Annotated in this window: 57 protein-coding genes (2 of these 57 running past the window's edge); 26 read left to right on the top strand and 31 right to left on the bottom strand. The window is 61.7% G+C overall.

The genetic code is table 11. The annotated features are described in order from the left end of the window. The 12 genes from EXN22_RS06525 to EXN22_RS06470 all read right to left on the bottom strand — a co-directional run. Positions 1-699, bottom strand: the 5' portion of a protein-coding gene (locus tag EXN22_RS06525) for a CynX/NimT family MFS transporter (protein WP_130263287.1). It extends 585 nt beyond the left edge of the window; only the first 699 of its 1,284 coding nucleotides appear in the window; its start codon is at positions 697-699; the stop codon falls past the left edge of the window. Positions 700-714: 15 nt separating this feature from the next. After that, the gene (locus tag EXN22_RS06520; RefSeq protein WP_130263286.1) at positions 715-1,365 is read right to left on the bottom strand and encodes a FadR/GntR family transcriptional regulator; all 651 of its coding nucleotides are present in this window, start codon (positions 1,363-1,365) and stop codon (positions 715-717) included. Between the two features lie 117 nt (positions 1,366-1,482). Beyond that, positions 1,483-2,529 (bottom strand): histidinol-phosphate transaminase, encoded by a 1,047-nt coding sequence (gene hisC, locus EXN22_RS06515; protein ID WP_130263285.1) that lies wholly within the window; start codon positions 2,527-2,529, stop codon positions 1,483-1,485. Between the two features lie 2 nt (positions 2,530-2,531). Then, positions 2,532-3,857, bottom strand: coding sequence for a histidinol dehydrogenase (gene hisD, locus EXN22_RS06510; protein ID WP_130263284.1), 1,326 nt, complete (start codon positions 3,855-3,857; stop codon positions 2,532-2,534). 126 nt (positions 3,858-3,983) lie between these two features. Further along, on the bottom strand, positions 3,984-4,619 hold the full coding sequence (gene hisG / locus EXN22_RS06505; RefSeq protein WP_115088578.1) for an ATP phosphoribosyltransferase: 636 nt from the start codon (positions 4,617-4,619) through the stop codon (positions 3,984-3,986). A 107-nt stretch (positions 4,620-4,726) separates the two neighbouring features. Next, a complete protein-coding gene (gene murA, locus EXN22_RS06500) occupies positions 4,727-5,992 on the bottom strand; it encodes a UDP-N-acetylglucosamine 1-carboxyvinyltransferase (protein ID WP_130263283.1) in 1,266 nt (421 codons plus the stop codon). Positions 5,993-6,016: 24 nt separating this feature from the next. Further along, on the bottom strand, positions 6,017-6,256 hold the full coding sequence (locus tag EXN22_RS06495) for a BolA family protein (RefSeq protein WP_010223373.1): 240 nt from the start codon (positions 6,254-6,256) through the stop codon (positions 6,017-6,019). Positions 6,257-6,371: 115 nt separating this feature from the next. Next, positions 6,372-6,677: an STAS domain-containing protein gene (locus tag EXN22_RS06490; RefSeq protein WP_130263282.1), complete on the bottom strand. Its 306-nt coding sequence runs from the start codon at positions 6,675-6,677 to the stop codon at positions 6,372-6,374. Beyond that, on the bottom strand, positions 6,674-7,324 hold the full coding sequence (locus EXN22_RS06485; RefSeq protein ID WP_130263281.1) for an MlaC/ttg2D family ABC transporter substrate-binding protein: 651 nt from the start codon (positions 7,322-7,324) through the stop codon (positions 6,674-6,676). Before EXN22_RS06485 ends, EXN22_RS06490 begins: the two co-directional genes overlap by 4 nt. Before the next feature lie 9 nt (positions 7,325-7,333). Further along, positions 7,334-7,801 (bottom strand): outer membrane lipid asymmetry maintenance protein MlaD, encoded by a 468-nt coding sequence (gene mlaD, locus EXN22_RS06480; protein WP_130263280.1) that lies wholly within the window; start codon positions 7,799-7,801, stop codon positions 7,334-7,336. After that, positions 7,801-8,598 carry a lipid asymmetry maintenance ABC transporter permease subunit MlaE gene (mlaE, locus tag EXN22_RS06475; RefSeq protein WP_130263279.1) on the bottom strand — a complete coding sequence of 266 codons (798 nt, stop codon included), beginning with the start codon at positions 8,596-8,598 and terminating at the stop codon, positions 7,801-7,803. Before mlaE ends, mlaD begins: the two co-directional genes overlap by 1 nt. Further along, positions 8,598-9,407 carry an ATP-binding cassette domain-containing protein gene (locus EXN22_RS06470; RefSeq protein WP_130263278.1) on the bottom strand — a complete coding sequence of 270 codons (810 nt, stop codon included), beginning with the start codon at positions 9,405-9,407 and terminating at the stop codon, positions 8,598-8,600. Before EXN22_RS06470 ends, mlaE begins: the two co-directional genes overlap by 1 nt. Before the next feature lie 244 nt (positions 9,408-9,651). On the opposite strand from EXN22_RS06470, the gene EXN22_RS06465 reads away from it, so the two are divergent. The 10 genes from EXN22_RS06465 to EXN22_RS06420 all read left to right on the top strand — a co-directional run bounded on the left by EXN22_RS06465 (position 9,652) and on the right by EXN22_RS06420 (position 16,662). Then, complete coding sequence (locus EXN22_RS06465; RefSeq protein ID WP_130263277.1) at positions 9,652-10,626, top strand: KpsF/GutQ family sugar-phosphate isomerase; 975 nt, start codon at positions 9,652-9,654, stop codon at positions 10,624-10,626. After that, complete coding sequence (locus tag EXN22_RS06460; protein ID WP_130263276.1) at positions 10,627-11,151, top strand: KdsC family phosphatase; 525 nt, start codon at positions 10,627-10,629, stop codon at positions 11,149-11,151. 8 nt (positions 11,152-11,159) lie between these two features. Continuing rightward, the gene (gene lptC / locus EXN22_RS06455) at positions 11,160-11,735 is read left to right on the top strand and encodes an LPS export ABC transporter periplasmic protein LptC (RefSeq protein ID WP_130263275.1); all 576 of its coding nucleotides are present in this window, start codon (positions 11,160-11,162) and stop codon (positions 11,733-11,735) included. Further along, entirely contained in the window at positions 11,722-12,246 is a 525-nt protein-coding gene (gene lptA, locus EXN22_RS06450; protein WP_038996942.1) for a lipopolysaccharide transport periplasmic protein LptA, read from the top strand. Before lptC ends, lptA begins: the two co-directional genes overlap by 14 nt. Continuing rightward, positions 12,247-12,972 carry an LPS export ABC transporter ATP-binding protein gene (gene lptB, locus EXN22_RS06445; protein ID WP_130263274.1) on the top strand — a complete coding sequence of 242 codons (726 nt, stop codon included), beginning with the start codon at positions 12,247-12,249 and terminating at the stop codon, positions 12,970-12,972. Between the two features lie 179 nt (positions 12,973-13,151). Beyond that, entirely contained in the window at positions 13,152-14,645 is a 1,494-nt protein-coding gene (locus EXN22_RS06440) for an RNA polymerase factor sigma-54 (RefSeq protein ID WP_130263273.1), read from the top strand. 81 nt (positions 14,646-14,726) lie between these two features. After that, positions 14,727-15,035, top strand: a complete 309-nt coding sequence (gene hpf, locus EXN22_RS06435; protein WP_130263272.1) for a ribosome hibernation-promoting factor, HPF/YfiA family — start codon at positions 14,727-14,729, stop codon at positions 15,033-15,035. Positions 15,036-15,047: 12 nt separating this feature from the next. Then, the gene (gene ptsN, locus EXN22_RS06430) at positions 15,048-15,512 is read left to right on the top strand and encodes a PTS IIA-like nitrogen regulatory protein PtsN (protein WP_130263271.1); all 465 of its coding nucleotides are present in this window, start codon (positions 15,048-15,050) and stop codon (positions 15,510-15,512) included. 2 nt (positions 15,513-15,514) lie between these two features. Then, on the top strand, positions 15,515-16,369 hold the full coding sequence (gene rapZ, locus EXN22_RS06425; RefSeq protein WP_045196339.1) for an RNase adapter RapZ: 855 nt from the start codon (positions 15,515-15,517) through the stop codon (positions 16,367-16,369). Between the two features lie 20 nt (positions 16,370-16,389). Further along, positions 16,390-16,662, top strand: coding sequence for an HPr family phosphocarrier protein (locus EXN22_RS06420; protein WP_130263270.1), 273 nt, complete (start codon positions 16,390-16,392; stop codon positions 16,660-16,662). 15 nt (positions 16,663-16,677) lie between these two features. On the opposite strand, the gene EXN22_RS06415 is transcribed toward EXN22_RS06420, so the two are convergent. From EXN22_RS06415 to pmbA, 7 genes are all read right to left on the bottom strand, one after another. Further along, complete coding sequence (locus EXN22_RS06415) at positions 16,678-17,571, bottom strand: ZIP family metal transporter (RefSeq protein WP_130266765.1); 894 nt, start codon at positions 17,569-17,571, stop codon at positions 16,678-16,680. An 11-nt stretch (positions 17,572-17,582) separates the two neighbouring features. Continuing rightward, a complete protein-coding gene (locus tag EXN22_RS06410) occupies positions 17,583-18,194 on the bottom strand; it encodes a superoxide dismutase (RefSeq protein WP_130263269.1) in 612 nt (203 codons plus the stop codon). 1 nt (position 18,195) lies between these two features. After that, on the bottom strand, positions 18,196-18,657 hold the full coding sequence (locus EXN22_RS06405) for a hypothetical protein (protein ID WP_130263268.1): 462 nt from the start codon (positions 18,655-18,657) through the stop codon (positions 18,196-18,198). A 27-nt stretch (positions 18,658-18,684) separates the two neighbouring features. Further along, positions 18,685-20,061, bottom strand: coding sequence for a class II fumarate hydratase (locus tag EXN22_RS06400; protein ID WP_130263267.1), 1,377 nt, complete (start codon positions 20,059-20,061; stop codon positions 18,685-18,687). Continuing rightward, positions 20,054-20,455: a FagA protein gene (locus EXN22_RS06395; RefSeq protein ID WP_115088592.1), complete on the bottom strand. Its 402-nt coding sequence runs from the start codon at positions 20,453-20,455 to the stop codon at positions 20,054-20,056. Before EXN22_RS06395 ends, EXN22_RS06400 begins: the two co-directional genes overlap by 8 nt. Before the next feature lie 86 nt (positions 20,456-20,541). Beyond that, entirely contained in the window at positions 20,542-21,906 is a 1,365-nt protein-coding gene (locus EXN22_RS06390) for a TldD/PmbA family protein (RefSeq protein ID WP_165392188.1), read from the bottom strand. A 96-nt stretch (positions 21,907-22,002) separates the two neighbouring features. Further along, a complete protein-coding gene (pmbA, locus tag EXN22_RS06385) occupies positions 22,003-23,349 on the bottom strand; it encodes a metalloprotease PmbA (RefSeq protein WP_130263265.1) in 1,347 nt (448 codons plus the stop codon). A 108-nt stretch (positions 23,350-23,457) separates the two neighbouring features. Between pmbA and yjgA the strand changes: the two genes are divergently transcribed. Further along, the gene (gene yjgA, locus EXN22_RS06380) at positions 23,458-23,979 is read left to right on the top strand and encodes a ribosome biogenesis factor YjgA (RefSeq protein ID WP_130263264.1); all 522 of its coding nucleotides are present in this window, start codon (positions 23,458-23,460) and stop codon (positions 23,977-23,979) included. A gap of 42 nt (positions 23,980-24,021) precedes the next feature. Here yjgA and tldD read toward each other — a convergent pair whose 3' ends face one another. The 8 genes from tldD to mreB form a co-directional block, all read right to left on the bottom strand. Continuing rightward, on the bottom strand, positions 24,022-25,461 hold the full coding sequence (gene tldD / locus EXN22_RS06375; protein ID WP_130263263.1) for a metalloprotease TldD: 1,440 nt from the start codon (positions 25,459-25,461) through the stop codon (positions 24,022-24,024). A 2-nt stretch (positions 25,462-25,463) separates the two neighbouring features. Beyond that, positions 25,464-26,315, bottom strand: a complete 852-nt coding sequence (locus EXN22_RS06370) for a carbon-nitrogen hydrolase family protein (RefSeq protein ID WP_130263262.1) — start codon at positions 26,313-26,315, stop codon at positions 25,464-25,466. A gap of 8 nt (positions 26,316-26,323) precedes the next feature. Beyond that, positions 26,324-30,139 (bottom strand): YhdP family protein, encoded by a 3,816-nt coding sequence (locus tag EXN22_RS06365; protein WP_130263261.1) that lies wholly within the window; start codon positions 30,137-30,139, stop codon positions 26,324-26,326. Positions 30,140-30,227: 88 nt separating this feature from the next. Continuing rightward, positions 30,228-31,685 (bottom strand): ribonuclease G, encoded by a 1,458-nt coding sequence (gene rng / locus EXN22_RS06360; RefSeq protein ID WP_130263260.1) that lies wholly within the window; start codon positions 31,683-31,685, stop codon positions 30,228-30,230. 80 nt (positions 31,686-31,765) lie between these two features. Further along, entirely contained in the window at positions 31,766-32,368 is a 603-nt protein-coding gene (locus tag EXN22_RS06355; RefSeq protein WP_130263259.1) for a Maf family protein, read from the bottom strand. A 35-nt stretch (positions 32,369-32,403) separates the two neighbouring features. Then, positions 32,404-32,892: a rod shape-determining protein MreD gene (gene mreD / locus EXN22_RS06350; protein WP_130263258.1), complete on the bottom strand. Its 489-nt coding sequence runs from the start codon at positions 32,890-32,892 to the stop codon at positions 32,404-32,406. Then, a complete protein-coding gene (gene mreC, locus EXN22_RS06345) occupies positions 32,892-33,881 on the bottom strand; it encodes a rod shape-determining protein MreC (RefSeq protein WP_407691945.1) in 990 nt (329 codons plus the stop codon). Before mreC ends, mreD begins: the two co-directional genes overlap by 1 nt. Before the next feature lie 215 nt (positions 33,882-34,096). Then, positions 34,097-35,134 (bottom strand): rod shape-determining protein MreB, encoded by a 1,038-nt coding sequence (gene mreB / locus EXN22_RS06340; RefSeq protein ID WP_008371426.1) that lies wholly within the window; start codon positions 35,132-35,134, stop codon positions 34,097-34,099. A gap of 202 nt (positions 35,135-35,336) precedes the next feature. On the opposite strand from mreB, the gene gatC reads away from it, so the two are divergent. The 6 genes from gatC to EXN22_RS06310 all read left to right on the top strand — a co-directional run bounded on the left by gatC (position 35,337) and on the right by EXN22_RS06310 (position 40,509). Continuing rightward, positions 35,337-35,624, top strand: a complete 288-nt coding sequence (gene gatC, locus EXN22_RS06335; protein ID WP_130263256.1) for an Asp-tRNA(Asn)/Glu-tRNA(Gln) amidotransferase subunit GatC — start codon at positions 35,337-35,339, stop codon at positions 35,622-35,624. A gap of 16 nt (positions 35,625-35,640) precedes the next feature. Continuing rightward, entirely contained in the window at positions 35,641-37,092 is a 1,452-nt protein-coding gene (gene gatA / locus EXN22_RS06330) for an Asp-tRNA(Asn)/Glu-tRNA(Gln) amidotransferase subunit GatA (RefSeq protein ID WP_130263255.1), read from the top strand. Between the two features lie 11 nt (positions 37,093-37,103). After that, positions 37,104-38,549, top strand: coding sequence for an Asp-tRNA(Asn)/Glu-tRNA(Gln) amidotransferase subunit GatB (gene gatB / locus EXN22_RS06325; RefSeq protein WP_130263254.1), 1,446 nt, complete (start codon positions 37,104-37,106; stop codon positions 38,547-38,549). A gap of 94 nt (positions 38,550-38,643) precedes the next feature. Then, a complete protein-coding gene (locus EXN22_RS06320) occupies positions 38,644-39,015 on the top strand; it encodes a septal ring lytic transglycosylase RlpA family protein (protein WP_130263253.1) in 372 nt (123 codons plus the stop codon). 62 nt (positions 39,016-39,077) lie between these two features. After that, positions 39,078-40,121, top strand: a complete 1,044-nt coding sequence (locus tag EXN22_RS06315; protein ID WP_130263252.1) for a calcium/sodium antiporter — start codon at positions 39,078-39,080, stop codon at positions 40,119-40,121. 10 nt (positions 40,122-40,131) lie between these two features. Then, entirely contained in the window at positions 40,132-40,509 is a 378-nt protein-coding gene (locus EXN22_RS06310) for a carboxymuconolactone decarboxylase family protein (RefSeq protein WP_130263251.1), read from the top strand. A 22-nt stretch (positions 40,510-40,531) separates the two neighbouring features. Here EXN22_RS06310 and EXN22_RS06305 read toward each other — a convergent pair whose 3' ends face one another. Together EXN22_RS06305 and EXN22_RS06300 are read right to left on the bottom strand one after the other, a co-directional pair. After that, positions 40,532-41,905: an amino acid permease gene (locus EXN22_RS06305; RefSeq protein WP_130263250.1), complete on the bottom strand. Its 1,374-nt coding sequence runs from the start codon at positions 41,903-41,905 to the stop codon at positions 40,532-40,534. A gap of 52 nt (positions 41,906-41,957) precedes the next feature. Next, positions 41,958-42,899 carry an AEC family transporter gene (locus tag EXN22_RS06300; RefSeq protein WP_130263249.1) on the bottom strand — a complete coding sequence of 314 codons (942 nt, stop codon included), beginning with the start codon at positions 42,897-42,899 and terminating at the stop codon, positions 41,958-41,960. 179 nt (positions 42,900-43,078) lie between these two features. Between EXN22_RS06300 and EXN22_RS06295 the strand changes: the two genes are divergently transcribed. Both EXN22_RS06295 and EXN22_RS06290 read left to right on the top strand, forming a co-directional pair. Next, the gene (locus EXN22_RS06295; RefSeq protein WP_130263248.1) at positions 43,079-44,719 is read left to right on the top strand and encodes a phospholipase; all 1,641 of its coding nucleotides are present in this window, start codon (positions 43,079-43,081) and stop codon (positions 44,717-44,719) included. Positions 44,720-44,733: 14 nt separating this feature from the next. Continuing rightward, positions 44,734-44,925 (top strand): hypothetical protein, encoded by a 192-nt coding sequence (locus tag EXN22_RS06290; RefSeq protein ID WP_130263247.1) that lies wholly within the window; start codon positions 44,734-44,736, stop codon positions 44,923-44,925. A gap of 76 nt (positions 44,926-45,001) precedes the next feature. Here the strand turns inward: EXN22_RS06290 and EXN22_RS06285 are convergent, their stop codons facing one another. Together EXN22_RS06285 and EXN22_RS06280 are read right to left on the bottom strand one after the other, a co-directional pair. Continuing rightward, positions 45,002-45,562 (bottom strand): response regulator transcription factor, encoded by a 561-nt coding sequence (locus EXN22_RS06285; protein ID WP_010223415.1) that lies wholly within the window; start codon positions 45,560-45,562, stop codon positions 45,002-45,004. Continuing rightward, positions 45,562-46,818, bottom strand: coding sequence for an ATP-binding protein (locus tag EXN22_RS06280; protein ID WP_130263246.1), 1,257 nt, complete (start codon positions 46,816-46,818; stop codon positions 45,562-45,564). Before EXN22_RS06280 ends, EXN22_RS06285 begins: the two co-directional genes overlap by 1 nt. A 202-nt stretch (positions 46,819-47,020) precedes the next feature. Between EXN22_RS06280 and EXN22_RS06275 the strand changes: the two genes are divergently transcribed. The 7 genes from EXN22_RS06275 to EXN22_RS06245 all read left to right on the top strand — a co-directional run. Next, positions 47,021-47,737, top strand: coding sequence for an SIMPL domain-containing protein (locus tag EXN22_RS06275; RefSeq protein WP_130263245.1), 717 nt, complete (start codon positions 47,021-47,023; stop codon positions 47,735-47,737). Positions 47,738-48,050: 313 nt separating this feature from the next. Continuing rightward, positions 48,051-49,676, top strand: coding sequence for an ABC transporter substrate-binding protein (locus EXN22_RS06270; RefSeq protein ID WP_130263244.1), 1,626 nt, complete (start codon positions 48,051-48,053; stop codon positions 49,674-49,676). 252 nt (positions 49,677-49,928) lie between these two features. Continuing rightward, on the top strand, positions 49,929-51,521 hold the full coding sequence (locus EXN22_RS06265; RefSeq protein ID WP_130263243.1) for an ABC transporter substrate-binding protein: 1,593 nt from the start codon (positions 49,929-49,931) through the stop codon (positions 51,519-51,521). A 166-nt stretch (positions 51,522-51,687) separates the two neighbouring features. Further along, on the top strand, positions 51,688-53,067 hold the full coding sequence (locus EXN22_RS06260) for an OprD family porin (protein ID WP_130263242.1): 1,380 nt from the start codon (positions 51,688-51,690) through the stop codon (positions 53,065-53,067). Positions 53,068-53,140: 73 nt separating this feature from the next. Next, positions 53,141-54,736: an ABC transporter substrate-binding protein gene (locus EXN22_RS06255; protein WP_130263241.1), complete on the top strand. Its 1,596-nt coding sequence runs from the start codon at positions 53,141-53,143 to the stop codon at positions 54,734-54,736. Positions 54,737-54,810: 74 nt separating this feature from the next. After that, the gene (locus EXN22_RS06250) at positions 54,811-55,821 is read left to right on the top strand and encodes an ABC transporter permease subunit (RefSeq protein WP_130263240.1); all 1,011 of its coding nucleotides are present in this window, start codon (positions 54,811-54,813) and stop codon (positions 55,819-55,821) included. Between the two features lie 10 nt (positions 55,822-55,831). Beyond that, positions 55,832-56,226, top strand: the start of a protein-coding gene (locus EXN22_RS06245) for an ABC transporter permease subunit (protein WP_130263239.1). 535 nt of this gene lie beyond the right edge of the window; 395 of the gene's 930 nt are visible here — the first part of the coding sequence; it begins with the start codon at positions 55,832-55,834; its stop codon lies beyond the right edge, outside the window.

The following is a 56,226-nucleotide window of genomic DNA, read 5'->3' as shown; positions in this document are numbered from 1 at the left end:
GCCCCGCACCCGGTAGGCGACATGATGCGCGCCATGGCCCTGACGGGCCTGTGGCAGCCAGATCAGCGCCGCCAGCAATGCCGGCAGCAACCAGAAACCCAGGCCCAGCGACCAGCTGTCACCCAGCCGCTCGCTCAACGGCACGGTAGCCCCCGCCGCCATCGCCGCCCCCAGGCACAAGGCCATGGTGTAGACCCCGGTCAGGGTCCCGGCATGCTGGGGAAAGTCACGCTTGACGATGCCCGGCAACAGCACGCCAATCACGCCGATGCTGGCCCCGGCCATGATGCTGCCAACGAACACCCCAGTGCTGCCAAAGGCGCTGCGCACAGCGATACCCGCAGCCAGCACCAGCAAAATGCCGAGGACCACCCGCTCGCTGCCAAAACGCCGCGCAAGCACCGGCGCCAGCGGCGCGAACAAGCCCAGGCACAGCACCGGCAAAGTGGTCAACAATCCCGCCTGGGAAGCGCTCAGGCCAAGGCTGTCGGACACCTGGCTGAGCAACGGCGCCATGCTCGACAGCGCCGGACGCAGGTTAAGCGCCACCAGCACCAGGCCGAGCAACAACAGCCAGGGACGCTTGAGCAGCAACGGTTGCTGTTGCACCTGTTCGTCGTCGGCTTCAGCGTCGATCAGCAGTTCTTCCAGCTCCGGCCCTTTGGCCGGCGCCGCAGTTCGGGGAATGTCATGCGCCATGGCAGTCTCGCAAGGTCAGGATTCGTTGATCAGGGTCCGGCTCAGGGCCTTGGCTTTGTCCGGATCGCGTTGTTCGATGGCATCGAGAATCTGCCCATGCAGGTCGAACACCTGCTGACAGCGGGGAGCGTGGCTCAGGTTGTGGTGCAAGGTAGCTGCCACCACTCCGGAGAAGTAGCGGTACAGCTCGCTCAAGGCCGGGTTGTGTGCGGCATCGACCAGACGCTGGTGGAACACCAGGTCGCAGCTGATATAGCGCTCCAGGTCGTCATGAAAATGCGCACTGCTGTGCGCCAGGGCTTCACGCAGGCCCTGTAGGTCGGCATCGGTGCGGCGCAGCGCGGCCAGGCCGATGGCCTCGGCCTCGAGGATATGGCGAGTCTCGCGCGCCTGCTCCAGGTCGCAGCGCGACAATGCCTGCAGTGCCTGCAAAGGGTCGACGGCGGTACGCAAATAGCTGCCGTCACCCTGGCGAACTTCAACCAGGCCGCTGAAAGCCAGTACCCGCATGGCTTCACGTACTGTGTTACGGCTGATACCCAGCTCACTGGCCAGCTCAGGCTCGGTCGGCAGGCGCTGGCCCACCGCCCAGGCGCCGCTGGCAACCCGCTGGCGCAGTTGGTCGACGGCTTGTTCGACCAGGGAGCGTTTGATCAATAACGTCATGACATCCAATCATCGGATGAATTTGAGAGGCAGAGGTTACCGGTAAAAACCATCGCGGGGCAAGCCCGCTCCTACACAGATGGGGGAAATCCTGTGGGAGCGGGCTTGCCCCGCGAATCAGTTCAGTGCATCAAGCAACGCTTGGTTCTGCTCCGGCGTACCAATGGTGATGCGCAGGAACTGCGCGATTCTCGCCTGCTTGAAGTGACGCACGATCACCCCCTGCTCACGCAAGCGGGCGGCCAGTTCGGCGGCATCCTGCTGTGGGTGGCGGGCAAAGATGAAGTTGGCCGCCGACGGCAGCACGTCAAAACCACGGGCACTCAGCGCCTTGACCAACGACTCGCGGCTGTCGATCACCTTGCGGCACGTCTGGTCGAAGTAGGCACGATCTTCGAACGCCGCCGCCGCACCGACGATCGCCATGCGATCGAGCGGATAGGAGTTGAAGCTGTTCTTGATCCGCTCCAGCGCCTCGATCAGATCCGGGTGCCCCACGGCCAGGCCGACCCGCAAGCCGGCCAACGAGCGCGACTTGGACAGGGTCTGGGTAACCAGCAGGTTGTCGTAGCGATCCACCAGGCTGATGGCGGTCTGGCCGCCAAAGTCGATGTAGGCTTCATCCACCACGACCACCGAATCCGGATTGGCCTTGAGCAATTGCTCGATGGCATCCAGGGCCAGCAGGCAACCGGTCGGTGCGTTGGGGTTGGGGAAAATGATCCCGCCGTTAACCTTGCGATAGTCCTCGACACGAATCTGGAACTGCTCATCCAGGGCCACAGCCTCGAACGGGATGCCGTACAGCCCACAGTAGACCGGGTAGAAGCTGTAGCTGATGTCCGGAAACAGCAGCGGCGCATCGTGCTGGAACAGGCCGTGGAAGATGTGCGCCAGCACTTCGTCCGAACCGTTACCGAGGAATACCTGGTTACCCTGCACCCCGTAGTAGCCAGCGACTGCCTGCTTGAGCAGGTCACTGTTTGGGTCCGGGTACAGGCGCAGGTTGTCGTTCAGCTCGCCACGCATGGCCTCCAGCGCCTTGGGCGATGGGCCGTAAGGGTTTTCGTTGGTGTTGAGCTTTACCAGCTTGGCCAGTTTTGGCTGCTCACCCGGGACGTAAGGCACCAGGTCCTTGACGAAGGGGCTCCAGAATTTACTCATGCTCAGTTCCCCTTCTTGTCGGCAAGGATGCGGTATTCAGCGCTACGGGCGTGGGCGGTCAGCGACTCGCCACGGGCCAGGACCGAGGCGGTGCGGCCCAGCTCGGATGCACCCTGCTCGGAGCAGAAGATGATCGACGAACGCTTCTGGAAGTCGTACACCCCCAGCGGCGATGAGAAGCGCGCGGTGCCGGAGGTCGGCAGCACGTGGTTGGGGCCTGCGCAGTAATCGCCCAAGGCCTCGCTGGTGTGGCGGCCCATGAAGATCGCACCGGCGTGGCGAATCTGCGGCAGCCAGGCTTGCGGATCGGCCACCGACAGCTCCAGGTGTTCTGGCGCGATGCGGTTGGCAACGTCGATTGCCTGTTGCATGTCGCGCACCTGGATCAGCGCACCCCGACCGTTGATCGAGGTCTTGATAATCTCGGCGCGCTCCATGGTCGGCAGCAGTTTGTCGATGCTGGCAGCCACCTTGTCGAGAAACGCAGCGTCCGGGCTGACCAGGATCGCCTGTGCATCTTCGTCGTGCTCGGCCTGGGAGAACAGGTCCATGGCGATCCAGTCCGGATCGGTCTGGCCGTCACAGACCACGAGGATCTCCGAAGGGCCGGCGATCATGTCGATGCCGACCTGGCCGAACACATGACGTTTGGCCGTGGCCACGTAGATGTTGCCCGGACCGACCACCTTGTCGACCTGCGGCACACTTTCGGTGCCATAGGCCAGGGCCGCGACCGCCTGGGCGCCACCGATGGTGAAGACCCGGTCGACACCGGCGATGCAGGCGGCGGCCAGCACCAGCTCGTTGACCTCGCCACGCGGAGTCGGGACGACCATGACCACTTCAGCGACACCGGCAACCTTGGCCGGGATCGCGTTCATCAGCACCGACGAGGGGTACGAAGCCTTGCCGCCAGGCACATACAAACCAGCACGGTCCAATGGCGTGACCTTCTGGCCCAGCACAGTGCCGTCAGCCTCGGTGTAGCTCCAGGAATCCTGCTTCTGCCGCTCATGGTAGCTGCGCACGCGCTCGGCAGCCTTTTCCAGCGCTTGGCGCTGAGCCGGGGTGATACGGGTCAGGGCCAGTTCCAGGCGTTCGCGACCCAGGATCAGGTCATCGATCGAGGTGGCTTGCACGCCATCAAAACGCTGGGTGAACTCCACCAGCGCCGCATCGCCACGCTCGCGCACAGCCTTGATGATGTCGAGCACGCGCTGGTTGACCGCGTCGTCAGACACACTTTCCCAGCTCAGCAGATGATCCAGATGTCGGGCGAAATCCGGGTCAGCGGCATTGAGTCGGGCGATTGCAGTGGACGTGGTCATAGCGAGGGCCTCAATAAATGGCGAATGCTCAGGCGCCCTAAGCTACCAGTCCATCCGCGCGGGCACCCGAGAAAATTGGCTATGACGCGGATAGACGGGCGCGACAGCGAAGGTCGCGCGCAGAGGTCAGCCGCGGTGTCGCGATTCGACAGCCTGGCGCAGGGTGTCGATCAGGCTCTGGATGCGGGCGTGCTGCATCTTCATCGAAGCCTTGTTGACCACCAGGCGGGAGCTGATGGTGGCAATCAGTTCCTGGGGTTCCAGGCCATTGGCACGCAGGGTGTTACCGGTATCGACAACGTCGATGATCTTGTCGGCCAGGCCGATCAGCGGCGCCAGCTCCATCGAGCCATACAGCTTGATGATGTCGACCTGACGGCCTTGTTCGGCGTAGTAGCGCTTGGCGACGTTGACGAACTTGGTGGCAATGCGCAGGCGGCCCTTGGGCTCGGCAGCACCGATCTTGCCGGCGGTCATCAGCTTGCACTGGGCAATCTGCAGGTCCAGCGGCTCGTACAGGCCCTGGCCACCGTACTCCATCAGCACGTCCTTGCCGGCCACACCCAGGTCGGCGGCACCGTGCTCGACGTAGGTCGGCACATCCGTGGCACGCACGATCAGCAGACGCACGTCTTCCTGAGTCGTAGGGATGATCAACTTGCGGCTTTTGTCTGGGTTCTCGGTCGGAACGATACCGGCCTCCGCCAGCAGCGGCAGGGTATCGTCGAGAATCCGACCTTTGGATAGCGCGATGGTCAACATGGGAAACGTCGGTCCTTATGCGGCTACAGCCGACCGGGCCTCAACAGGCCCGGTCGCATTCAATTCTATGCAGCAATTGGCTGGCGCGTCCCTGCGCCACTCACAGACTAGCCCGGTACGCGACGGATCTTGGCGCCGAGCATCTGCAGTTTTTCCTCGATGCACTCATAGCCACGGTCGATGTGGTAGATGCGGTCGATCAGGGTGTCGCCTTCGGCAACCAGCGCCGACAGCACCAGGCTGGCTGAAGCCCGCAGGTCGGTGGCCATTACTGGAGCGCCTTTAAGGGTCTTGGTCCCGGTGACGATGGCAGTGTTGCCCTCGACCTGGATCTGGGCGCCCATGCGGTGCATTTCATAGACGTGCATGAAGCGGTTTTCGAAGATCGTCTCGATCACTGCGCCGGTGCCTTCGGCAATGGCGTTGAGGGAGATGAACTGCGCCTGCATGTCGGTCGGGAACGCCGGGTACGGAGCGGTTCGCAGGTTGACGGCCTTGGGCCGCTTGCCGTGCATGTCCAGCTCGATCCAGTCTTCACCGGTGGTGACTTCGGCACCCGCTTCCTTGAGTTTCTCAAGCACGGCTTCGAGGATGGTCGGATCGGTGTCCTTGACCTTGACGCGACCGCCGGTCACGGCAGCGGCCACCAGGTAGGTACCGGTTTCGATACGGTCAGGCATGACCCGGTAGGTTGCCGAACCCAGGCGCTCGACGCCATCGATGGTGATGGTGTCGGTACCAGCGCCCTGGACGTTCGCACCCATGGCGTTGAGGAAGTTGGCAAGGTCTACCACTTCCGGCTCGCGCGCAGCGTTTTGCAGCACGCTGCGGCCCTTGGCCAGGGCTGCGGCCATCATGATGTTCTCGGTACCGGTCACACTGACGGTATCGAAGAAGAAGTGCGCGCCACGCAGGCCGCCTTCAGGCGCCTTGGCCTTGATGTAGCCGCCTTCGACTTCGATCTTCGCACCCATGGCTTCAAGGCCGCGGATGTGCAGGTCGACCGGGCGCGAACCGATGGCGCAACCGCCAGGCAGGGCAACTTCAGCCTCACCGAAACGGGCAACCATCGGACCCAGCACCAGGATCGAGGCGCGCATGGTTTTAACCAGCTCGTACGGCGCAATCAGGGTCTTGATGGCGCGCGGATCGATTTCGACCGAAAGCTTCTCGTCGATGACCGGCTCAATGCCCATGCGCCCGAACAGCTCGATCATCGTGGTGATGTCGTGCAGGTGCGGCAAGTTGCCAACGGTGACCGGACCATCGCAGAGCAAGGTGGCCGCTAGGATCGGCAGGGCAGCGTTCTTTGCCCCGGAAATGCGGATTTCGCCATCGAGGCGAACGCCGCCAGTAATAATCAGTTTGTCCATTTAGAGTCTCGCCGCCAAGTTGGCTCAGGTGCGCTCAGCCCAGGCTGCGCTGCTGAAAAATTTCATGGTTACCGCATGGATGCTGCCATCGGTGATCCACGGGTTAAGGTGAGCATAGATCTGCTGCTGACGCTTGACCGGGCTCAAGGCCGCCAATTCGTCACTGATCACGTTCAACTGGAAGTTGCAGCCTTCGCCTTCAACTTCGACCCGGGTTCCCGGCAACTTTTCTTCAAGGAAGTTCTTAACTTCTACGGCCTGCATGCTCAACCTCAATCGGCGCCCTTTGCGCGCGGGTCGGCCATCATACAAAAAAGCCCCTCGCCTGCGAACCCCGTAATCGGAGACTCTGACAGAGGGGCCAGCCGCTGGCGGGCAATCACTGCCCGGCCAGTACCTCATCGAGGTCATAAACCTCGGCGATTTCACGCATGTCCTGGGGCATGGAACGCACCTCGACAGCCTTGCCAGCCGATTTGCCATCGCGCATGAATGCCAACAGCAGCGACAGGCCGACGCTGCTCGACTTCTCGACCTGCGAGCAGTCGAGCACCAGCGCCTGGGCCTTGCACGCAGCGATCAGTGCCTTGCCTTGCTTGCGCAGGCCTGGCCCGCTGCTGTAGTCCAGCACGCCGGCCAGGTTCAACACGCCCGGCTCACTCATGGTTACCGCGCTGGCACTCATTGCGCTTGCTTCTCGGCCGCTTGTTCGGTGGTTTCCTTGGCCTTGGCCACTTCGCCAGCCCATCCGTCGATGGTCTTGTCCAGGTTGTTGCCGTTGCGGTTCATTGCATCGGCGAACTGGTCACGGAACAGCTTGCCAATGTTGATGCCATTGACGATGACGTTACGCACTTTCCATTCGCCACCGAGCTTGGTCAGGGTGTACTGCACCGGATACACGGCGCCGTTGTTGCCCTTGACGCTCATGTCGACGCTGGCACGCTCATCACCATCCTGCGTGGCTTTGCCAACGGTGATGCCCTGATTGTTGTACTCGAGCAGGGCGTTGCCATAGAACTGCATCAGGCTGCGCTTGAAGTTTTCCTGGAAGCGCTGCATCTGCGCAGGAGTTGCATTGCGCGAATACTTGACGGTCATGATGCTTTTCGAGATGCCATCGGCATCGACCACCGGCCCCAGGTTGGCGTTGAGTGCATCATAGAAGGCCTGAGGGTTGGCCTTGTATTGCTCCTTGTTGGCCTTCAAGTCAGCCAGCAACTGAGTGGTGGTCTGTTCAATCACCTGTTTGGGAGACTGGGCAGCCGCGCCGGCCATCAATGGCAGCGCTGCCAGCAACACCAGCAAGCCGCGTCGCAGGATCGAAATCATGGAAACTCCTTATTTAGCTTCTTTGCCAACGGTATTGAGCAGGAACTTGCCAATCAAATCTTCAAGCACCAGCGCCGACTGGGTGTCGTGAATGGTTGCACCATCCTTGAGCACCGTGTCTTCTCCACCCACGCTGATACCGATGTACTTCTCGCCGAGCAGCCCTGCGGTGAGGATAGATGCAGTGGAGTCGACCGGCAGGTTGTCTACCTGTTTTTCCAACTGCAGCGTTACCCGACCGGTAAAGGTGTCACGATCCAGATCGATGGCGGTGACCTTGCCGATGGTCACACCGGCCATGGTCACTTTAGCTCTGACCGTCAAACCGGCGATATTGTCGAAGTTTGCATAAATTTTGTAGGTGTCACTGCTCGGGCTCGCCGACAGGCCGCTGACACGCAGGGCCAGCAGGATGAGCGCCAGAATCCCGGCCAGGAGGAACAGGCCGACACCGATTTCCAGGGTGCGGTTTTGCATCAGAAATCTCCAAACATCAAGGCGGTCAGAATAAAGTCCAGACCCAGTACTGCCAATGAGGCATAGACCACGGTCTTGGTAGTGGCACGACTGATCCCCTCTGAAGTGGGCTCGCAGTCATAGCCCTGGAATACGGCAATCCAGGTCACGACGAAGGCAAAAACCAGGCTTTTAACCACCCCGTTGAGCACATCGTCGGTAAAGGAAACACTGTTCTGCATGTTGGCCCAGAACGAGCCTTCGTAGACGCCCAGCCAGTCCACCGCGACCCATGATCCGCCCCAGATGCCGACCACGCTGAAAATCAGCGCCAGCAATGGCAGCGAGATGAAACCGGCCCACAGCCGCGGCGCAACGATGTACTTGAGCGGGTCGACACCGATCATTTCCAGGCTGGACAACTGCTCGGTGGACTTCATATTGCCAATCTCGGCAGTCAACGCCGACCCGGCTCGGCCGGCGAACAGCAGCGCGGTCACCACCGGGCCAAGCTCGCGCAGCAAGGTCAGGGCGACCATCTGCCCCACCGCCTGTTCCGAGCCGTACTTGGTCAGGATGCTGAAGCCCTGAAGGGCCAGGACCATGCCGATGAACACCCCGGAAACGACGATGATCGCCAGCGACAACACGCCTACCGAGTAAAGCTGCCGGACCAGCAGCTGGAAGCCGCCGCCAGTTCCGCTACGCCCGACCAGCGAATGCAGCAGGAACAGAAATGAACGGCCAAGGATGGCCAGCACGTCGATGGCCGAGCGGCCGAAGCGACGAATACGTTCGAGCAAGGATTTTCTGCGCATCAACGCTTCCCCAGAAGATCGGCGCGGTAATCCGGCGCAGGAAAGTGAAAGGGCACCGGGCCATCCGGATCGCCTTTCATGAATTGACGGATGCGCGGGTTGTCGGACCCCATCAGCTCTTGCGGAGTACCCTGCCCCAGCACCTGACCGTCGCCCACCACGTAGATGTAGTCGGCAATGCTGGCGGTTTCGGCCAGGTCATGGGAGACCACGATGCTGGTGATGCCCAGGGCATCGTTGAGCAGGCGGATCAGCCGCACCAGCACACCCATGGCGATCGGGTCCTGGCCGACGAACGGTTCATCGTACATGAGGATCTGCGGGTCCAGAGCGATGGCCCTGGCCAACGCGACGCGGCGCTTCATGCCGCCGGACAACTCATCGGGCATCAGTTCGATGGCGCCTCGCAGGCCCACGGCCTGCAGCTTCATCAGAACGATGTCGCGGATCATCTCGTCGGACAGCTGGGTATGCACGCGCAGCGGAAAGGCGACGTTCTCGAACACATCGAGGTCGGTGAACAACGCGCCACTCTGGAACAGCACGCCCATCTGCTTGCGGGCGTCGAACAGGTCACTGCGCGACAGGGCCGGCAGGTTCTGACCCGCCACCCAGACCTCGCCGCTGGCCGGACGCAGCTGTGCGCCCATCAGCCGCAGCAGCGTGGTCTTGCCGCACCCGGAAGGCCCCATGATGCCGGTGACCTTGCCCCGGGGAATGCGAATATCGACATTATTGAAGATGCTGCGCGAACCGCGCTTGAAGGACACGCCCTTCAATTCGACCGCGTAGGCGTTATCAACGCTCATCTAGACTCCTTGCGATGCAGCCTTCTCACTCAGACGCGCGCCCCCTTCGTGGAGGCACGCACGCGCCGAGCGGGCCGAACAGCGGCGAACTATAGCACCGCAGATAGGGCCGCCCCAAGGCCGCCGCAGCGGTTGTTCAGCTATGGTTAAGCCAAGTGGGAGAATGTATGACAATCACAAGGTGAGGCTTTTGCCCATTACCGCTATAATCGCCGCCTTTTCACCAGGCAATCCGATTTTCGACATGAGCCAATCCAGCGAGCTGATCCAATCCGCGCAGCGCACCATCCGCTTCGAGCTCGAGGCGGTAGAGGGCCTGCTGGCCCACATCGACGCCGATTTCGTCAAAGCGTGCGAGCTGATCCTGGCCAGTAAAGGCCGGGTCGTGGTGGTCGGCATGGGCAAGTCCGGGCACATCGGCAACAAGATCGCCGCGACCCTGGCCAGCACCGGTACGCCGGCGTTTTTCGTCCATCCGGCCGAAGCCAGTCATGGCGACATGGGCATGATCACCCGCGATGACGTGATCCTGGCCCTGTCCAATTCGGGCTCGACCGCCGAGATCGTCACCCTGCTGCCGCTGATCAAGCGCCTGGGTATCAAGTTGCTCAGTCTCACCGGCAACCCCGACTCGCCACTGGCCAAGGCCGCCGAAGTCAATCTGGATGCCCGCGTGGCCCAGGAAGCCTGCCCACTGAACCTGGCTCCGACCTCCTCCACCACCGCTGCGCTGGTGCTTGGCGACGCCTTGGCGATTGCCCTGCTCGAGGCTCGCGGTTTTACCGCCGAAGACTTCGCCTTCTCGCACCCCGGTGGCGCCCTCGGCCGCCGCCTGCTGCTCAAGGTCGAGAACGTCATGCACGCTGGCGATGAACTGCCTCGGGTACAACGCGGCACCCTGCTCAAGGACGCACTCCTGGAAATGTCGCGCAAAGGCCTGGGCATGACCGTGGTGCTCGAAGCCGACGGACGGTTGGCCGGGATCTTCACCGACGGTGACCTGCGCCGCAGCCTCGACCGTAACATCGATGTGCACAAGACCCTCATCGAAGAGGTCATGACCACCCATGGCAAGACCGCCCGCGCCGAGATGCTCGCGGCCGAAGCCTTGAAAATCATGGAAGACCACAAGATCAACGCCCTGGTGGTGATCGACAAGGACGAGCGCCCGGTCGGCGCCCTGAACATGCACGACCTGTTGCGTGCGGGAGTGATGTAAATGACCCAGGACCTGCTCCAGCGCGGCAAGGCCATCAAGCTTGCAGTTTTCGACGTTGACGGCGTGCTCACCGACGGTCGCCTGTACTTCCTTGAAGATGGCAGCGAATTCAAGACCTTCAATACCCTCGACGGTCAGGGCATCAAGATGCTCATGAACACCGGCGTGACCACTGCCATCATCAGCGGGCGCAAGACCCCGGTGGTCGAGCGGCGGGCAAAGAACCTCGGTATTCCTCACCTGTACCAGGGCCGCGAAGATAAATTGGTGGTTCTGGACGAGCTTCTTGGCCAGCTCAACCTAAGCTATGAACAGGTCGCCTATCTGGGCGACGACCTGCCTGATCTGCCGGTGATTCGCCGGGTCGGCCTGGGCATGGCGGTGGCCAATGCCGCCAGCTTCGTCCGCGAGCACGCCCATGGGGTTACCCGGGCACGCGGCGGCGAAGGCGCAGCTCGCGAGTTCTGCGAACTGATCCTGCAAGCCCAGGGCAATCTTGACGCGGCCAACGCCCATTACCTGTAGAGCGCCACATGTTCAGTAAGAAAATTCGTAACCTTGCGCTGTTCAGTGTGATTGCCGCCTTGCTGGTGGCGGTCGGCTACTGGAATATCAGCCCTGAAAGCTTTCTCGACAACAAGCCGCTGGCGACGCCCGACCAGAGCGCCATCGACTACTACGCGGTAAATGCCCACAGCGTGCAGTTCCTGCCCGATGGCAAGCTGCAGTACGAGATGACCGCCGACAAGGTCGAGCACCTCAAGGTCAGCGAAGTCACCCTGCTGACCAAGCCTGACCTGCAGCTGTACCGTGGCACCACCTACCCGTGGCACGTGCAGAGCGAGCGCGGGGAAGTGAACCCCGACGGCAGCGAAGTCGAACTGATCGATTCGGTACGGGTTGCCCGCACCGACGAAAAGAACCGCACCATGATCATTACCAGCAGCCGCATGACGGTATTCCCGCAGAAGCAATATGCGCAAACCGAGCAAGCCGTTAGAATCGACGGCGCCGGTGGCGTCACTACGGGCAATGGAATGAAAGCGTATTTGAAAGACGGCAGGATGGACCTGCTGTCCAACGTAAGAGGACAGTATGAGGCTCGTTAAAACCCTCCCCTTTTTGCTCAGCCTGAGCGCAGCACTGGGAAGCGCGAGCGCCTGGGCCCTGCCGAACGACCGTGACCAGCCGATCCGCATCCAGGCCGACCACGCTCAGCTGGATGACAAACAAGGCGTTGCCACCTACACCGGCGACGTGATCATCACCCAGGGCTCGATGATGATCAAAGGCAATACCGTGACCATCACCCGTACCGCCGGTGGCGATATCGACGTGGTGACCTCGGTGGGCAACCTGGCCTACTTCGAACAGCAGCAGAGCGCCGCCAAGCCGGACAAGATGCAGGGCTATGGCAAAACCATCCAGTACAATGCGCCGCAGAACCGCATCGTCCTGATCGACCGCGCCAAGGTCATCAACGAAGGCAACACCACCGAAGGCGAGAAAATCGTCTACGACACGGTGAAACAGATCGCTACCGCCGGTCGCGGTGGCAAAGTCACCGAGTCGCGTCCACGTATCGACATGGTGATCCAGCCGAAGAAGAAGGCCGAGTAAATGGCAACCCTCAAAGCCCAGCACCTGGCCAAGAGCTACAAAAGCCGGCAAGTGGTCCGTGACGTCAGTCTGTCGATCGACAGCGGTCAGATCGTCGGTCTGCTCGGCCCCAACGGCGCCGGCAAGACCACCTGTTTCTACATGATCGTCGGCCTGGTCCAGGCCGATCAGGGGCGCGTGCTGATCGACAACCTCGATGTCAGCCACCAGCCCATGCACGGCCGCGCCCGCGCCGGCATCGGCTACCTGCCGCAGGAAGCCTCGATCTTCCGCAAGCTGTCGGTGGCCGACAACATCATGGCGATCCTGGAAACCCGCAAGGAACTGGATCGCGATGGCCGACGCAAGGAGCTGGAAAGCCTGCTGCAGGAGTTCCACATCAGCCACATCCGCGATAACCTCGGCATGAGCCTTTCCGGTGGCGAACGCCGCCGCGTGGAGATTGCCCGCGCCCTGGCAACCGCGCCGAAGTTCATCCTGCTCGACGAACCTTTTGCCGGTGTCGACCCGATTTCGGTCGGCGACATCAAACAGATCATCCACCACCTGAAGGCCAAGGGCATTGGCGTTCTGATCACCGACCATAATGTCCGTGAAACCCTGGATATCTGCGAAACCGCTTACATCGTCAACGATGGTCAACTGATCGCCGAAGGCGATGCGCAGACCATCCTGGCCAACGATCTGGTCAAAGAGGTTTACCTCGGCCATGAGTTCCGCCTGTAGGCTTAAAGTACAAGGCGCTGCCGGAGCGCTGGCAAGCAGGCCAGATGATGGCTTAATTGCTAAAGCGCTCTAGGCAAACGCTGCAATTTCAGGCATATAATTTGCTTAAAGTTGGCGCTTCGGTGCCCTTGTAGTGGATGGCGCATGTGCGCCGGCAATTAAGGTGTTAAGCCCCTGCCATGAAACCATCGCTCGTCCTAAGAATGGGCCAGCAACTGACGATGACCCCGCAGTTGCAACAGGCCATACGTTTACTCCAGCTTTCGACCCTGGACCTCCAGCAGGAAATCCAGGAAGCGCTGGAATCGAACCCGATGCTCGAACGCCAGGAAGAGGGCGACGACTTCGACAACAGTGACCCGATGGCCGACAACGCCGAGAGCAAACCCGTCGCCGAAGCCCAGGAAAGCAGCTTCCAGGAGTCCGCCCCGACGGTGGACAACCTCGAAGAGGGCGAATGGAACGAACGCATCCCCAACGAGCTGCCCGTCGACACCGCCTGGGAAGACATCTACCAGACCAGCGCCAGCAGCCTGCCCAGCAATGACGATGACGAGTGGGACTTCACCACCCGCACCTCCGCCGGCGAGAGCCTGCAGAGCCATCTGCTCTGGCAACTTAACCTGGCGCCGATGTCCGACACTGACCGGCTGATTGCCGTGACGTTGATCGACTGCATCAACAACCAGGGCTACCTCGACGAGACCCTGGAAGAAATCTGCGACGCCTTCGACCCCGAGCTCGATATCGAGCTGGACGAAGTCGAAGCCGTGCTGCACCGCATCCAGCAGTTCGAGCCGGCCGGCATCGGCGCCCGCAACCTCAGCGAGTGCCTGCTGCTGCAATTGCGCCAGCTGCCACCACGCACGCCGTGGATGGCCGAAGCCCAGCGCCTGGTCAGTGACTACATCGACCTGCTCGGTGGCCGCGACTACAGCCAGCTGATGCGCCGCATGAAGCTCAAGGAAGACGAGTTGCGCCAGGTCATCGAACTGGTACAGAGCCTCAACCCGCGTCCGGGCTCGCAGATCGAGTCCAGCGAAGCCGAATACGTGGTCCCTGACGTGATCGTTCGCAAGGACAACGAACGCTGGCTGGTGGAGCTCAACCAGGAAGCGGTACCGCGCCTGCGGGTCAATCCGCAATATGCCGGTTTCGTCCGCCGCGCCGACACCAGCGCCGACAACACCTTCATGCGCAACCAGTTACAGGAAGCGCGCTGGTTCATCAAGAGCCTGCAAAGCCGCAACGAGACCCTGATGAAGGTCGCCACCCAGATTGTCGAGCACCAGCGAGGCTTCCTCGATCACGGTGACGAGGCGATGAAGCCGCTGGTGCTGCACGATATCGCCGAGGCGGTGGGTATGCACGAGTCGACCATTTCCCGGGTGACCACGCAGAAATACATGCACACGCCCCGCGGAATTTACGAGCTGAAGTACTTTTTCTCCAGCCACGTCAGCACCTCCGAAGGCGGTGAATGCTCGTCCACGGCGATCCGCGCAATCATCAAAAAACTGGTTGCAGCGGAAAATCAGAAAAAGCCATTGAGTGACAGCAAGATCGCTGGTTTACTGGAGGCACAAGGCATCCAGGTAGCACGTCGCACCGTCGCCAAGTACCGCGAGTCCCTCGGCATTGCACCGTCGAGCGAGCGCAAGCGATTGATGTAACGGCTCCTGAGGTGTGCCACCGCAGTTCAGTGGCAGGCGCAACACCTGCCTCTTATGCACCGGCAACAAAGGAGAAGCTGTATGCAAGTCAATATCAGTGGACAGCATGTAGAAGTTACTCAGCCCCTGCGCGAGTACGTCGAGCAGAAACTCAAACGTCTTGAGGGGCACTTCGACAAGATCACCAATGTGACAGTGATCATGAAGGTCGAGAAGCTGCAGCAGAAAATTGAAGCGACGCTGTTTATTCCCGGCGGCGAAGTGGTTGCAAATGCCGAACACGCAGACATGTATGCAGCGATCGACGCCTTGACCGACAAGCTCGACCGCCAACTGAAAAAACACAAGGAAAAACAGCAAAGCCTGCTGCAAGGTGCAGCGGCCCGCTGATCCCCCTCATCCATGATCCGACTTGAAACCATCCTGACCCCCGGCCGTTCCTTGGTGAACGTGCCGGGCGGCAGTAAAAAGCGTGCGCTCGAACAGATTGCCAATCTGATCGGTAAAGAAGTGCCCGAACTGGATACCCAGGACGTGTACGAAGCCCTGATCGCCCGAGAAAAACTCGGCTCGACCGGCTTTGGTAATGGCATTGCCATTCCCCATTGCCGCCTCAAGGGCTGTGAGTCGCCGGTCAGCGCCCTGCTGCACCTTGAAGCCCCCATCGATTTCGACGCCATCGACGGCGCCCCGGTCGACCTGCTGTTCGTGCTACTGGTCCCGGAAGCCGCCACCGATGCGCACCTGGAGTTGCTGCGCCAGATTGCCAGCATGCTCGACCGCGAGGACGTACGCAAAAAGCTGCGTGCGGCCACCAGCAACGACGCGTTGTACCAGGTCGTTCTGGACGTACAGAACGAGCCCTGATTATGCGCCTGATCATCGTTAGCGGCCGGTCCGGCTCCGGAAAGAGCACTGCCCTGGATGTACTCGAGGACAACGGCTACTACTGCATCGACAACCTGCCGGCCGGCTTACTGCCGCAACTGGCCGAAAGCGCGCTGATCAACACCGAACTGATGCAACCCAAGGTGGCCGTATCGATCGATGCCCGTAACCTGCCCAGTCACCTTTCGCGCTTCCCTGAACTGCTCGAGGATGCTCGTAGCCGGCATATCCAGTGCGATGTGCTGTACCTGGATGCCGATGAAGAAACCCTGCTCAAGCGTTTCTCGGAAACCCGCCGGCGTCACCCGCTGACCAACAACGAACGCTCCCTGGCCGAGGCCATTGAGGTCGAGAGCGAACTGCTCGGGCCGATCGCCGACCTCGCCGACCTGAAGATCGATACCACCAACCTGAACCTGTATCAGTTGCGTGACTCGATCAAACTGCGCCTGCTCAACCAGCCCGAGCCCGGCACCGCGTTTCTGGTCGAGTCCTTCGGCTTCAAGCGTGGCATGCCGGTGGACGCCGACCTGGTCTTCGACGTGCGCTGCCTGCCCAACCCGTACTGGAAGCCCGAGCTGCGTGATCACTCGGGCCTGGAACAACCGGTAATCGATTACCTGGCAGCGCAGCCGGATGTCGAGGACATGTTCCAGGACATCTCCAGCTACCTGCTCAAATGGTTGCCACGCTTTGCCGCCAGTAACCGCGCCTATGTCACCATTGCCATAGGCTGCACCGGCGGCCACCACCGCTCGGTGTACCTGACAGAGCGCCTGGGCCAGTTATTGCAACAATCGTTGAAGAATGTCCAGGTTCGCCACCGCGACCTCTAGCCCACAGGATCCCCGCCTCGATGCCCGCTTGCGAAATCACCATCATCAATAAGCTGGGGCTGCACGCCCGGGCAGCTGCGAAGTTCGTCGGCGTTGCTGGCCGGTTCCCCTGCCAGGTTCGCGTTGGCCGCAGCCCGCAGTCATTGGTCGATGGCAAGAGCATCATGGCGGTGATGATGCTGGCCGCCGGCAAAGGCACCAGCATTCATCTGCAAACCGAAGGCGAACAGGACAACGATGCGCTCGAAGCCCTGACCGTGCTGATCAACAATTATTTTGACGAGGGCGAGTAACCGCCCTCGCTGCGCTCAAGACAACGCGGTATCCATCACCATCATCAAGCAGAATCCGATGCACAGCCCCAGGCTCGCCAAGCGGTGATGACCGTTGCTGCGCGACTCGGGAATGATCTCCTGGGTCACCACCAACAACATCGCCCCTGCCGCGCAGGCCAGCCCCAGCGGCAACAGCAGCTCAGCCACCGTCACCAGCCAGGCGCAGACAACTGCCGCCAGCGGCTCGACCAGCCCGGACGCCGCGCCAATCAGGAACGCCTTGAAGCGGGCCATGCCGGCACCGGCCAACACCAGGGCGATAACCAGGCCTTCCGGGACATCCTGCAGGGCAATGCCCATGGCCAGGCTGTCGGCATCGGGCATACCGCCACCGGCCGACACGCCGATGGCCATGCCTTCGGGAATGTTGTGAGCAACGATGGCAATGACAAAAACCCAGATCCGCGCAGCAATCACTGGTTGCTGGCAGGTACCGACCAACGCCTCCGGTGACGCGCCAGAAACCTTGAGGTCGACCAGATACAGGCACAAGGCGCCGAACAGCAAGCCGAAACTGACCAGCCCACCAGCGCCCCATTTGCCCAGGCCGATGGCCTGGGCGGCATCCAGGCCGGGAATGATCAACGAGAACGCCGTGGCCGCCAGCATCACCCCGGCCCCAAAGCCGAGCAAAGTGTCGGCCAGCGCTACCGGCATATTGCGGATCACCAGCACCGGCACCGCGCCCAACGCCGTACCCAGGGCGCACAGGGCACCACCTTCCAGGGCCCGCAACATGCGCGGCTCAAGGTCCAGCCAGGCAATGCCCTGGGCTACCAGCAGGGCAAAGCCGACCAGCAGCAACAGGGTACCCAGCGCCAGGCGAAACAGCCGCACGCCACCAATTGACATCACATCCGAACGCATAGCGCTACGACTCACACAAGCGCGGCTGCATAACGACGCTCTACCTCGGACCAATCGATCACGTTGTAGAAAGCGTTGATGTATTCAGGGCGGCGGTTCTGGTACAGCAAGTAGTAAGCATGCTCCCAGACATCCAGGCCCAGGATTGGCATATTGCCGTTCATCAGCGGGCTGTCCTGGTTACCGCTGCTCTCCACCACCAGGGTCTTGGCCGGGGTCACGCTGAGCCAGGCCCAGCCGCTGCCGAAGCGGGTCAGCGCGGCTTTGGTGAAGGCATCCTTGAAGGCCTCGAAACCACCCAGTTGCTCATCAATGGCCTTGGCCACCGCGCCTTGCGGCAGGCCGCCGCCCTTGGGCGACATTACTGTCCAGAACAGAGAGTGGTTGGCGTGCCCGCCACCCTGGTTGATCACCGCGTTCTGCAGTTTCTCCGGCAGTTGCTTGACGTTGGCGACCAGTTTTTCCACAGGCCACTCGGCATACTCACTGCCTTCCACCGCCGCATTGAGATTGTTGATGTAGGTCTGATGATGCTTGCTGTGGTGAATCTGCATGGTCTGGGTATCGATGTGCGGTTCCAGCGCATCGTAGGCATACGGCAGTGCAGGCAAGGTATAAGGCATTTCACTGGATTCCATAGTGTAGGGCTGAAGGCGCGGCGCTATCCTGGCCGGCATGCAGGGCCGGCTGCGGCTCGTGCCGGTAAAGCAAGCGCTCGGTGCGCGGGTACTGGCCGTACTCGCTGATAAAGCTCAGCAACTCGGTGTAGGTCTTGCTGCTGTGACGCAGCGCGGCTTCGCGCAGCATCGGCGCCATGCGCGGATCCTGGGCGGTCTGCAGCAGCCGCTGGTGAATGGCACAGAGGTACTCGGCGCTTTCCTGCGGCTGATTCAGGCGCAGGTGCAAGTCGGCCAGGTTGTGGTGAGCAATGACACACACGGCCACCGCCTCGTCGGCGTCATGCCAGCGCTCGAACAACACCTGGGCCAAAGCCAGGGCCTGCAGATACAACTCACGGGCATCGACCAGCTCACCTTGTTCGAACAGGCGGTTGGCGATCTCGGTGGTGCGTTTCCAGTGCTGCATGACAAACCTCCAGAACGGTGGGCCTACTCAAATCCCGCCAGCGGTGAGCTTTTCCGGATCGAGCAACGCTTCGAGCTGACTGCGCGTCAGATCGGTGTGTTCCAGTGCCACCTCAATAATTGGGCGGCCCTGCTTGTAGGCGGTCTTGGCGATTTCGGCGGCCTTCTGGTAGCCGATGATCGGGTTCAAAGCCGTCACCAGGATCGGGTTGCGCGCCAGGGCTTCCTTGAGCTTGGGCTCATTGACCTTGAAACTGGCGATCGCCTTGTCGGCCAGCAGACGACTGGCATTGGCCATCAACTCGATACTGCTGAGCAGGTTCTGGGCGATGATCGGCAGCATCACGTTGAGTTCGAAGTTGCCCGATTGCCCGGCCACGGCGATGGTCGCGTCGTTGCCGATCACCTGCGCGGCAACCATGGCGGTAGCCTCAGGAATCACCGGATTGACCTTGCCCGGCATGATCGAAGAGCCCGGCTGCAAGCCTTCGAGCTCGATTTCGCCCAGGCCGGCAAGCGGCCCGGAGTTCATCCAGCGCAGGTCGTTGGCGATCTTCATCAGCGCCACGGCAGTGGTCTTGAGCTGGCCCGATACCGCTACTGCGGTGTCTTGTGAGCCAATCAGAGCGAACAGGTTGTGCCCCGGCACAAACTCGACGCGGGTCAGCGCGGTCAGTTGCTGGCTGAAGCGCGCAGCAAATTCAGGATGGGCATTGATACCAGTGCCCACGGCGGTGCCGCCCTGGGCCAGCGCCTGCAGGCTTGGCAGGGTGGCCTGCAGATGGGCAATGGCTGCCTTGACCTGCGCCGACCACCCACCCAGCACCTGGCTCATGCGCACCGGCATGGCATCCATCAGGTGGGTACGGCCAGTCTTGATGAACGGATGCACCTGTTCAGCCTTGGCGTCGATGACCTTGACCAAGTGCTGCAGCGCCGGCAGCAGCTGCTCGTGCAAGGCCAAAGCGGCACTGACATGAATGGTGGTGGGGATGATGTCGTTGCTGCTTTGCCCGCAGTTGACATGATCGTTGGGGTTGACCACGTCGCCCAGCACGCGGCTGGCCAGGGTGGCGATCACCTCGTTGGCGTTCATGTTCGAGCTGGTACCGGAGCCGGTCTGGAAGATATCCACCGGGAAATGCTGCATGAAGTCACCGGCCAGCAACTGCTCCACGGCCTTGACGATCGCCTCGCCCCGGGCCTGGTCGAGCTGCTTGAGTTCGATATTGGCCTTGGCCGCCGCTGCCTTCGCCAGCAGCAAAGCACGAATGAACTGTTTCGGCATGCGTTGCTGGCTGATTGGGAAGTTATTCACCGCGCGCTGGGTCTGGGCGCCATACAGGGCCTCGGCCGGCACCAGCAGCTCACCCATGCTGTCGCGCTCGATACGGGTATTACTCATCATCAAGTCCTTGCATCAGTTCATCGTAGGAAATCGAAGGCAGCAGTACACAGTTCGCCAATTGCAGGGCGAAGGGCTGCCAGCGCTGGTTATGTTCGCGACGGTCGAGGTTGCGCAGCTCCAGCAGCGGTCGCCAGGCCTGGTCCAGGCACAAGCAACGCCAATGCCAGGGCAACGCGCGATCGCAGGCGGTGTCCAGCAGTAAGCGGAATGAGGTCAAGGCGACAGTCCATGCGCTGGTATCGGTGCAACACACCAGATAGCGGCCTTCGGTCAGGTAGTGCTCGATCAGGCGCGGCTCGTCCGGGTCGAGAGCACAGCGAATGCGCCGGCTCAGCCAGCGCCAGTTTTCCAGGTAGGGCAATTCGTGGAGGACGGGTTTCATGAACATCATCGCCTAGATAATGATATTCATTATTAGTTGATAATGACAATCAGTACAAGCACAGAGCTTCATGAGAAGCTCTGTGCAATTACCACTCAGTGGGTGATCGACAGATTATCGATCAATACCGATACCCCCTTGATTCGCGACATTTGCTCCAGATCATTGCCAATGACACTGATTCTTGCGAACAAATCCAACAAGTCACCCGATACGGTGAATGGGCTGAGTGGGTACTGAATTTCTCCGTTCTCTACCCAGTAGCCGACCGCTCGCATGCTGAAAGTTCCTTGTCGCACATCGATCTGGGGCTGGCGGGCCTCGGCGACGAAAACCCCACGGTCCACCTGCGCCAACAACTGCGCCTGAGTGTCTGGGCCGGGCACAAATGAAAGGTTGCGCGCTTGCTCGAACGGCAGGCTGGCGTTCCCGCTGTTTTTCATCCCCAGGCGACGGGCCGAGGCAGCATCCAGCGCATAAGAGCGCAAAAAGCCTTCTTCAACGAAGGTCCGCATGCTCACTGCCACGCCTTCATTGTCGAAAGGGATGCTACCGATGCCACCACGCTGAAGGGGGTACTCTGCGATCGAGATACTGGGTGAGAACAATGGCTTATCCAGCATGCCCGACACTACTGAAGCACCATTGCTGACAGCCTCCCCAGCAATTGCCTCAATGAACGCCACCAGCAGAAACCGACTGGCTTGGGGAGAGAGCACCTGCGGCCATCTCGTCCCTCGCAGCTTGGCATCGCCCAGATAATCTATGGCTCGCCGCGCTGCGAGATTGCCCATACGCTCGGCCTCACCGAGTGAAAGCAAATCACGCTGAATGCTCTGCACCCCACCTGTGCGACGAATCCCATTGTGCTCAGCCCTGATGTAGCTACTCAGACTGAACTCGGTCTGGCAATACCCCGCCAAGAAACCATGACTATTGCCGAACACCCGGCTTTGCGCTGAGCCGGTCATGGTCGAACCCCGTGACTCAACAACCCGTGCATCGGTTTGCCAGGCAGCCTGATCGCAGCGCTGGGCAATGCCGAGCAACACCTCGGAATCTACCGGCCAATCATGGAAAAGATCGAGCTGCGGATGCTCCCATGCCAGGTCCTGGGCATCCGCCGGTCCTGTATACATATCGAGCTGCGCTGCCCGAGCAGTGGCCATTGCCTGGCTGACAAGCTTTGCGGGACTAAAGTCTTCGCCGACCTCCAGTTGTACTTCGCCTTTGCGGCCGTCGACGTAACACGCCAACCCCAGGCCCAGCACTTGTTGAATATCGACAGGGTCTACGACCTCTGCGGCAACGTGCTGTCGGGTCTGATGCAGATGCTGGCCCAGCACCTCACAGCTCTCTGCACCCTGACGGCGCGCCTCATCAAGAACATCCTGGACCAACTGCTTGAGAAGCGGCAGGTCTTCTGGTCCGACGGACATCTGTTCAAACGTACTGTGCATGCTCATTCCTGCTCGAATTGACTTGAGGAATGGACATGCTAGGGAGGCGACTCGGGGGCCAGGCGGTAAATAATTACGACCCGGCCCCAACCCGGATCAACTTCCGGCTACGGTCATCCGCTCGATCAACACCGAGCCGGTGTGGATATTGCTGCGGGTCTCAAGGTCATTACCGATCGCGACGATTTGCTGGAACATATCCTTCATATTGCCGGCGATCGTCACTTCCTGCACCGCGAACTGGATCTCGCCGTTTTCCACCCAATAACCTGCGGCGCCACGGGAATAGTCGCCGGTGACCATGTTCAGGCCATGGCCCATCAACTCGGTCACCAACAGCCCGCGCCCCATGCGTCGCAGCAGGGCCGCCTGGTCTTCGACACCATGGGTAACGAACAAGTTGTGCACGCCACCGGCGTTGGCGGTACTCGGCAGCCCGAGCTTGCGCCCCGAATAGGTACCCAGCACATAGGACACCAGTTGGCCATTTTCGACGAACGGTTTTGCATAGGTTGCCAGGCCATCACCGTCAAAAGCGGCACTGCCCAGGGCACGCGGCAAGTGCGGGCGCTCATCCAACGTCAGCCAGGTCGGGAACAGACGCTGGCCGATGGTGCCTTCGAGGAAGGATGACTTGCGGTACAGGTTGCCGCCGGAAATCGCCGAGAGGAAGCTGCCGAACAGTCCCCCTGCCAACTCGGCCGAAAACAGCACCGGCACTTCACAGGTGGGCACCGGCCGCGCGCCCAGGCGGCTGGCGGCCCGTTGTGCGGCGCGGATACCAATGCTGCTCGGGTCGGCCAAAAGCTCGCCCTGGCGATTGACGTCATACCAGTAGTCGCGCTGCATCTGCCCGTCGGCCTCGGCGATCATCACGCAGCTCAGGCTGTGCCGGGTCGAAGCATAGCCGCCGATAAAGCCATGGCTGTTGCCATACACGCGGCAGCCCTGGTGGGTATTGAGGGTAGTGCCGTCGGCATTCTTGATCCGCGCATCGGCGTCAAAGGCTGCCGCTTCGCATTGCAAGGCTTTCTCGATGGCCTGCTCAGGGGTGATATCCCAGGCGTGATACAGATCGAAATCCGGCTGTTCACGGGCCATCAGCGCAGGGTCAGCAAGCCCGGCACAATCGTCTTCGGAGGTGTGCTTGGCAATCGCCAGGGCAGCGGCGACGGTTTCGCGAATGGCATCGCTACCGCTGGCCGAGGTGCTCGCCGAGCCTTTGCGCTGCCCTACATACAAGGTAATGCCAAAGCCCTGGTCGCGGTTGAACTCCACGGTTTCGACTTCGCGCTGGCGCACCGAGGTCGACAACCCCTGCTCCAGCGATACCGCCACTTCGCAAGCGCTGGCGCCCTGGCGCCGGGCTTCGGCGATGATCTGTTCGACCTGTTCCTGCAATGCCGGCAGATGTTCCGGACCTACGCTCTGGACTGCACTCATGGTTTTCTCCACTCAAATTCTGCGTTCGGCACGGGTCAATCTACGACCGGACCGGACAAGCGGCCCCCGACTGGTTATCATGGCGGCGATTCTCAGCGGACTGCCCCCATGGTTGATTCTTACGACACCGCCTTTGAAGGCGAAAAAAGCAAAACCCAGGTTAAGCGCGAGATGCAGGCGCTGGTTGACATGGGCGAGCGCCTTACCACGCTCAAGCCCGACACCCTGGCCAAACTGCCGTTGACCGACGAACTGCGCGCGGCCCTGGAAGAACACAAGCGGCACACCGCGAACGAGGCGAAAAGACGTCATAAATCGTTCATCGGCAAGCTGATGCGCGACCAGGACATCGACGCGATCAATGCGCTGCTTGACCAACTCGACGCCTCCTCGCGCCAGTACAACGAGCGTTTCCACAACCTCGAACGCTGGCGCGACCGGCTGATCGGCGGCACCGACGAAGTCCTGGAAAAATTCGTCCAGGAATACCCGGAAGCCGATCGCCAGCAACTGCGCTCGCAGATCCGCCAGGCCCAGCACGAACTGGCGCGCAACAAAGCGCCGAGCGCGAGCCGCAAGCTGTTCAAGTACATCCGCGATCTCGACGAGGTCCAACGCGGTCTGCGTTGAGCCCCGCACACGGGCAGGCGCCATGCCTGCCCGGTTTCACCTTCATGCGCCCGTGCCACCAACGGTGATCGCATCGATCTTCAGGGTCGGTTGGCCCACGCCCACCGGCACCGACTGGCCATCCTTGCCGCAGGTACCGACACCGCTGTCCAGCGACAGGTCGTTGCCGACCATCGATACCTTGCTCATAGCCTCCGGGCCATTGCCAATCAAGGTCGCACCCTTGACGGGAGCGGTGATCTTGCCGTCTTCGATCAGGTACGCCTCACTGGTGGAGAAGACGAACTTGCCACTGGTGATGTCCACCTGGCCACCCCCCAGGTTGGCACAGTAGATACCGCGCTTGACCGATTTGATGATTTCTTCCGGATCACTCTCGCCGGCTCGCATGTAGGTATTGGTCATGCGTGGCATGGGCAGGTGCGCGTAGGACTCGCGACGCCCGTTACCGGTGACTGCCATGCCCATCAGGCGTGCGTTGAGCTTGTCCTGCATGTAGCCCTTGAGGATGCCGTTTTCGATCAGCGTGGTGCACTCGGTCGGGGTACCTTCGTCGTCGACGCTCAGGGAACCGCGACGCCCCTCCAGAGTGCCATCATCGACGATGGTGCACAGGCTTGAAGCCACCTTCTCACCCAGGTGGCCGCTGTAGGCGGAACTGCCCTTGCGGTTGAAATCACCTTCCAGGCCATGGCCAACCGCCTCATGCAGCAATACTCCGGACCAGCCTGAACCCAGCACCACCGGCAAGGTACCGGCCGGCGCCGGAATGGCTTCAAGGTTGACCAGCGCCTGGCGCAGCGCTTCACGGGCAAAGCCCATGACTCGCTCGTCGGTGAAATAGCGGTAGTCGGTACGCCCGCCACCGCCATGCCCGCCGCGCTCACGCCGGCCGTTGTGCTCGACGATGACGCTGACGCTGAAACGCACCAGCGGGCGAATGTCAGCCGCCAGGCTGCCATCGGCGGCGGCGATCAGGATCCGCTCCCAGACCCCCGCCATGCTCACGGTGACTTGCTGGATGCGTGAATCAAGCTTGCGCGTGGCGGCGTCGACACGCTTGAGCAGCTCGACCTTTTCGGCACGGCTCAGCACGTCCAGCGGATTGCCGGGGGCATAAAGTTGGGCGATATCCTGGGTTTTGAACGCCTGCACGCTGCCGTTCTGCCCGGCGCGGGAAATAGAGCGCGCCGCACGGGCCGCCGAGGTCAGCGCTTCAAGGTTGATGGCATTGCTGTAGGCAAAACCGGTCTTCTCACCGGACTGGGCACGCACGCCCACGCCCTGGTCGAGGTTGAAGCTGCCTTCTTTGACGATGCCGTCTTCCAGCGCCCAGGATTCGGAAATCTGCCCCTGGAAGTACAGGTCGGCGGCATCGATGCCTGGCCCGGCCAGCTCGCCCAGCACTGATTGCAGGCTGTCGAGGGTCAGGCCGCCCGGCGCCAGCAGGTGTTCGCTGACAGTGGATAACATCTCGCTCATAGTCACTCCGAGGTGTGCGCAGGCCGCAAAGCGTCCTGCGAGAAAAAGCGCCGGTGCAAGGTCACCGGCATCCGCGCCCGGATGGACGCCTGTTCGCTGCTGTCGCGCTCGCTTAGCAGCACGGCTTCGCCATTGTCCTGTTCGGCGACGATCCGCCCCCAAGGGTCGATGATCGCCGCATGACCATAGGTTTCCCGTGGCCCCGGGTGCGTACCGCCCTGGGCTGCGGCCAGGAGGTAGCATTGAGTTTCGATGGCCCGCGCCCTGATCAACACCTCCCAGTGCGCCGCACCGGTCACTGCGGTAAAGGCCGATGGCGCGCTGATCAGTTCGGCCCCGGCCTCGCGCAGGGCGCTGTACAGCTCAGGGAAGCGCAGGTCATAACACACGCTCAGGCCCAAACGCCCGACCGGAGTATCAGCGACCACCACCTGGCTGCCGTGAGCATAGTCGTCCGATTCCCGATAGCGGCCGCGGTTATCCGCGACATCGACATCGAACAGGTGCAGCTTGTCGTAACGTGCCACCTGCTCGCCGTGCTCGTCGATCAACAGCGAACAGGCATGGGACTTGGCCTCGGGCTGGCCGACCGGCGGCAACGGCAAGGTACCCGCCACTATCCATAACTTGAGGTCGCGAGCGGTCTGTTTCAACCAGGGCAGGATCGGACCTTCGCCCAGGGCTTCGTCCCGGCCGATTGCAGCGGCGTCGCGCCGGCCCATCGCGGCGAAGTTCTCCGGCAGCACCGCCAGCCGGGCGCCACCTTCGGCGGCCTGCTCGAGCAGCTGCCGGGCTCGTTCCAGGTTGGCCGGAACGTCGCTCTGGCTGACCATCTGGATGACCGCTGACTTCATGCCCGCTCCTAGCGCGATTTTTCGAAAGGTTTGATAAAGCTAATCTTAGGCTCTTTCCACGGCCCCTCGACGCGATAATGCACACTGGCGTAACGGGCCACCCGATCACCGAGCAACCGATCGACCAGGAACAGCGCCCCGCCAATGGCCGGCGCACCGACGATCAACGCAGCTATCGGCAGGTTGTTGGTCACCGGCAGGGTCACCAACAGGTTGGCATCGACCCGGTCACGGACCATGTCCAGGGTGCCGTCGAGCTCAAGATTGCTTGACGGGCCGGTCAGGGTGATCGGTTCGCGGGTGACATAGACCCCTTCGCTGGCCACCAGCAGGCCCTTGACCCGATCGTAGCTCAAGCCCTTGTCGAGCAGGTCGGAGAAGTCCAGGCGCAGGCGCCGGCCAATCGAGTTGAAGTTCAGCAGGCCAAATACCCGCAGGGCCTGAGCCCCCCCTTCCACCTCGACGAACTGACCTTTGCGCAAGGCGGCGTCGAGGCTGCCGGAAAAGCGCTTGAGCCCGACCCAGGCCGGTGAGCCGGGCCAGCGCCCATCGACGTCCAGGCGAAAATCACGGCTGGTGACAGTCGGGGCAAAGTTCCAGGCCTTGAGGATGTCGGCCAGGTTCTTGCCTTCCAGGCGGCCCTTGTACCAACTGCTGCTAGCTCCCGGTGCACCTTCCCAACCGCCATTGCCATCGATCTGCAAGCCCTTGACGCTGACGTCCAGGTCGTTGAGGGCAATGCCCTTGGCGGTCGGGCGGACTTTTACCGCCCAGCTGCCAAGCGGGTCGTCACCGCGGAACAGTTTGTCGATGGTCAGGTCGACGGCGGGAATCTTGCGCGGATCGATGCTAGCCATCGGGTCCGGGCCATCATCCGAGGACGCCTCTGCAGGGTCGGCAGCCGGCAGATGAATGGTCTGCAGGTTGATCACCATCGGCGCGCCCTTGGCATCCGGAATGCGTGCGTTACCGATGACTTCCTTGCTGTCCAGGCGCAAGGCCCACAGGTTGCTGCCGCGGTCCACCCTCACCACTGCCTGGGCCAGGTTCAGGCCGAAGCCCTGAAGCTTGCCGATACTCAGGTCGACGCCACGCAGCATCTGCTTGGCACTGCCGCCCGGATCATTGCCGGCAACGCGATCGAGCTGTTTCTGCCAGGGTTGCAGATCCAGTTCCGCCAGGCGCCCGCGTACCCGCAGGCCCTGGCCGGTGGGCAACTGCGGCATGCCGGCGCCGAACAGCACTTCGCCACGGCCCTGGTCGAGCTTGTCCATGGGCGCGGCATAGATCGCCTTGGCGACATCGCCGTAAGTGACGTTGAAGCGCCGCTCCGGCCCCTGCAGGCTCATGCTGAACTGGCTGTTGCGGCTCTCGCTCGCAGCCTTGCCAAAAGGCGCCGGCAAGTCGACTGCCAGGCCCTTGAGGCTGGAGTCGACCGTCAGCTGGTTGTCGCGGCTGCCCAGGCTGATCTGCAACTGGTAGGGCAACTCACCCGACAGCGGCAGGGCTTGCTTGAGCTGCAGCCAGTCGGTCAGCGCCTTCAGCGGCATCTGGCCCTTGGCGTTGACCCGAGTCTGCAACTGTCCGGGCTTTCCTTCGGCAACTATCTGCGCCGTGATCGGCTTGTCGAATGCTCGCGCGCTGATGTTCTCGCCACTCAGGCCCTTGTCGAAGTCGAAGCGAAAGTCACCTTTGAGCTGGTTCAATTCCAGGGCCGGAGCGGCAATTTTCAGCCGCGCATCGCGGGTGTCGAAATCGACCACCACCTTGGGCTGCTGACCTCTGGTCAGGGGAATATCCAGCTTCAGCTTGCCCTTGAGGCTGCCCTCCCCCTCCCAGCCGGCGAACATCGGCCCGGTCCCGATGGGCGCATCTTGGAGAATCTTCAGGCCGTCGCCAAGCCCGCCGTCGAACTCACCGTCCAGGTAAAGATGATTGTGTTCACCGGCAGCCACATGGGGAATGTTGACCTCGACGTTACGCACCTGGGTAGTGAGCAACTGCCCGCTTTGCGCTTTGATACGCACGCCATCGTCGTCGATAAACACATCACCTGCGACCTTCTGCACCTGCGGCCAGCCGGGCTGGAAGTCTAGCGCAGCGTCGTGAACCTTGAAGAACAGGCTGATACTGCGGGCCTGTTCGGCAGCACCGTGATTGAGCGAGCCCTGGTACTGGAAATAGCCTTCGTCGACCGCACCCTTGAGGATTGCCGTGCGCAGCCACTGGTCCAGCGCCGGGCTGAGGACTTCGGGCAGGTACTTGGCGGTATAGCGTCCGTCGCCCTCGAGCAGGCCGACACGCAGGTCCATGTAGTCTTCGCGGGTTTCATCGAACAACAGGCGGATGAGGAAATCCCCGGCGATCTTGCCCTCTTCACCCAGCACTTTGAGGTAGGGCGCGATCAGGGTGAAACCTTCCTGGTCCAGGCGCCAGGTCAGGCGCGCGTTGGCCTTCTGGTAATGCCAGGGTTTTTCGAAGATCGGGTACAGGTGCAGCATGAAGGCGTCGGTATCCAGGCGCAATTCGCCCTGGCCAAGGTCGCCGCTGATGCTGCCGCTGACATTGCCGGCCGCCGGCGCACCGTGATAGGCATCAAAGCCGACCCGTTCAAGGTTGGCGGCAAAGCTCAGGCGCTGGTCACCGCTAGCGTGGGGGCGAAGCTGCAGGCTGACGTTGCGCAGCGCACCCGTGACCTTGAGGCCATCGACCACCGCCATGAGTTTTTCCGGCAGAGGTGCCAGTGCGTCGATCAGCGGGGTTACCGGGGTCAGGTCCAGGCGGTCGGCCTGAATGGCCCAGGTCTCTTCGCCGGCCTCACCAGCCAGCGTCTGCCTGAGCTGCAGGTGGGACTCCCAGCGGGTCTTGCCCAGGCTCATGGCCAGGGAGTCGACCTGTACCTCGATGCCCTGCTTACCTCGCTCGAACCAGGCATTGAGTGCCAGGTTGTCGACCTGTACCGGCTTGCGTCCGGTGTAGTTGCCACGCAGTTGCGGCGCGTTGAGGCGAACCGTGGCAGCCTGCAACTGGCCCTTGCCCCAGTTCACCCAGAACTCGCCGCCTGCGCGCAGTTCGGCGGCCTGCCACTGACCCAGCAGCCGTGGCGGCAGCCAGCGCACCCAGTCGCTTTGCGGCAGGCTCAAGTAGGCATCGACCTCACCGTCGCGCCACTGGCTGGGGCGAATACGACTGCGCAGGCTCAACGCCAGCGGCTGGCCATCGGGCAAGGTCAGTCGTGCATCCAGGCGCTGGCGCACGCTGCCGGTCTGCAAGCCCAGGTTGACGTAGGTAAGGGTCAGCGGCTCGCGCTGGAACGGTTCCAGGGTGACCTGACTGTCGACCACCGTGACTCTGGAGACGACTTGCATGCGGGTCAGCAACTGCTCGGGATCCAGTGGCTGATCGTCCTTTTTCGGCAAACCCTCAAGGGCCCAGGCACCGCGCTCATCTTCGCGCAGGCTCAGTTGCAGGCCGCCGACTTCGAGGTTGGCCAGGCGCGGCTGGCGCTCGGTGAGGCTGGCCCAGAGGTCGGGTACCAGCTTGACGCCATCCAGGCGCAGGGCACTGGGCCCTTCGCCGATCTGGATATCGCGGACCCGCACTATCGGCGCCAATCCGCTCCAGTGCCCTTCCAGAGCGCCGATGTGCACCGGCAAGCCCAAGGCCTGCTCGGCCTTGTCCTCGACCTCGGCGCGATACTCGGCCACCAGCGGGATGAATTGCCGACCGAGACTGACATACAACGCCACCACAATCGCCAGCAAGGCGCTGACGCCCAGCCCCCAGCGGGTCAAGGCGCCGAGAACGCGCATCAGTCGTTGCATGCCAATGGCCCTCCAGGTCCTGCCTTGACTATGGCCGCAACCCGGCACTTTGCCAGCCCGGACCGTGCGGATTGTGGGTCAGACCGCGTCAGAGGAGCACCACATCGTATTGTTCCTGGGAGTACATGGACTCGACCTGGAAGCGAATGGTTCGACCGATGAATGCTTCAAGCTCGGCAACATTGCCCGATTCTTCGTCCAGCAGGCGGTCTACCACTTTCTGGTTGGCCAGTACTCTATAGCCTTCAGCCTGATAGGCACGGGCTTCGCGGAGGATCTCGCGGAAAATCTCGTAACAGACTGTCTCAGGGGTTTTCAGCTTGCCGCGCCCATGGCAGCAGAAACAGGGCTCGCACAACACCTGCTCGAGGCTTTCGCGGGTGCGCTTGCGGGTCATCTGCACCAGGCCCAGCTCGGTGATGCCGATGATGTTGGTCTTGGCGTGATCGCGCTCCAGCTGCTTTTCCAGGGTACGCAGTACCTGACGCTGGTGCTCCTCGTCCTCCATGTCGATGAAGTCGATGATGATGATCCCGCCGATGTTGCGCAGGCGCAGTTGCCGGGCAATGGCGGTAGCCGCTTCCAGATTGGTCTTGAAAATGGTCTCTTCAAGGTTGCGATGACCGACGAAGGCACCGGTGTTGACGTCGATAGTGGTCATCGCTTCGGCCGGATCGACAACCAGGTAGCCACCGGACTTGAGCGGCACCTTGCGATCGAGGGCGCGTTGAATTTCGTCTTCGACGCCATAGAGGTCGAAGATCGGCCTCTCTCCCGGGTAATGTTCCAGACGATCGGCAAGTTCAGGCATCAGTTCAGCGACGAACTGCGTGGTTTTCTGGAAGGTTTCCCGTGAGTCGATGCGGATCTTTTCGATCTTCGGGTTGACCAGGTCGCGCAGGGTTCGCAACGCAAGACCGAGGTCTTCATAGATTTCGGTGGGCGCGCCGACAGTCTTGATCTGGGTGCCGATCTGCTCCCAGAGCCTGCGCAGGTAGCGGATGTCCATGAGGATTTCATCGGCACCGGCACCTTCGGCGGCGGTCCGCAGGATGAAACCGCCAGCCTCCTGGATATTTTCCTGGGCGATGCAGTCGGTGACCACTTGCTTGAGGCGCTCACGCTCGCCTTCATCTTCGATCTTCAGCGAAATGCCGACATGGCTGGTGCGCGGCATGTACACCAGGTAACGGGAGGGGATCGACAATTGGGTGGTCAGGCGCGCGCCCTTGGAGCCGATCGGGTCCTTGGTGACCTGCACCACCAGGCTCTGCCCGTCATGGACCAGGGCGCTGATGCTCTCGACTGCCTGGCCTTCGCGCAGCGAGATTTCCGACGCATGAATGAAGGCGGCACGGTCCAGGCCAATGTCGACGAACGCTGCCTGCATGCCCGGCAGCACCCGCACCACCTTGCCTTTGTAGATATTGCCGACGATGCCGCGGCGCTGGGTGCGCTCGACGTGCACTTCCTGCAGCACTCCGTTTTCGACCACCGCCACGCGTGATTCCATCGGTGTGATGTTGATCAGAATCTCTTCACTCATGGCAGGCTCTCGTCAAAGGACTTCAGTAATGATGGATCGCCCGCGGGCGACTGGCTAGCGCGGTTCGGCCTAATCCTCGCTCAACGGGCCGGCAGGCGCTGCCAGCAGGGAATACCGAATTGACCGAGCAGCTTGGCGGTTTCGTTCAGCGGCAAGCCGACTACAGCGGAATAGCTGCCTTCAAGACGCTCCACGAAAACCGCACCCAGGCCCTGAATGGCGTAGCTGCCAGCCTTGTCGGCCGGTTCGCCGCTAGCCCAGTAAGCCTCAGCCTCCTCGGCACTGATGGCACGAAACAGCACGCGGCTGCTGACATTGATGCTCAGACAGCGCTGATGATCGGCCACGGCTACCGAGGTCAGTACCTGATGCTCGCGTCCTGAGAGCGTCGCCAGCATGGCCAGGGCATCTTCGCGGTTTTCCGGTTTGCCGAGGATGCGACCGTCGAGCACCACTGCAGTGTCGGCGCCAAGCACCGCCAGCAGCTGGTCCGTGTCTACAGGTAAGGAGGCAAGGCCTGCGGCGGCCTTTTCCCGCGCCAGACGCTCGACATAAGCCTCGGCCGCCTCGGCGGCCAGGGGCGTTTCGTCGATCGCGGCGCTGAGCGAAGTAAAGGCAACACCGATCTGGGTCAGCAACTCACGGCGGCGTGGCGAGCCAGAGGCCAGGTACAGCAGGGTCATCTTGACGTCTCCCTGTCAGCGTCGAATGCAAGTGCTCAGTTGATGCTCAGGCGTCGGCGCAGGCCGCGCAGGCCATAGCTGATCCACGGCCAGAGCAAGGCACTGATGACCGCCGACCAGATCAGCGCCAGGGTCGGCAAGCGGTTTCCGGTCAGGGCGCTGAGCCACAGCTGGATCAACTGCGCGATACCGAAGATCACCAGGATCACCAGGCTTTGCTGCCACATCGGGAACATGCGCAGGCGCTGTTGCAACGACAGCACCAGGAAGGTGATCAGGGTCAGCACCAGGGCGTTCTGCCCCAGCAAGGTGCCGTACAGCACATCCTCGGCCAGGCCCAGGATGAACGCGGTAGTCATGCCCACCCGGTGCGGCAGGGCCAGGGTCCAGAACGCCAGCAGCAGTGCCAGCCACATCGGCCGGAATACTTCGGCGAATGCTGGCATCGGCGACACGCTCAGCAGCATGCCGATCGCAAAGCTCAGCCAGACGACCCAGCCATTACGGCTGCGGGTGCTTACCATCAGTGTCTCTCCCGGGAAATGACCGGCGCACCGGGTGTTGCAACAGGTGCGGCTGGAGCGGGTGCGGCCGGCGCTGCAACCGCTGGTGGTACGGCTGCACCCGCTGCCGGCGCCGGTGCGGTGGCAGGCGCAACGCCGCTGGCAGCACCCGGTAGCCCCTGGCGATCAGCTTCTTCCTGGGCAATGGCGGCATCGCTGGCACGCTGCTCGGGTGATCGGCTGTCGGTGAACACCAGCAACAGGTAACGGCTGCGGTTGAGCGCTGCGGTCGGGATCGCCCGGACAATGGCAAACGGCTGGCCGGAATCGTGGATCACTTCCTTGACCGTGGCCACCGGGTAGCCGGCCGGGAAACGCTGGCCCAGGCCGGAGCTGACCAGCAGGTCGCCTTCCTTGATGTCGGCGGTGTCGGCAACGTGGCGCAATTCGAGGCGCTCGGGGTTGCCAGTACCACTGGCAATCGCCCGCAGACCGTTGCGGTTGACCTGCACCGGAATGCTGTGGGTCGTGTCGGTGAGCAGCAATACACGAGCGGTGTACGGCATCAGTTCGACCACCTGGCCCATCAGGCCACGTGCGTCGAGCACCGGCTGACCGAGGACCACGCCATCGCGCTCGCCTTTGTTGATCAGGATCCGGTGGGTGAAAGGATTGGGGTCGACGCCGATCAGTTCGGCAACTTCGACTTTCTCGTTGACCAGCGCCGAGGAGTTGAGCAGCTCGCGCAGGCGCACGTTCTGCTCGGTCAGGGCCGCCAGCTTCTGCAGGCGACCTTGCAACAGCAAGGCTTCGGTCTTGAGTTTCTCGTTTTCGGCGGCAAGTTCGGTGCGGCTGCCAAACTGGCTGGCAACCCCCTGCCACAGGCGCTGGGGCAGATCGGTGACCAGATAGGACGGCATCAGCACCAGGCCCATCTGACTGCGAAAAGGCTTGAGTAGGGTAAAGCGCGCATCGACCACCATCAGGGTGATCGACAGCACAACCAGCACGAGCAGGCGTACGCCCAGCGAAGGGCCCTTGGCGAAAAGCGGTTTAATGGGCCGCTCCTCGTGGACGACGATTCAAGAGGTCATTCATACGGCAACGCACCGGCCTGCTTGCGGATTGACGGAAAACGACGCCCACACGGACGTCAGCCCAGCACATACAGGTAGCACTGTGGGCACTACCTGTAAACCGGGCGGCGTGAACTGCAAACCCAAGCTTACTCGCTGGAGAGCAGGTCCATGGTGTGTTTGTCCATCATTTCCAGGGCACGGCCACCACCGCGGGCCACGCAGGTCAGCGGGTCTTCGGCGACGATTACCGGCAGGCCGGTTTCCTGGGCCAGCAGTTTGTCGAGGTCACGCAGCAGCGCACCACCACCGGTCAGCACCAGGCCACGCTCGGCGATGTCCGAGGCCAGCTCTGGCGGCGATTGCTCCAGGGCGCTCTTGACCGCCTGGACGATGGTCGCCAGGGATTCCTGCAGTGCTTCGAGCACTTCGTTGGAGTTCAGGGTGAAGGCACGTGGCACGCCCTCGGCCAGGTTGCGACCGCGAACATCGACTTCACGCACTTCGCCGCCAGGATAGGCGGTACCGATCTCCTGCTTGATGCGCTCGGCGGTGGACTCACCAATCAGGCTGCCGTAGTTGCGGCGCACATAGGTGACAATGGCTTCGTCAAAACGGTCGCCACCGACCCGCACGGACTCGGCATAGACCACGCCGTTCAGGGAGATCAGCGCGATTTCAGTGGTACCACCACCGATATCGACGACCATCGAACCACGGGCCTCTTCGACCGGCAGGCCGGCACCGATGGCAGCGGCCATCGGCTCTTCGATCAGGAACACTTCACGGGCGCCGGCGCCCAGCGCCGATTCACGAATGGCGCGGCGCTCGACCTGGGTCGATTTGCACGGCACACAGATCAGTACCCGCGGGCTTGGCTGCAGGAAGCTGTTTTCGTGAACCTTGTTGATGAAGTACTGCAGCATTTTTTCGCATACGCTGAAATCGGCGATGACGCCGTCTTTCATCGGACGAATGGCAGCAATGTTGCCAGGCGTACGGCCCAGCATGCGCTTGGCTTCGGTACCGACAGCGACGACACTTTTCTGGTTGCCGTGAGTGCGAATGGCCACAACCGAGGGCTCATTCAGGACGATACCGCGCTCACGCACGTAAATAAGGGTGTTGGCAGTGCCCAGGTCGATGGAAAGATCGCTGGAAAACATGCCACGCAGTTTCTTGAACATGGGAAAGTGACCCTAGGCAACGCGTGGGTAAAAAAGTGCGGCAAACTCTAACAACGGCGGGGATTTTGGGCAAGGCACCAATATGTTAAATTGGCTGTTTTTCCGAGCAAGCCTGCACATGATCGCGGCCTTATGACCGTAATACTGCCAGCATGTTCCTTTTCGCGGAGCAAATCCGTTTCTGTTTTTCCAGGAGATCCCCATGGCGCTTGAACGCTGCGACGTGGAAAAGATCGCTCATCTGGCCCGACTTGGCCTGAATGAAGGCGATCTGCCACGCACTACCGATGCCCTGAACAGTATTCTGGGACTGGTCGACCAGATGCAAGCGGTCGACACCACTGGCATCGAGCCACTGGCCCACCCTCTGGAAGCCACTCAGCGCCTGCGCGCCGATGTAGTAACAGAAAGTAACCATCGCGACAGCTACCAGGCCATCGCCCCGGCGACGGAAAACGGCCTGTACCTGGTTCCGAAAGTCATCGAGTAAGGGAATAGAGCCTGCCATGCATCAATTGACCCTGGCCGAGATCGCCCGCGGACTCGCCGACAAGAAGTTTTCCTCCGAAGAGCTGACCCGTGCCCTGCTGGCGCGGATCACCCAGCTCGACCCGCAAATCAACAGTTTCATCAGCGTCACCGAGGAACTGGCCATCAGCCAGGCCCGTGCCGCCGACGCCCGCCGCGCCGCCGGCGAGAGCGGCGCCCTGCTTGGCGCGCCGATCGGCCACAAGGACCTGTTCTGCACCCAGGGCATCCGCACCAGTTGCGGCTCGAAGATGCTCGACAACTTCAAGGCGCCGTATGACGCCACCGTGGTCAGCAAGCTGGCCGAAGCCGGCACTGTCACTCTGGGCAAGACCAACATGGACGAATTCGCCATGGGTTCGGCCAACGAGAGCAGCTACTACGGCGCGGTGAAAAACCCGTGGAGCTTCGAGCATGTGCCCGGCGGTTCCTCCGGTGGTTCAGCTGCCGCCGTCGCCGCGCGGCTGCTGCCTGCGGCCACTGCCACCGACACCGGCGGCTCGATCCGCCAGCCGGCTGCACTGACGGGCCTCACTGGCCTGAAACCGACCTACGGTCGCGTTTCGCGCTGGGGCATGATCGCCTATGCCTCGAGCCTCGATCAGGGTGGCCCACTGGCGCGCACCGCCGAAGACTGCGCGCTGCTGCTGCAAGGCATGGCCGGTTTCGACGCCAAGGACTCTACCAGCGTCGACGAGCCGGTGCCGGACTACAGCGCAGGCCTCAATGCCTCCCTCGAAGGCCTGCGCATCGGCCTGCCGAAGGAATACTTCGGTGCCGGCCTCGATCCACGCATTGCCGACCTGGTCCACGCCAGCGTCAAGGAGCTGCAAAAGCTCGGTGCGGTGGTCAAGGAAATCAGCCTGCCGAACATGCAGCACGCGATCCCGGCCTACTACGTGATCGCCCCGGCCGAAGCCTCGTCCAACCTGTCGCGCTTTGACGGCGTGCGTTTTGGCTACCGCTGCGAGAACCCGGTCGACCTCACCGACCTGTACAAGCGCTCCCGTGGCGAAGGTTTCGGCCCCGAAGTGCAACGCCGGATCATGGTCGGCGCCTACGCCCTGTCGGCCGGTTACTACGACGCCTATTACCTGCAGGCGCAAAAAATCCGCCGCCTGATCAAGAACGATTTCATGGCAGCCTTCAACGACGTCGACGTGATCCTCGGCCCGACCACGCCAAACCTGGCCTGGAAGATCGGCGCCAAGAACAACGACCCGGTCGCTGAGTACCTGGAAGACGTCTACACCATCACCGCCAACCTCGCCGGCCTGCCAGGCCTGTCGATGCCGGCCGGTTTCGTCGATGGTCTGCCGGTTGGCGTGCAATTGCTCGCCCCGTATTTCCACGAAGGCCGCCTGCTCAACGTCGCGCACCGCTATCAGCAAGTGACTGACTGGCACACTCGCGCACCTAACGGCTTCTGAGGGATCACCACATGCAATGGGAAGTTGTCATCGGGCTGGAGATTCACACCCAGCTCGCCACCCAGTCGAAGATTTTCTCCGGCAGCGCTACCACGTTCGGCTCCGAGCCGAACACCCAGGCCAGCCTGATCGACCTGGGGATGCCTGGCGTGCTGCCAGTGCTCAACCAGGAAGCGGTGCGCATGGCCTGCATGTTCGGCCTGGCCATCGATGCCGAGATTGGTCAGCACAACGTGTTCGCGCGCAAGAACTACTTCTACCCTGACCTGCCCAAGGGCTATCAGATCAGCCAGATGGAGCTGCCGATCGTCGGCAAGGGCCATCTGGACATCGCCCTCGAGGACGGTACGGTCAAGCGTGTCGGCATCACCCGTGCCCACCTTGAAGAAGACGCCGGCAAGAGCCTGCACGAAGACTTCAGCGGCTCCACCGGCATCGACCTCAACCGCGCCGGCACGCCACTGCTGGAGATCGTCTCCGAGCCGGACATGCGCAACGCCAAGGAGGCCGTGGCCTACGTCAAGGCCATCCATGCCCTGGTACGCTACCTGGGCATCTGCGACGGCAACATGGCCGAAGGTTCGCTGCGTTGCGACTGCAACGTCTCGGTACGTCCCAAAGGCCAGGTCGAGTTCGGCACCCGCTGCGAGATCAAGAACGTCAACTCGTTCCGCTTCATCGAGCGCGCCATCAACACCGAAGTGCAGCGCCAGATCGAGCTGATCGAAGACGGCGGCCGGGTCATCCAGGAAACCCGCCTGTACGACCCGAACAAGGACGAAACCCGTTCGATGCGCAGCAAGGAGGAAGCCAACGACTACCGTTACTTCCCCGACCCGGACCTGTTGCCGGTGGTCATCGAGAACAACTTCCTCGAAGACATCCGCGCCACTTTGCCAGAGCTGCCACCGCAAAAACGCGAACGTTTCCAGAGCCAGTTCGGCCTGTCGGCCTACGACGCCAACGTGCTGGCCACCAGCCGTGAGCAGGCCGACTACTTCGAACAAGTGGTCGGTGTGTGCGGCGATGCCAAGCTTGCCGCCAACTGGGTCATGGTCGAGCTGGGCAGCCTGCTCAACAAGCTGGGCCTGGAAATCGACCAGTCGCCGGTCAGTGCCGCGCAGTTGGGCGGCATGCTCAAGCGCATCCTCGACAACACCATCAGCGGCAAGATCGCCAAAGTGGTGTTCGAGAAGATGGCCGCCGGTGACGGCGATGCCGACCAGATCATCGAAGCCGAAGGCCTGAAACAGGTCACCGACAGCGGTGCGATCGAGAAGGTCCTGGACGAAATGCTGGCCGCCAACGCCGAGCAGGTCGAGCAATACCGCGCCGCCGATGAGGCCAAGCGCGGCAAGATGTTCGGCTTCTTCGTCGGCCAGGCCATGAAAGCCTCCAAGGGCAAGGCCAACCCGCAGCAAGTGAACCAATTGCTCAAGAGCAAGCTCGAAGGGTAATCGCGTCGCCTGCTAATCGCGGGGCAAGCCCGCTCCCACAGCTTGTGGGAGCGGGCTTGCCCCGCGATAGCCACCCCACGGAGCATCTGCACACATGTGGCGTCCCTTCAGCGCACTCGCGCTCTGCACTCTGCTGGCCGGCTGCGCCAGCCACGCTATCGACCCCCGCGGCTATGACAAGTCCGGCACCGCCTCCTATTACGGCTCCCGTCACCACGGCAAACGCACCGCCAGTGGCGAGCCTTTCAATCAACACGGCATGACCGCCGCCCACCGCAGCCTGCCCTTCGGCACGCGGGTCAAGGTCACCAACCTCAATAACGAACGCAGTGTCGTGGTCCGCATCAACGACCGCGGCCCACACAGCCGTGGACGGCTGATCGACCTGTCGCGCGCCGCCGCAGAAAAACTCGGGATGATCCGTAGCGGAACCGCCCGCGTACGGGTACAAAGTCTCAGCGACTGACCTGACCCCGGAGCACGACCATTTTCGACCTGGCCGCTTTACCCACTTTCAGCCTGCTGCAACTGAGCATCGGCCTACTGCTGCTGATTGCCGGCGCCGAACTGCTGGTACGCGCCGCCTTGCGCCTGGCCGCCAGCCTGCAGGTACGGCCACTGATCATCGGCCTGAGTCTGGTGGCATTCGGCAGCAGCGCTCCGCAACTGACCGTCAGCCTGCAGGCAGCCTACACCGGCGCCCCGGATGTCGCGGTCGGCAGCGTGATCGGCAGCAACATCTTCAACATCCTGGTCACCCTGGGCCTGGCCGCACTGATCATCCCACTGCGGGTTTCGCGCCAATTGGTGCGCCTGGACATCCCGCTGATGATCGGCGCAAGCCTTGCGGTGTACCTGCTGGCCCTCAACGAACTGCTTGGCCGCCTGGAGGGTGCCTTGCTGCTGTGCGGCCTGCTCGGCTATCTGGCGATCCTCTGGCACCAATCCCGACACCACGCCCGTACCTACCCGGCGCCAGGCCCACGCCCGCAGCGCGGTGGCCGGTTCTGGCTGGTCAGCGTGCTGATGATGCTGGCCGGGCTCGGCCTGCTCAGCGTGGCCGGCCATCTGCTGCTGGAAGCAGCGGTAGAGGTGGCCCAGGACCTGGGCCTGTCGGAGCGGGTCATCGGCCTGACCGTGGTTGCCGTCTGTACCTCCCTGCCGGAGCTGGCCACCTCGCTGATCGCCGCCCTGCGCGGCGAGCGGGAAATCGCCGTGGGCAACGTCATCGGCAGCAACCTGTTCAACCTGCTGGCAGTGCTCGGCCTGACCGCGCTGGTGGCCCCCGCACCCCTGTCGATCTCGCCCAACGCCCTGGCTTTTGACTTGCCGGTAATGCTCGGCGTCGCCGTGCTGGCCTTGCCGGTGTTCTACTCGGGCTACCGGGTGACGCGCGCCGAAGGCCTGATATTCCTCGGTCTGTATCTGGCCTATGGCCTGCACGTGGTCGCCTTCACCACCGGCATGCCGCTGGCCAGCCGGCTTGAAAAACTGATGCTGTTCTATGCACTGCCAGCACTGGGGGCGTTGCTGCTGTACACCACCCTGCGTGCCTGGCGCCGCCAACACTAAGGAAAACAACATGGGCGACAACAACAAAACCGGCGAACAGGTTCGCCGCCAGGTCATGGGCGATGCCTTCGTCGATCGCGCACTGAACAACGCGACCGAGTTCAGTCAACCACTGCAGGACTTCGTCAATCAACACGCCTGGGGCAGCGTCTGGAGCCGTGATGGCCTGCCGCTGAAAACCCGCAGCCTGATCACCCTCGCCGCCCTCACCGCCCTCAAGTGCCCGCAAGAGCTCAAGGGCCACGTGCGTGGCGCCTTGAACAATGGCTGTACGGTGGAGGAGATTCGCGAGGCGCTGCTGCATTGCGCGGTGTACGCCGGCGTACCGGCGGCGGTCGATGCCTTTCGCGCCGCCCAGGAAGTGATCGACAGCTACCCGCAGGGCTGAACGATCACTTCGGGCAAGGCCGTCAGTTGCTGACGACGGCGGTCTTGGCGCTCTTCTTTTTCAGCCAGAAGGCCACGCCCAGGGTGGCGATCCAGGCCGGGATGAGCATCACCGATATGCGGATCGGCGGGGTCAGGTACATCACCACCAGGATCAGGCCGATGAACGCCAGGCACAGGTAGTTGGTCACCGGGTGGCCCCAGCTCTTGTAGAAGGTCGACTCGCCCGTTGCCTGCTTGGCACGGCGGAACTTCAGGTGGGTGATGCTGATGCTCGCCCAGTTGATCACCAGCGCCGACACCGCCAGGGCCATCAGCAAGCCGAAGGCCTCGCCCGGCATCAGGTAGTTGATCAGCACGCACAGGCCGGTCGCCAGCGCCGAAACGCCCAGGGCAGTCAGCGGCACGCCGCGACGGTTGACCTTGAGCAAGGCCCGCGGCGCATCGCCCTGGCTGGCCAGGCCGAACAGCATGCGGCTGTTGCAGTACACGCAGCTGTTGTACACCGACAGCGCCGCCGTCAGCACCACCACGTTGAGGATGGTCGCCACCAGGTTGCTGTCCAGGTTGTGGAAGATCATCACGAACGGGCTGCCGCCCTGCACCACCTTCTGCCACGGGTACAGCGACAGCAGCACTGCCAGGGCACCGATGTAGAAGATCAGGATACGGTAGACCACCTGGTTGGTGGCGCGCGGAATGCTGTAGCGCGGGTTGTCGGCTTCGGCTGCGGTAATACCGACCAGCTCCAGGCCACCGAAGGAGAACATGATCACGGCCATGGCCATGAGCAAACCGGTGAAGCCATTGGGGAAGAAGCCACCGTACTGCCACAGGTTGGCCACGCTGGCGTCCGGCCCACCATTGCCGCTGGCCAGTAGCCAGGCACCGAAGCCGATCATGCTGACAATGGCGATGACCTTGACCAGGGCGAACCAGAACTCCATCTCGCCATAGACCTTCACCTGGGTGAGGTTGATCAGGTTGATCACCACGAAGAAGATCGCCGCCGTCGCCCAGGTCGGGAAGTCCGGCCACCAGTACTGTACATAGATGCCCACAGCCGTAAGCTCGGCCATGCCGACCAGCACATAGACCACCCAGTAGTTCCAGCCGGAGACGAAACCGGCGAACTCGTTCCAGTAGCGGTGGGCAAAGTGGCTGAAGCTGCCGGCAACCGGCTCATCGACCACCATCTCGCCCAACTGGCGCATGATGAAGAAGGCCATCAGGCCGGCGATGGCATAGCCCAGCAATACGGCCGGGCCGGCCATTTGAATGGTCTGGGCAATGCCGAGAAACAGGCCGGTACCGATGGCGCCACCCAGGGCAATCAACTGGATGTGGCGATTTTTCAACCCGCGCTGTAATCGCTCCGGAGGGGTCTGTTCTTGCATGAAGTGTCCTTGAAGGTGGAAGGCAGTGTTGGCTTTATTGTCGGCACAGAATCTAGATCCAGCCGCCCCACTGCAAGAGGAAAATGCCGATATTCGTGGTTATGGCAGCCATCAGCGTAGTAATTACGATGATCGAGGCGGCCAGCTCATGGTTACCGTTGGCCGCCCGGGCCATGACATAACTGGCGGCGGCGGTCGGGCTACCGATGTACAAAAACAGGATGCCCAGCTCCGCCCCGCGAAAGCCGCAAAGCCAGGCGGCCAGAGTACCGATCACCGGCAGCCAGAGCATTTTCACAAGGCTTGCACTGACCGCCAGGCCACCACTTTCGCGCAACGAAGCCAGCGACAGGGTACCGCCGATGCAGATCAACGCCAGCGGCAGGGTCATCTGCGCCAGGTAGTCACCGCTGGTCAGCAACCAGTTGGGCAGTGGCACTTGCCCGTAGGCCATGGGCGTGGCCAGCAGCACGCTGATGATCAGCGGGTTGCGCAGGATACTCTTGAAGATGCTCCAGGGGTCGGACTTCATGCTCGGGCTGTACACCGCCAGCACCACCGATGACAGCGAGTTGTACAGCAGGATCACCAGGCCGGCGAGGATCGCCCCCAACGAGATGCCGTAGTCACCGTATATGCTGGCGGCCAGCGCCAGGCCAATCACCCCGTTGTTGCCGCGAAAGCCGCCCTGGGTGTAGATCCCGCGATCTTCCCGGGGGCAACGCCAAAGGGCAAAGCCCCAGGCCAGGGCAAAACCGCCCAGGGTAGCGACCACGAAAAACACCAACAGCCCGGGTTTGACTGCCGCACTCAGGTCGGCGTGGTAGATCCCCAGAAACAGCAACGCCGGCATGCACACGTTGAACACCAGCGACGAAGCGGTGTGAATGAAGCTGTCGTTGATGGCCTTGATGCGCTTGAGCAGCACGCCCATGAACAACATGGCGAACACCGGCGCCGTGATGTTCAGCGTCTGGATAAAAAGGGCGAGCATGCAGGACGGTCCCGATGGCTGTCGTTAGGCGGCTAATGATACGTCAGCCTCCCCTTGATGCAGCGTATTTCAGCGTAAGAAAAAAGAACTGTTGACGTGGGAAATGGTTTGGATATGATCAAAACAACTGTACATACATACAGTTATTTTGAATCCATGACATCTCAAAGGAGTTGAATATGTCAGGTATGCAAACCGGACTGCACACGCAAAAAGCGCTCGCCACCACCCTGGTCGCCGACCTCGATGCCCTGTTCAGCGTTGACGGCATCAAGATTCCCGGCCCCGATACCCGCATCGTGCTGGTACTCGACGGCCATCACACCATCAAGTACCACCGCCTCGGCCTGGCCGCCAAGCCGCCCGTAATCAGCGAACCGGTGCTGCGCTTCGAGGGCGGCGAACACACCGCCATCGGTGACCACACCCTGCTGCGCTTCAGCCAGGACGGCGCACCGATCCCAGCCTGGCAAGTGGCCCTGCACCTGCCCAATGGCCTGACCCTCAGCTACGGCCAGATCGTTGCCCTGGGTGGCGATTTCTATGGCGTTCCCGAGCGGCCGATTGCCGATGGCGCCACTGCCGAAGAACGCGTCCAGCGCTTTGCCGCCGCCTTCGATACGCTGGCCGTATTGCCCGCCTCCCGGGCAGAAGCCGGTGAAATCCTTGCGGTCATGCAGCGCGAAATCACCGCTGCCAACCAGGCCATCAAAGACGGCCGCCAGCCTCACGAAGCCTACGACCAACTGGGCGATACCCTCTCGGAGGAGTGGAACAAGATCACCGGCGGCGGCAGCGTCGTCTCGGCGATGTTCCCGCTGGGCCGCTACCTCAAGCTTGCCGCCAGCAACTGGGACCACTTCGGCGAATGGGCACTGATGGCCTATATCGCCGGGCACACCGCCGCCCTGCGCCAGGCCGTGAAAGCACGGGCCAGCGGCGATGACCAACAGCTGGAACTGGCCTATGCAATGAACGCCTTTGCCGACCACTTCCTCACCGACCTGTTCTCGGCCGGCCATGTGCGGGTACCGCGCAAAGCGATCAAGGACAACGTCACCCCGGCCGACCTCGGCTCGTTGATCTCGCGCTTCATGCACGACGAAGACAGCAAATATGGCCTGGTGCTACGCAATGCCCAGGGCGACACCTGGCGTGGTTATGGCGACAAGCGCTACTTCGACAGCATCGACGTGACCAACCGCAAGCAGGTAGGCCTGGCAGTACAGAAGTCTGCCGATGAGATCTTCCAGGCCTTCGACAGCGGCGCCCTGCCTGCAGCCGCTGCTTATGGCGCCTTGCGCATCGCCGCCGACCTGCAAGCGGCAGTACAGGGCCAGGTGCCAGGCAACTTTGCGCCGCTGTTCGCCCTGCGCAACGGCAAGCTGATGCGCCGCGCCGACGTCAACAACCTCAATGACACGGCACAGATCGACAATTGGTGGGGCTGGAGCACTTACCTGTTGCTCAAGGACTACACCCCGAACAAACCCACCGGCTATCTCGAAGCCCCTGCCGGTGCCCCGAGCATTCACGCCGACGGCTGGCAAACCCAGGCTCCTAGCCAGCCGAACTGGCTGCCCGGCCATGCCGTGCGTTATGCCGTCAGCGTGGTCAACGGCCTGAACGAGTCATACATCGGCCCGTGGAGCGCCTATGCCGAACTGAGCGAGCGCTTCCAGCCGACCCTGTCGGTGCCGCTGGATACTTCCGGCAAGTCGGTTGCACGCAACCTGTTCCGCCAGTTCCGCGGCGGCTCGCCGGAACTGATCGCCTCGCTGGATGCGGCGACCACGACCTATATCGATCAACACCAGTGATAAGGAAATCACCCATGAGCATTACCCTGAACATTGAACTGGCGTCGGGCCAGTCACTCAAGGACGTACCCCTGGAACTGCTGCGCGATGGCGTGGTGATCAGCCGGGCCAAGCTGGCTGAAACGGGCAAGGTGGTGTTTGCTGCCGCGCCTGGGGCCGGGCAGTTGGCGGTGCGCGTGGATCGCACGATCCTCGGCGGCAAGTAGATTGATCGCGGGGCAAGCCCGCTCCCACAGAGACAGCACAAATCCTGTGGAAGCGGGCTTGCCCCGCGATTTGCGATTAGCGCCGAACCGGGCGCTTTTGCAGTTTGCGCTGCAAGGTCCGCCGGTGCATGCCCAGGGCTCGGGCCGTAGCGGAGATATTGCCTTCGTGCTCGGTCAGCACGCGCTGGATGTGCTCCCACTGCAGGCGGTCGACCGACATCGGGTTTTCCGGTACCAGGCTGTCGAGGTCGGCGTGCTCGGAGAGCAAGGCGGCCAGTACATCGTCGGCATCGGCCGGCTTGCACAGGTAGTTGCAGGCACCGCGCTTGATCGCCTCGACTGCGGTGGCGATGCTCGAGTAACCGGTGAGGATCACCACGCGCATTTCCGGGTCCAGCTCGAGCAATTTTGGCAGCAGTACCAAGCCCGAATCACCGTCCATTTTCAGGTCCAGCGTGGCGTAGTCAGGCACGTCGTCCTGGGCGATTTTCAGGCCCTCTTCGGCAGAACCAGCCGTGCTTACGCGAAAACCGCGGCGACTCATGGCCCGGGCCATCACTCGGGTAAACGTGGCGTCGTCATCAACCAGCAGCAGGTGTGGCAGCTCTTCGCCTTCAACCTGGATTTCATCACTCATCACACATCTCCTCGCGCGTCACGCGGCAGGCGTAGCTCGGTGAGCGTACCGCCCTCTTCATGACTATAGAGTTTTACCGAGCCGCCAGCACGGGTCACGCTGGCCTTGCTCAAGAACAGGCCCAGACCGAAGCCTTTGCCCTTGGTGGTAAAGAAAGGTTTACCGATCGATTCGGCGATGGCCGCCGGCACACCCGGGCCATGGTCACGAATGCTGATCACCATGTCCTGGGCGTCCCAGTCCAGGCGTACTGCCAGGTCATCCGGGCAGGCATCGGCGGCGTTGTTCAACAGGTTCAGCAGGGCCTGGGTCAGGTCCGGCGGTGGCGCCAGGCGCGGCACGCTGCCCTGGCCCAGGCGCTGGAAGCGGTAGCTGGCCTCGGGACGCATCAGGTGCCAGCGATTGAGCGCCTCGTCGAGCCAGAAGGTCACTTCCTGATTCTCGACCGCCAGACGCCGGTTGGCTTCAGCAGCCCGTACCAGGTTCTGCAGCGTCTCTTTGCACAGTTTTACCTGGTCCTGCAACACCGCCAGGTCTTCTTGCAGCAGCGGGTCACTGTGATCCTGGCGCATCTCTTTGATCAGCACGCTCATGGTCGCCAGCGGCGTGCCCAATTCGTGGGCGGCACCGGCGGCCTGGGTGGCCACGGCCAGCAGTTGCTGGTCACGCAGGCCTTCTTCACGGCGTTCGGCGCGCAATTGCTCCTGACGGCGCAGCTCTTCGGCCATCTTCGCGGCGAAGAAGGTAATCACCGCCGCGGCCAGGGCAATACTCAACCACATGCCGTAGACCTGCATTTTTTCCCGGGCCATGGGAAAGGTCTCCAACGGATAGAACTGCACCAGCAGCAAGCTGTAGGCCGCCAGGGCGATACCGGAAAGAATCAGCGAGTAGACCCAGGGCAAGGTCACCGCGGCAATCGCCAGCGGCACCAGGTAATAGGACACGAAGGGGTTGGTCGACCCTCCCGAGTAATACAGCAGGGCACTGTGGATCAGCAGATCGCAAGCCAGCTGGAAGGCATATTCGAGTTCGGTGACCGGCAAGGTCAGGCGCAGGCGCAAGGCCGTGAACGCGCACAGCAGCATCGACAGGCCAAGGGTGATGACCAGCGACAGCCACGGCAGCGGCAGCAGCTCGGTCCAGTAGGCAACACCGACCGAGCCGGCCTGGGCGGCAAGCACCAGAATACGGATAAAGGTCAGGCGCCAGAGGTTCTGACGGGTTGCAGACAACATTTGAACGGGGGCGAGCATGAGCTCTCCTGATGAGTGCTCCAGGCGAATCGTCGCGAGTATACCGAAGCTGTGGCCTGGTCTGCAGTGATGCGGCAAAGCGCCACACTTTTTTACACAACAATGATGGCCATTTTGAACCTCACTACACTTTTGCCAGTCTCATTGGCCAACGTGGATTGGATCCTTCAACCTCCACGCTTCAATTTTCAAGGAGTTCTACATGTCTATCACCCGCAGCAGCGCCGCCCTGGTCATGGCTACCAGCTTGCTGGCCAGCCTTCCGGCCCTGGCTGAAGAAGCCCCGCGCTACAACCAGATTTCGCTGCGCGCCGAAGTCAGCAAGGAAGTGCCCCGCGACCTGATGGTCGTGACCCTGTACAGCGAAGCGCAGAATACCGACCCCGGCAAGCTGGCCACGCAAATCACCGAAACCATGAACAAGGCGGTGAAACAGGCGCGTGAGGTCAAGGAAGTGAAGATCAGCCAGGGCAGCCGCAACAGCTACCCGATCTACGACAGCAAGGGCCAGAAGATCACCGGCTGGCGCGAGCGCGCCGAGCTGCGCCTGGAAAGCGCCGACTTTCCGGCCTTGTCGCAACTCACCGGCACCTTGCTGCAGGACCTGAAAATGGGCGGCATGGACTTCTCCATCGCTCCAAGCACGCGCAAGACCAGCGAAGACGAACTGCTCAAGGACGCCGTCAACGCCTTCAAGGCCCGCGCCCAACTGGCCACCGAAGCACTGGGCGGCAAAGGCTACAAAGTGGTCAACCTCAACCTCAACAGCAGCGGCTACCCACGTCCTTATGCCCGTAGCGCACCAATGATGATGAAAGCCGGCATGGCCGAAGACGCAGCCGCCGCGCCAGAAATCGAAGCCGGCACCAGCGAGGTCAACATCAGCGCCGACGGCACCATTGAAGTCCAGATGCCCTGAGCAACGTTACTTTTGCGCTGTTTCGCGGCAGCTTCGGCTGCCGCGCCCCCTGTTACCCGTAGCAACTCATGCACAAATTTAGTGCACAGACTGACTCAAACTAGAGATAACGTCTTAGAAACACGCTGAAACACCCCTCGCAAACGATCAACTTCGTAAAAAATTATACGAATGCGACATTCCTGTACGTTCGTCCCACTGTTTGCCATGACACATCCCTTTGAGTGTTGCATTGGGTATGGGGCCTGCATAAGTATCCGCAGGTCGGCTCACAAGGCCCCCTCAAATCAAAAATGACAACAATGAGGCCACCATGCTCAAACACGCGGTCATTCCGTTCCTGGTCAGCGCAGGCTTGCTTGCTGGCGCCCCATCCGCCTTTGCGGCGACTAACCTGGTGTTTTGCTCCGAAGGCAGCCCTGCGGGCTTCGACCCGGGCCAGTACACCACCGGAACCGACTTCGATGCCTCAGCCGAGACGCTCTTCAACCGCCTGAGCCAGTTCGAGCGTGGCGGTACTGCGGTCATCCCGGGCCTGGCGACCAGCTGGGATGTTTCCGATGATGGCCTGACCTATACCTTCCACCTGCGTGAAGGGGTCAAGTTCCATACCACCGATTACTTCAAGCCGACGCGTGAATTCAACGCCGACGACGTGCTGTTCACCTTCAATCGGATGCTCGACAAGGACATGCCGTTCCGCAAGGCGTACCCGACCGAGTTCCCGTACTTCACCGACATGGGCATGGACAAGAACATCGCCAAGGTCGAAAAGCTCGATGAGCACACCGTCAAGTTCACCCTCAACAGCGTCGATGCCGCGTTCATCCAGAACCTGGCCATGAGCTTCGCCTCGATCCAGTCCGCCGAATACGCCGACCAGTTGCTCAAGCAGGGCAAGCCCGCCGACATCAACCAGAAGCCGATCGGCACCGGCCCGTTCGTGTTCAGCAAGTACCAGAAAGACGCGCAGATCCGCTACAAGGGCAACAAGGACTACTGGAAACCCGAGGACGTGAAGATCGACAACCTGATCTTCGCCATCACCACCGATGCCTCGGTACGCATGCAAAAGCTCAAGAAGAATGAGTGCCAGGTCACCCTGTTCCCGCGCCCGGCCGACATCGAGCCGCTCAAGGCAGACCCGAACCTGAAGATGCCCAACCAGGCCGGCTTCAACCTTGGCTACATCGCCTACAACGTGATGGACAAGATCAAGGGCAGCACCGAGCCCAACCCCATGGCCCAACTCAAGGTCCGCGAAGCCCTGGACATGGCGGTGAACAAGCAGCAGATCATCCAGTCGGTGTACCAGGGCGCCGGCCAGCTGGCGGTCAACGCCATGCCGCCAACCCAATGGTCCTATGACACCACCATCAAGGATGCCAAGTACGATCCGGAGAAGGCCAAGCAACTGCTCAAGGAAGCCGGCATCAAGGAAGGCACCGAGATCAACCTGTGGGCCATGCCGGTACAACGGCCGTACAACCCCAACGCCAAACTGATGGCCGAGATGCTGCAATCGGACTGGGCCAAAGTCGGCATCAAGGCCAAGATCATGAGTTATGAGTGGGGCGAGTACATCAAGCGCTCCAAAGGCGGTGAGAACGGCGCCATGCTGATTGGCTGGAGCGGCGACAACGGTGACCCGGACAACTGGCTGGGCACCCTGTTCGGCTGCGACGCCCTGGAAGGCAACAACTTCTCCAAATGGTGCTACAAACCGTACGACGACCTGGTCAAGCAAGCCAAGGCCACCTCCGACCAGGCCAAGCGCACCGAACTGTACAAGCAAGCGCAACACATCCTCAAAGAACAGGTTCCGATGACACCCATCGCTCACTCGACGGTGTATCAACCTATGCGTAGCACCGTACAGGACTTCAAGATCAGCCCGTTTGGCTTGAACTCCTTTTATGGGGTCAGCGTGACCAAGTAGCAGCCAACCGGATCGGCCCCGGCACGCCACACGGCGACCGGGGCCGCAACCTGATGGCCTGGCAGGTCAACCGTTAGCGCATCGACACGGAAACGTCGCACGCCCTACCGGACACCTCCTACACACCTCTGCGTAATCGAACCTACCTGCAGCTCCGTGATGGTCCTACCGTCAGGGTGCAGCGCAGTAGGCGCGATTCGTGTGGCTGTGCGCCATGGAACGCGTGAAAACAACAAGAGAGAAGGGATCGTCATGCGCCATACCCCGATTTACGCAACGTTGCTGGGCCTGGGCCTGCTTGCCCAGGCTCCCGTGAGCCTGGCCAACAACTTGGTGTTCTGCTCCGAGGGCAGCCCGGGCGGCTTTGATACCGCGCAATACACCAGCGCCACCGACAACGATGCCGCCGAGCCGATCTACAACCGCCTGGTGGAGTTCGAACGCGGTGCCACGGCAGTCAAGCCGGCCCTGGCCAAAAGCTGGGAGGTTTCCGCTGACGGCCTGACCTACACCTTCCACCTGCGCGAGGGGGTCAAGTTCCACAGCAACAAGGACTTCACACCCAGCCGCGAATTCAATGCCGACGACGTGCTGTTCACCTTCAATCGGATGCTTGATCGCGAACACCCGTTTCGCAAGGCCTACCCCACCGAGTTCCCCTACTTCGTCAGCATGAGCCTGGACAAGAACATCGCCCGGATCGAAAAAACCGCGCCGATGACGGTGGTCTTCACCCTCAACAGTGTTGATGCCGCCTTTGTGCAGAACCTGGCGATGAGTTTTGCCGCCGTGCTTTCGGCTGAATACGCCGAGCAGCTGACAAGCTCCGGACGCCCCAGCGACATCAACCAGAAGCCGATCGGCACTGGCCCGTTCGTGTTCCAGCGCTACCAGAAGGACTCGCAGATTCGCTATCGCGGCAACAAGGACTACTGGGACCCGAGCCAGGTGAAGATCGACAACCTGATCTTCTCGATCAACACCGACCCTTCGGTACGCATCCAGAAGCTGCGCAAGAACGAATGCCAAGTCACCCTGCACCCACGACCGGCTGACCTCGACGCACTGAAGAACGACCCAAAACTGCAGGTCATTGAAAAGCCCGGTTTCAACCTCGGCTACATCGCCTACAACGTGCAACACAAACCCTTCGACCAGCTTGAAGTGCGCCAGGCCATGGACATGGCGGTGAACAAGCCGGCCATCGTCAAAGCGGTGTACCAGCACGCCGGACAACTGGCGGTTGGCAGCATGCCGCCAACCCAGTGGTCCTACGACGAAACCCTCAAGGACGCCGGCTACAACCCGGACAAGGCCCGCGAATTGCTCAAGGCCGCCGGGGTCAAGGAAGGCACCGAAATCACCCTTTGGGCCATGCCGGTGCAACGCCCGTACAACCCCAATGCCAAGCTGATGGCAGAAATGCTCCAGGCCGACTGGGGCAAGGTCGGCTTGAAAGTGAAAATCGTCAGCTACGAATGGGGCGAATACCTCAAGCGCACCAAGGACGGTGAACACGATGTCTCGCTGATCGGCTGGACCGGCGACAACGGTGACCCGGACAACTGGCTGGGCACCCTGTACAGCTGCGACGCGATTGGCAGCAACAATTACTCCATGTGGTGCGACCCGCAGTACGACGCACTGGTCAAGAAAGCCAAGACCATTACTGATCGCGAGCAACGCACCGCGCTTTACCAGCAGGCGCAACAGCGCCTGAAACAGCAATTGCCCATTACCCCGATCGCCCACTCGACGGTCAACCAGCCGCTCAGCGCCAAGGTCGTGGATTTCAAGGTAAGTCCTTTCGGACGCAACAACTTCTCAGGCGTCAGTACCGAATAGAACCTGAACCGTTCACGGGGGTGTACCGCACCCTCGTGTCGGCGTTCAGCCTGAAGATGCCCGAATGCCTTGCACAACTCGTTTGCAACCCTTGTTCCAACCGGCAAGACGCCCAGCCCAAAAGGCCAGGCGGTAACTACAAAAAGAAAAGAAAGGGAGCTTTACCTTGAGACGAACCAAAACCGCAGTACTGGCATTGTCCCTCAGCGGCCTGTCAGCCGTAGCTCTGGCCGAACCTGTCAGCCAGGACTTCGTTCCGGTCAGCGTCAAGTCCACCAGTGCCCAGGACGAGGCCAAGGGCTTCATTGAAGGCCAGAGCCTGTCCGGCTCGACACGCAACTGGTACGCCCGTGAACGCGCCACCCGCGCGCCACTGTGGAAGTACTACAAGAGCGATGGTACGCAGCGCACCACCCACAGCCGCGATAACTGGGTGCAGGGCACCATCCTCAACTACACCTCGGGCTTTACCGAAGGCACGGTCGGTTTCAGCACCGAAGTGGCGGCCTACAACGCCATTGCCCTGGAACGTGGTCGCGCCGCTGTTGCCGGCCCCAACAACCGGACCCTGACCCACAGTGATGGCGACGTCATCGGCCAGTGGAGCAAGATGGGCCTGGCCAACGTCAAGGCGCGGGTGTCCAACACCACCCTGACCGCCGGTCGGCAGTCGATGGATACCCCGGTACTGGCCTTCATCGGCAACCGCGCATTGCCATCGAGCTTCGAAGGGGTGAGCCTTCACAGCGAAGAATTCGACAACCTGTCCTTTGACTTCGGGACCTTCGACCGGCTCTCGACCCGGACCGAACAGGGCACCAGCAAATTTGTTGCCGAGTACGGTGATCGCGCCTTTGACGCCGATCACGTCAACATCGCCGGTGTGAACTACCAGCCACTGAAGAGCCTGAAGACCGCCTTCTACGTGTCCAACGTCGAAGACCTGTGGAACCAGTACTACTTCGGCGCCACCCACGAGCTGGGCGACAGCTCGGTGCTGAGCCTGACCACTGGCCTGAACTACTACAAGACCAAGGATGAAGGCAAAAGCCAGCTCGGCGACATCGACAACGACACCTACAGCCTCTCGTTCGGCCTGACCCACCAGGCCCATAACCTGACCTTCGCCTACCAGCAGGTCAACGGTAACGAGTACTTCGACTACCTGCACGACACCAACGCGATCTTCCTGGCCAACTCCCTGCTCTCGGACTTCAACGGCCCGAACGAGAAGTCGGTGCAAATCGCCTACGTGCTGAACATGGCCCAGTACGGCGTGCCCGGCCTCAAGTTCAACCTGTACAACGCCCGCGGCTGGGGCATTGACGGCACGCACTACACCGGCAGCGGCTATGACGTGAAAAACCTGGATGACGAGAACCACTATGAGTGGGGCATCGGCACCAGCTACGCGGTGCAAAATGGCACGCTCAAGGACACCACCATCCGCGCCACCTACACCGCGCACCGGGCCAGCAAGAACCAGGGCGACGGTAGCCTGGATGAGTTTCGCGTCGTAACCACCATTCCATTCAACATTCTTTAAACCCCGGCGGCCCCGGTCGGTTCATCGAATCGACCGGGACGACTACTCTGGTAAATCGATTGCAGGAGGTTTCATGAAATTGCTACCGCTACAGGCTGCCCTGGCAGCCGTCCTGTTGAGTACCGCGGCAGGCCTGTCGGCCAAGCCGCTGGTGGTGTGTACCGAGGCCAGCCCGGAAGGCTTCGATATCGTCCAGTACACCACCGCCGTGACCGCCGACGCCTCCGCCGAGACGATCTTCAACCGCCTGGTCGACTTCCGGCCCGGCACCACCGATATCCAGCCGGCCCTGGCCGAACGCTGGGACATCAGCGACGATGGCCTGACCTATACCTTCCACCTGCGCGAAGGGGTCAAGTTCCATACCACCGACTACTTCACCCCCACGCGCGCGATGAATGCCGACGACGTGTTGTGGAGTTTCCGACGACAGCTGGACCCGAATCACCCGTGGCACAAAAAGACCAGTATCGGCTTCCCTTATTTTGAAAGCATGGGTTTCAAGGACCTGCTCAAAAGCGTCGAGAAGACCGACGATCACACCGTCGTCTTCACCCTGACCCGCCCCGAAGCGCCCTTCCTGCGTGACCTGGCCATGGCCTTCACTTCGATCTACTCCGCCGAGTACGGCGACCAGTTGCTCAAGGCCGACAAGACCGCCGATCTCAACAGCAAACCGATCGGTACCGGCCCGTTCATCTTCCAGCGCTACAACAAGGACGCTCAGGTTCGCTACAAGCCCAATCCGGATTACTTCCGCGGCAAGCCGCCCGCCGACGCCCTGATCTTCGCCATCGCCAACGACAACAATGTGCGCCTGCAAAAGCTCAGGGCCAACGAGTGCCAGGTAGCGCTGTATCCCAAGCCTGACGACATCCCCAGCATCAAGAACGACCCCAAATTGAAAGTGGCCGAGATGGAAGCGCTGACCACCGGCTACATCTCGCTCAACACCGAACACAAATACCTGAAAGATGTGCGCGTGCGCCGAGCCATCAACATCGCTTTCGACCGCCAGACCCACGTTGACAGCCTGTTTGGCAAGGGCAACGCGCTGGTCGCGGTCAACCCTTACCCACCGAGCATGATTGGCTACAACACCCAGAACAAGAACCCGCCCCGCGATCTCGACAAGGCCCGCGCCCTGCTCAAGGAAGCCGGTGTACCGGACGGCACGGTGCTGACCCTGTTCACCCGCAACGGCGGCGGCCCGACCAACCCCAACCCGCGCCTGAGCGCCGAGATGCTCCAGGCGGACCTGGCCAAGATCGGCCTGACCGTGGATATCCGGGTAATGGAATGGGCCGAGATGCTGCGCCGGGCCAAAAAGGGCGAAGCCGATATGGTTTCGGCCGGCTGGGCCAGCGACAACGGCGACCCGGACAACTTCCTCAGCCCGCTGCTGAGCTGCGATGCGGTGAAGAGTGGCGAGAACTACTCGCGCTGGTGCAATAAAAACTTCCAGGCGCTGATCAGCAAGGCTCGCGAGGTCACCGACAACGATGAGCGCGCAGCGCTCTATGTAAAGGCCCTGGCGGTGTACGATGAAGAACAACCGTGGATCAGCATGGCCCATCCGCAGATGTTCACGGCCATGCGCGACAACGTTGAGGGGTATCACATCAACCCCCTCACCAATAACAACTTCGCCACTACCCAGGTGAAGTAGAACAAGAACGACCGCCGGCGCCCTACCCGGGTGCCGGTGGACATGCCTGACCGGCTGATGAGGTACTTCAGAAGATGTTTAGTTTTATTGCCCGGCGACTGGGATTGCTGATCCCGACCTTCTTCGGCATCACGTTGCTGACGTTTGCGCTCATACGGCTGATACCCGGCGACCCGGTGGAGGTCATGATGGGTGAGCGCCGGGTCGACCCGGAAATGCACGCCCAGGCCATGGAACGCCTGGGGCTGAACAAGCCGCTGCCCGAACAGTACCTGGACTATGTCAGCAAGCTCGCCCAGGGTGACCTTGGCGAGTCCCTGCGCACCCGCGAAAGCGTCTGGACCGAGTTCCTCGCCCTGTTCCCGGCGACCCTGGAACTGGCCCTGGCGGCCTTGTTCTTCGCCGGTATCATCGGCCTGCTGGCCGGGGTCATCGCGGCGCTCAAGCGCGGATCGCTGTTTGACCACGGGGTCATGGGCATCTCGCTGGCCGGCTACTCGATGCCGATCTTCTGGTGGGGCCTGATCCTGATCATGTTCTTCTCGGTAAGCCTGGGCTGGACCCCGGTGTCCGGACGCATCGACCTGCTTTACGACATCGAGCCGAAAACCGGCTTCATGCTCATCGACACTCTGCTCAGCGGCGAAGAAGGTGCCTTCAAGGACGCGCTGATGCACCTGATTCTGCCGGCCATCGTGCTGGGCACTATTCCGCTGGCGGTGATCGCGCGGATGACCCGCTCCTCGATGCTCGAAGTACTGCGCGAAGATTACATCCGCACCGCCCGCGCCAAAGGCCTGTCGCCCGCCCGGGTGGTGTTCGTGCATGGCCTGCGCAACGCACTGATTCCGGTGCTGACGGTGTTCGGCCTGCAGGTCGGCACCCTGCTCGCCGGTGCCGTGCTGACCGAAACCATCTTTTCCTGGCCGGGCATCGGCAAGTGGCTGATCGAAGCCATCGGCGCCCGTGACTACCCCGTGGTACAGAACGGCATCCTGTTGATTGCCTGCCTGGTGATCCTGGTCAACTTCGTCGTGGACATCCTCTACGGCCTGGCCAACCCACGCATCCGTCATCAGCGCTGAGGCCTTTGTCATGACTACCCCACTTCCGAAATCTGTCACCACTCCGGCCACCGCCGTCGACACGAGCCTGCTCTACCCTTCGCCCTACAAGGAGTTCTGGCAGGCCTTCTCGCGCAACAAAGGCGCGGTCGCCGGGCTGATGTTCATGAGCCTGATCGTGTTTTGTGCGCTGTTCGCACCCTGGGTCGCCCCACATAGCCCCAGCGAGCAGTACCGTGACTTCCTCCTGACCCCACCGGTGTGGCTCGAAGGCGGCAACTGGCAGTTCATTCTCGGTACCGACGAACTGGGCCGCGACCTGCTCTCGCGACTGATCCAGGGCTCGCGGCTGTCGCTGCTGATCGGCCTGTCGTCAGTGGTGATCTCGCTGATTCCGGGGATCTTCCTCGGCCTGTTGGCCGGGTT

Origin of the sequence: Pseudomonas tructae (genome assembly GCF_004214895.1) — a bacterium.
GTDB lineage: Bacteria > Pseudomonadota > Gammaproteobacteria > Pseudomonadales > Pseudomonadaceae > Aquipseudomonas > Aquipseudomonas tructae.
This window is presented reverse-complemented; position numbering and strand designations above follow the sequence as displayed.

What these genes read in the sequence shown, in the direction of transcription:
- EXN22_RS06390 (WP_165392188.1), bottom strand. Translation starts at nt 21,906, where the DNA reads ATGCACAGTACGTTTGAACAGATGTCCGTCGGACCAGAAGACCTGCCG.
- EXN22_RS06305 (WP_130263250.1), bottom strand. Translation starts at nt 41,905, where the DNA reads ATGCAAGAACAGACCCCTCCGGAGCGATTACAGCGCGGGTTGAAAAAT.
- EXN22_RS06495 (WP_010223373.1), bottom strand. Translation starts at nt 6,256, where the DNA reads ATGCAGGCCGTAGAAGTTAAGAACTTCCTTGAAGAAAAGTTGCCGGGA.
- hisD (WP_130263284.1), bottom strand. Translation starts at nt 3,857, where the DNA reads ATGACCACGTCCACTGCAATCGCCCGACTCAATGCCGCTGACCCGGAT.
- EXN22_RS06310 (WP_130263251.1), top strand. Translation starts at nt 40,132, where the DNA reads ATGGGCGACAACAACAAAACCGGCGAACAGGTTCGCCGCCAGGTCATG.
- EXN22_RS06320 (WP_130263253.1), top strand. Translation starts at nt 38,644, where the DNA reads ATGTGGCGTCCCTTCAGCGCACTCGCGCTCTGCACTCTGCTGGCCGGC.
- EXN22_RS06270 (WP_130263244.1), top strand. Translation starts at nt 48,051, where the DNA reads ATGCTCAAACACGCGGTCATTCCGTTCCTGGTCAGCGCAGGCTTGCTT.
- lptC (WP_130263275.1), top strand. Translation starts at nt 11,160, where the DNA reads ATGTTCAGTAAGAAAATTCGTAACCTTGCGCTGTTCAGTGTGATTGCC.
- EXN22_RS06410 (WP_130263269.1), bottom strand. Translation starts at nt 18,194, where the DNA reads ATGCCTTATACCTTGCCTGCACTGCCGTATGCCTACGATGCGCTGGAA.
- EXN22_RS06440 (WP_130263273.1), top strand. Translation starts at nt 13,152, where the DNA reads ATGAAACCATCGCTCGTCCTAAGAATGGGCCAGCAACTGACGATGACC.
- EXN22_RS06290 (WP_130263247.1), top strand. Translation starts at nt 44,734, where the DNA reads ATGAGCATTACCCTGAACATTGAACTGGCGTCGGGCCAGTCACTCAAG.
- pmbA (WP_130263265.1), bottom strand. Translation starts at nt 23,349, where the DNA reads ATGAGTGCAGTCCAGAGCGTAGGTCCGGAACATCTGCCGGCATTGCAG.
- EXN22_RS06400 (WP_130263267.1), bottom strand. Translation starts at nt 20,061, where the DNA reads ATGAGTAATACCCGTATCGAGCGCGACAGCATGGGTGAGCTGCTGGTG.
- EXN22_RS06490 (WP_130263282.1), bottom strand. Translation starts at nt 6,677, where the DNA reads ATGAGTGCCAGCGCGGTAACCATGAGTGAGCCGGGCGTGTTGAACCTG.
- tldD (WP_130263263.1), bottom strand. Translation starts at nt 25,461, where the DNA reads ATGAGCGAGATGTTATCCACTGTCAGCGAACACCTGCTGGCGCCGGGC.
- lptB (WP_130263274.1), top strand. Translation starts at nt 12,247, where the DNA reads ATGGCAACCCTCAAAGCCCAGCACCTGGCCAAGAGCTACAAAAGCCGG.
- EXN22_RS06250 (WP_130263240.1), top strand. Translation starts at nt 54,811, where the DNA reads ATGTTTAGTTTTATTGCCCGGCGACTGGGATTGCTGATCCCGACCTTC.
- EXN22_RS06460 (WP_130263276.1), top strand. Translation starts at nt 10,627, where the DNA reads ATGACCCAGGACCTGCTCCAGCGCGGCAAGGCCATCAAGCTTGCAGTT.
- EXN22_RS06365 (WP_130263261.1), bottom strand. Translation starts at nt 30,139, where the DNA reads ATGCAACGACTGATGCGCGTTCTCGGCGCCTTGACCCGCTGGGGGCTG.
- EXN22_RS06465 (WP_130263277.1), top strand. Translation starts at nt 9,652, where the DNA reads ATGAGCCAATCCAGCGAGCTGATCCAATCCGCGCAGCGCACCATCCGC.
- EXN22_RS06295 (WP_130263248.1), top strand. Translation starts at nt 43,079, where the DNA reads ATGTCAGGTATGCAAACCGGACTGCACACGCAAAAAGCGCTCGCCACC.
- hpf (WP_130263272.1), top strand. Translation starts at nt 14,727, where the DNA reads ATGCAAGTCAATATCAGTGGACAGCATGTAGAAGTTACTCAGCCCCTG.
- ptsN (WP_130263271.1), top strand. Translation starts at nt 15,048, where the DNA reads ATGATCCGACTTGAAACCATCCTGACCCCCGGCCGTTCCTTGGTGAAC.
- gatB (WP_130263254.1), top strand. Translation starts at nt 37,104, where the DNA reads ATGCAATGGGAAGTTGTCATCGGGCTGGAGATTCACACCCAGCTCGCC.
- EXN22_RS06255 (WP_130263241.1), top strand. Translation starts at nt 53,141, where the DNA reads ATGAAATTGCTACCGCTACAGGCTGCCCTGGCAGCCGTCCTGTTGAGT.
- EXN22_RS06280 (WP_130263246.1), bottom strand. Translation starts at nt 46,818, where the DNA reads ATGCTCGCCCCCGTTCAAATGTTGTCTGCAACCCGTCAGAACCTCTGG.
- EXN22_RS06420 (WP_130263270.1), top strand. Translation starts at nt 16,390, where the DNA reads ATGCCCGCTTGCGAAATCACCATCATCAATAAGCTGGGGCTGCACGCC.
- yjgA (WP_130263264.1), top strand. Translation starts at nt 23,458, where the DNA reads ATGGTTGATTCTTACGACACCGCCTTTGAAGGCGAAAAAAGCAAAACC.
- EXN22_RS06485 (WP_130263281.1), bottom strand. Translation starts at nt 7,324, where the DNA reads ATGATTTCGATCCTGCGACGCGGCTTGCTGGTGTTGCTGGCAGCGCTG.
- EXN22_RS06285 (WP_010223415.1), bottom strand. Translation starts at nt 45,562, where the DNA reads ATGAGTGATGAAATCCAGGTTGAAGGCGAAGAGCTGCCACACCTGCTG.
- mlaE (WP_130263279.1), bottom strand. Translation starts at nt 8,598, where the DNA reads ATGCGCAGAAAATCCTTGCTCGAACGTATTCGTCGCTTCGGCCGCTCG.
- hisC (WP_130263285.1), bottom strand. Translation starts at nt 2,529, where the DNA reads ATGAGTAAATTCTGGAGCCCCTTCGTCAAGGACCTGGTGCCTTACGTC.
- EXN22_RS06355 (WP_130263259.1), bottom strand. Translation starts at nt 32,368, where the DNA reads ATGACCCTGCTGTACCTGGCCTCTGGCTCGCCACGCCGCCGTGAGTTG.
- mreB (WP_008371426.1), bottom strand. Translation starts at nt 35,134, where the DNA reads ATGTTCAAGAAACTGCGTGGCATGTTTTCCAGCGATCTTTCCATCGAC.
- EXN22_RS06405 (WP_130263268.1), bottom strand. Translation starts at nt 18,657, where the DNA reads ATGCAGCACTGGAAACGCACCACCGAGATCGCCAACCGCCTGTTCGAA.
- hisG (WP_115088578.1), bottom strand. Translation starts at nt 4,619, where the DNA reads ATGTTGACCATCGCGCTATCCAAAGGTCGGATTCTCGACGATACCCTG.
- mreD (WP_130263258.1), bottom strand. Translation starts at nt 32,892, where the DNA reads ATGGTAAGCACCCGCAGCCGTAATGGCTGGGTCGTCTGGCTGAGCTTT.
- gatA (WP_130263255.1), top strand. Translation starts at nt 35,641, where the DNA reads ATGCATCAATTGACCCTGGCCGAGATCGCCCGCGGACTCGCCGACAAG.
- gatC (WP_130263256.1), top strand. Translation starts at nt 35,337, where the DNA reads ATGGCGCTTGAACGCTGCGACGTGGAAAAGATCGCTCATCTGGCCCGA.
- rng (WP_130263260.1), bottom strand. Translation starts at nt 31,685, where the DNA reads ATGAGTGAAGAGATTCTGATCAACATCACACCGATGGAATCACGCGTG.
- EXN22_RS06470 (WP_130263278.1), bottom strand. Translation starts at nt 9,407, where the DNA reads ATGAGCGTTGATAACGCCTACGCGGTCGAATTGAAGGGCGTGTCCTTC.
- EXN22_RS06395 (WP_115088592.1), bottom strand. Translation starts at nt 20,455, where the DNA reads ATGATGTTCATGAAACCCGTCCTCCACGAATTGCCCTACCTGGAAAAC.
- murA (WP_130263283.1), bottom strand. Translation starts at nt 5,992, where the DNA reads ATGGACAAACTGATTATTACTGGCGGCGTTCGCCTCGATGGCGAAATC.
- EXN22_RS06300 (WP_130263249.1), bottom strand. Translation starts at nt 42,899, where the DNA reads ATGCTCGCCCTTTTTATCCAGACGCTGAACATCACGGCGCCGGTGTTC.
- EXN22_RS06370 (WP_130263262.1), bottom strand. Translation starts at nt 26,315, where the DNA reads ATGAAGTCAGCGGTCATCCAGATGGTCAGCCAGAGCGACGTTCCGGCC.
- rapZ (WP_045196339.1), top strand. Translation starts at nt 15,515, where the DNA reads ATGCGCCTGATCATCGTTAGCGGCCGGTCCGGCTCCGGAAAGAGCACT.
- lptA (WP_038996942.1), top strand. Translation starts at nt 11,722, where the DNA reads ATGAGGCTCGTTAAAACCCTCCCCTTTTTGCTCAGCCTGAGCGCAGCA.
- EXN22_RS06265 (WP_130263243.1), top strand. Translation starts at nt 49,929, where the DNA reads ATGCGCCATACCCCGATTTACGCAACGTTGCTGGGCCTGGGCCTGCTT.
- mlaD (WP_130263280.1), bottom strand. Translation starts at nt 7,801, where the DNA reads ATGCAAAACCGCACCCTGGAAATCGGTGTCGGCCTGTTCCTCCTGGCC.
- EXN22_RS06275 (WP_130263245.1), top strand. Translation starts at nt 47,021, where the DNA reads ATGTCTATCACCCGCAGCAGCGCCGCCCTGGTCATGGCTACCAGCTTG.
- EXN22_RS06415 (WP_130266765.1), bottom strand. Translation starts at nt 17,571, where the DNA reads ATGCGTTCGGATGTGATGTCAATTGGTGGCGTGCGGCTGTTTCGCCTG.
- EXN22_RS06520 (WP_130263286.1), bottom strand. Translation starts at nt 1,365, where the DNA reads ATGACGTTATTGATCAAACGCTCCCTGGTCGAACAAGCCGTCGACCAA.